Source organism: Rhizobium sp. CB3060, assembly GCF_025200735.1.
Taxonomy (GTDB): Bacteria; Pseudomonadota; Alphaproteobacteria; order Rhizobiales; family Rhizobiaceae; genus Rhizobium.
In genome coordinates, this window is the sequence record NZ_CP104158.1 from 282,862 (window position 1) to 339,538 (window position 56,677).

General features: G+C 60.8%; 55 protein-coding genes and 1 tRNA gene (2 of these 56 running past the window's edge). 40 read left to right on the top strand and 16 right to left on the bottom strand.

What is annotated here, in order from left to right:
• Positions 1-354 carry the start of a glutamine synthetase family protein gene (locus N2601_RS01375; RefSeq protein ID WP_104822043.1) on the bottom strand. Its footprint begins 1,083 nt before the window's first position, so only the first 354 of its 1,437 coding nucleotides appear in the window; it begins with the start codon at positions 352-354; the stop codon falls past the left edge of the window.
• On the opposite strand from N2601_RS01375, the gene N2601_RS01380 reads away from it, so the two are divergent.
• The 4 genes from N2601_RS01380 (at position 320) to N2601_RS01395 (ending at position 4,941) form a co-directional block, all read left to right on the top strand.
• Entirely contained in the window at positions 320-508 is a 189-nt protein-coding gene (locus tag N2601_RS01380; RefSeq protein WP_199773591.1) for a hypothetical protein, read from the top strand. The two genes, N2601_RS01375 and N2601_RS01380, sit on opposite strands and share 35 nt — an antisense overlap.
• A 31-nt stretch (positions 509-539) precedes the next feature.
• A complete protein-coding gene (locus tag N2601_RS01385) occupies positions 540-1,676 on the top strand; it encodes an NAD(P)/FAD-dependent oxidoreductase (RefSeq protein WP_445945011.1) in 1,137 nt (378 codons plus the stop codon).
• A 229-nt stretch (positions 1,677-1,905) separates the two neighbouring features.
• A complete protein-coding gene (locus N2601_RS01390; RefSeq protein WP_199773517.1) occupies positions 1,906-2,049 on the top strand; it encodes a hypothetical protein in 144 nt (47 codons plus the stop codon).
• A 354-nt stretch (positions 2,050-2,403) separates the two neighbouring features.
• Complete coding sequence (locus tag N2601_RS01395) at positions 2,404-4,941, top strand: methyl-accepting chemotaxis protein (protein ID WP_104822045.1); 2,538 nt, start codon at positions 2,404-2,406, stop codon at positions 4,939-4,941.
• Here the strand turns inward: N2601_RS01395 and N2601_RS01400 are convergent.
• Positions 4,917-5,171, bottom strand: coding sequence for a hypothetical protein (locus N2601_RS01400; protein ID WP_104822046.1), 255 nt, complete (start codon positions 5,169-5,171; stop codon positions 4,917-4,919). The genes N2601_RS01395 and N2601_RS01400 overlap by 25 nt on opposite strands.
• 88 nt (positions 5,172-5,259) lie before the next feature.
• Here N2601_RS01400 and N2601_RS01405 point away from each other — a divergent pair, with 88 nt between their 5' ends.
• Positions 5,260-6,132, top strand: coding sequence for a LysR family transcriptional regulator (locus N2601_RS01405; protein WP_104822047.1), 873 nt, complete (start codon positions 5,260-5,262; stop codon positions 6,130-6,132).
• A 39-nt stretch (positions 6,133-6,171) separates the two neighbouring features.
• Here the strand turns inward: N2601_RS01405 and N2601_RS01410 are convergent, their stop codons facing one another.
• Positions 6,172-7,170, bottom strand: coding sequence for an aldo/keto reductase (locus tag N2601_RS01410; RefSeq protein WP_104822048.1), 999 nt, complete (start codon positions 7,168-7,170; stop codon positions 6,172-6,174).
• 337 nt (positions 7,171-7,507) lie between these two features.
• Here N2601_RS01410 and N2601_RS01415 point away from each other — a divergent pair, with 337 nt between their 5' ends.
• The 4 genes from N2601_RS01415 to N2601_RS01430 all read left to right on the top strand — a co-directional run bounded on the left by N2601_RS01415 (position 7,508) and on the right by N2601_RS01430 (position 11,619).
• Positions 7,508-8,593: a polyamine ABC transporter substrate-binding protein gene (locus N2601_RS01415; protein ID WP_445945012.1), complete on the top strand. Its 1,086-nt coding sequence runs from the start codon at positions 7,508-7,510 to the stop codon at positions 8,591-8,593.
• A 150-nt stretch (positions 8,594-8,743) separates the two neighbouring features.
• Positions 8,744-9,886, top strand: coding sequence for an ABC transporter ATP-binding protein (locus N2601_RS01420; RefSeq protein ID WP_104824987.1), 1,143 nt, complete (start codon positions 8,744-8,746; stop codon positions 9,884-9,886).
• A gap of 2 nt (positions 9,887-9,888) precedes the next feature.
• Entirely contained in the window at positions 9,889-10,800 is a 912-nt protein-coding gene (locus N2601_RS01425) for an ABC transporter permease subunit (RefSeq protein WP_104822050.1), read from the top strand.
• 3 nt (positions 10,801-10,803) lie between these two features.
• Positions 10,804-11,619 carry an ABC transporter permease subunit gene (locus N2601_RS01430; protein ID WP_104822051.1) on the top strand — a complete coding sequence of 272 codons (816 nt, stop codon included), beginning with the start codon at positions 10,804-10,806 and terminating at the stop codon, positions 11,617-11,619.
• 27 nt (positions 11,620-11,646) lie between these two features.
• On the opposite strand, the gene N2601_RS01435 is transcribed toward N2601_RS01430, so the two are convergent.
• The gene (locus N2601_RS01435; RefSeq protein WP_104824988.1) at positions 11,647-13,545 is read right to left on the bottom strand and encodes an AsmA family protein; all 1,899 of its coding nucleotides are present in this window, start codon (positions 13,543-13,545) and stop codon (positions 11,647-11,649) included.
• A gap of 164 nt (positions 13,546-13,709) precedes the next feature.
• Here N2601_RS01435 and N2601_RS01440 point away from each other — a divergent pair, with 164 nt between their 5' ends.
• The 3 genes from N2601_RS01440 (at position 13,710) to N2601_RS01450 (ending at position 18,687) form a co-directional block, all read left to right on the top strand.
• Complete coding sequence (locus N2601_RS01440; protein WP_104822052.1) at positions 13,710-15,662, top strand: acetoacetate--CoA ligase; 1,953 nt, start codon at positions 13,710-13,712, stop codon at positions 15,660-15,662.
• Positions 15,663-16,016: 354 nt separating this feature from the next.
• Positions 16,017-17,936 (top strand): DEAD/DEAH box helicase, encoded by a 1,920-nt coding sequence (locus N2601_RS01445; RefSeq protein WP_104822053.1) that lies wholly within the window; start codon positions 16,017-16,019, stop codon positions 17,934-17,936.
• Positions 17,937-18,159: 223 nt separating this feature from the next.
• Positions 18,160-18,687, top strand: coding sequence for a hypothetical protein (locus tag N2601_RS01450; RefSeq protein ID WP_104824989.1), 528 nt, complete (start codon positions 18,160-18,162; stop codon positions 18,685-18,687).
• Between the two features lie 170 nt (positions 18,688-18,857).
• On the opposite strand, the gene N2601_RS01455 is transcribed toward N2601_RS01450, so the two are convergent.
• Positions 18,858-19,880 (bottom strand): SAM-dependent methyltransferase, encoded by a 1,023-nt coding sequence (locus tag N2601_RS01455; RefSeq protein WP_104822054.1) that lies wholly within the window; start codon positions 19,878-19,880, stop codon positions 18,858-18,860.
• Positions 19,881-20,035: 155 nt separating this feature from the next.
• A complete protein-coding gene (locus tag N2601_RS01460) occupies positions 20,036-20,950 on the bottom strand; it encodes a DMT family transporter (RefSeq protein ID WP_104822055.1) in 915 nt (304 codons plus the stop codon).
• 175 nt (positions 20,951-21,125) lie between these two features.
• Between N2601_RS01460 and N2601_RS01465 the strand changes: the two genes are divergently transcribed.
• Together N2601_RS01465 and N2601_RS01470 are read left to right on the top strand one after the other, a co-directional pair.
• Positions 21,126-22,016, top strand: coding sequence for a LysR family transcriptional regulator (locus N2601_RS01465; RefSeq protein ID WP_104822056.1), 891 nt, complete (start codon positions 21,126-21,128; stop codon positions 22,014-22,016).
• 57 nt (positions 22,017-22,073) lie between these two features.
• Entirely contained in the window at positions 22,074-22,475 is a 402-nt protein-coding gene (locus tag N2601_RS01470) for a GFA family protein (protein ID WP_104822057.1), read from the top strand.
• A gap of 12 nt (positions 22,476-22,487) precedes the next feature.
• Here N2601_RS01470 and N2601_RS01475 read toward each other — a convergent pair whose 3' ends face one another.
• Complete coding sequence (locus tag N2601_RS01475; RefSeq protein WP_104822058.1) at positions 22,488-26,186, bottom strand: ATP-binding protein; 3,699 nt, start codon at positions 26,184-26,186, stop codon at positions 22,488-22,490.
• A 223-nt stretch (positions 26,187-26,409) separates the two neighbouring features.
• Here N2601_RS01475 and N2601_RS01480 point away from each other — a divergent pair, with 223 nt between their 5' ends.
• Together N2601_RS01480 and N2601_RS01485 are read left to right on the top strand one after the other, a co-directional pair.
• The gene (locus N2601_RS01480) at positions 26,410-26,859 is read left to right on the top strand and encodes a phasin (RefSeq protein ID WP_104822059.1); all 450 of its coding nucleotides are present in this window, start codon (positions 26,410-26,412) and stop codon (positions 26,857-26,859) included.
• Between the two features lie 213 nt (positions 26,860-27,072).
• A tRNA-His gene (locus N2601_RS01485) sits at positions 27,073-27,149 on the top strand.
• A gap of 49 nt (positions 27,150-27,198) precedes the next feature.
• Here N2601_RS01485 and N2601_RS01490 read toward each other — a convergent pair.
• A complete protein-coding gene (locus N2601_RS01490) occupies positions 27,199-27,345 on the bottom strand; it encodes a hypothetical protein (RefSeq protein ID WP_199773518.1) in 147 nt (48 codons plus the stop codon).
• Positions 27,346-27,420: 75 nt separating this feature from the next.
• On the bottom strand, positions 27,421-28,134 hold the full coding sequence (locus N2601_RS01495) for a hypothetical protein (protein ID WP_104822060.1): 714 nt from the start codon (positions 28,132-28,134) through the stop codon (positions 27,421-27,423).
• A gap of 210 nt (positions 28,135-28,344) precedes the next feature.
• On the opposite strand from N2601_RS01495, the gene N2601_RS01500 reads away from it, so the two are divergent.
• Positions 28,345-28,503 carry a hypothetical protein gene (locus N2601_RS01500; RefSeq protein ID WP_199773519.1) on the top strand — a complete coding sequence of 53 codons (159 nt, stop codon included), beginning with the start codon at positions 28,345-28,347 and terminating at the stop codon, positions 28,501-28,503.
• Positions 28,504-28,617: 114 nt separating this feature from the next.
• Here the strand turns inward: N2601_RS01500 and N2601_RS01505 are convergent, their stop codons facing one another.
• Positions 28,618-29,499 carry a LysR family transcriptional regulator gene (locus tag N2601_RS01505; RefSeq protein ID WP_104822061.1) on the bottom strand — a complete coding sequence of 294 codons (882 nt, stop codon included), beginning with the start codon at positions 29,497-29,499 and terminating at the stop codon, positions 28,618-28,620.
• 112 nt (positions 29,500-29,611) lie between these two features.
• Between N2601_RS01505 and N2601_RS01510 the strand changes: the two genes are divergently transcribed.
• From N2601_RS01510 to N2601_RS01560, 11 genes are all read left to right on the top strand, one after another.
• Positions 29,612-31,108, top strand: a complete 1,497-nt coding sequence (locus N2601_RS01510; RefSeq protein WP_260303356.1) for a CoA-acylating methylmalonate-semialdehyde dehydrogenase — start codon at positions 29,612-29,614, stop codon at positions 31,106-31,108.
• Between the two features lie 157 nt (positions 31,109-31,265).
• Positions 31,266-31,613, top strand: a complete 348-nt coding sequence (locus tag N2601_RS01515; RefSeq protein ID WP_104822063.1) for a VOC family protein — start codon at positions 31,266-31,268, stop codon at positions 31,611-31,613.
• Between the two features lie 194 nt (positions 31,614-31,807).
• A complete protein-coding gene (locus N2601_RS01520; RefSeq protein ID WP_104822064.1) occupies positions 31,808-32,875 on the top strand; it encodes a YjgN family protein in 1,068 nt (355 codons plus the stop codon).
• Positions 32,847-33,959, top strand: coding sequence for a M48 family metallopeptidase (locus tag N2601_RS01525; RefSeq protein ID WP_104822065.1), 1,113 nt, complete (start codon positions 32,847-32,849; stop codon positions 33,957-33,959). The genes N2601_RS01520 and N2601_RS01525 overlap by 29 nt, the downstream gene beginning before the upstream one ends.
• A gap of 132 nt (positions 33,960-34,091) precedes the next feature.
• Positions 34,092-34,580: an iron-responsive transcriptional regulator RirA gene (gene rirA, locus N2601_RS01530; protein ID WP_104822066.1), complete on the top strand. Its 489-nt coding sequence runs from the start codon at positions 34,092-34,094 to the stop codon at positions 34,578-34,580.
• A 336-nt stretch (positions 34,581-34,916) separates the two neighbouring features.
• Positions 34,917-36,512, top strand: coding sequence for an ABC transporter substrate-binding protein (locus N2601_RS01535; RefSeq protein ID WP_104824990.1), 1,596 nt, complete (start codon positions 34,917-34,919; stop codon positions 36,510-36,512).
• A gap of 90 nt (positions 36,513-36,602) precedes the next feature.
• On the top strand, positions 36,603-37,607 hold the full coding sequence (locus tag N2601_RS01540) for an ABC transporter permease subunit (RefSeq protein ID WP_104822067.1): 1,005 nt from the start codon (positions 36,603-36,605) through the stop codon (positions 37,605-37,607).
• 9 nt (positions 37,608-37,616) lie between these two features.
• Positions 37,617-38,510 carry an ABC transporter permease subunit gene (locus N2601_RS01545; RefSeq protein WP_104822068.1) on the top strand — a complete coding sequence of 298 codons (894 nt, stop codon included), beginning with the start codon at positions 37,617-37,619 and terminating at the stop codon, positions 38,508-38,510.
• Entirely contained in the window at positions 38,510-39,523 is a 1,014-nt protein-coding gene (locus N2601_RS01550; protein ID WP_104822069.1) for an ABC transporter ATP-binding protein, read from the top strand. Before N2601_RS01545 ends, N2601_RS01550 begins: the two co-directional genes overlap by 1 nt.
• Positions 39,523-40,476: a peptide ABC transporter ATP-binding protein gene (locus N2601_RS01555; RefSeq protein WP_104822070.1), complete on the top strand. Its 954-nt coding sequence runs from the start codon at positions 39,523-39,525 to the stop codon at positions 40,474-40,476. The genes N2601_RS01550 and N2601_RS01555 overlap by 1 nt, the downstream gene beginning before the upstream one ends.
• A gap of 14 nt (positions 40,477-40,490) precedes the next feature.
• Positions 40,491-41,018, top strand: a complete 528-nt coding sequence (locus N2601_RS01560; RefSeq protein ID WP_104822071.1) for a gluconokinase — start codon at positions 40,491-40,493, stop codon at positions 41,016-41,018.
• Between the two features lie 10 nt (positions 41,019-41,028).
• Here the strand turns inward: N2601_RS01560 and N2601_RS01565 are convergent, their stop codons facing one another.
• From N2601_RS01565 to N2601_RS01575, 3 genes are all read right to left on the bottom strand, one after another.
• A complete protein-coding gene (locus N2601_RS01565; RefSeq protein WP_104822072.1) occupies positions 41,029-42,276 on the bottom strand; it encodes an NAD(P)/FAD-dependent oxidoreductase in 1,248 nt (415 codons plus the stop codon).
• Positions 42,277-42,386: 110 nt separating this feature from the next.
• The gene (locus N2601_RS01570) at positions 42,387-42,884 is read right to left on the bottom strand and encodes an isoprenylcysteine carboxyl methyltransferase family protein (protein ID WP_104822073.1); all 498 of its coding nucleotides are present in this window, start codon (positions 42,882-42,884) and stop codon (positions 42,387-42,389) included.
• Positions 42,884-43,936 carry a type III polyketide synthase gene (locus N2601_RS01575; RefSeq protein ID WP_104822074.1) on the bottom strand — a complete coding sequence of 351 codons (1,053 nt, stop codon included), beginning with the start codon at positions 43,934-43,936 and terminating at the stop codon, positions 42,884-42,886. Before N2601_RS01575 ends, N2601_RS01570 begins: the two co-directional genes overlap by 1 nt.
• Positions 43,937-44,135: 199 nt before the next feature.
• Between N2601_RS01575 and N2601_RS01580 the strand changes: the two genes are divergently transcribed.
• From N2601_RS01580 to N2601_RS01605, 6 genes are all read left to right on the top strand, one after another.
• A complete protein-coding gene (locus tag N2601_RS01580; protein ID WP_104822075.1) occupies positions 44,136-44,678 on the top strand; it encodes a tetratricopeptide repeat protein in 543 nt (180 codons plus the stop codon).
• A 59-nt stretch (positions 44,679-44,737) separates the two neighbouring features.
• The gene (locus N2601_RS01585; RefSeq protein WP_104822076.1) at positions 44,738-45,382 is read left to right on the top strand and encodes an RNA polymerase sigma factor; all 645 of its coding nucleotides are present in this window, start codon (positions 44,738-44,740) and stop codon (positions 45,380-45,382) included.
• 16 nt (positions 45,383-45,398) lie between these two features.
• Positions 45,399-46,178, top strand: a complete 780-nt coding sequence (locus N2601_RS01590; protein ID WP_104824991.1) for an anti-sigma factor family protein — start codon at positions 45,399-45,401, stop codon at positions 46,176-46,178.
• 165 nt (positions 46,179-46,343) lie between these two features.
• Positions 46,344-47,927, top strand: a complete 1,584-nt coding sequence (locus tag N2601_RS01595; protein ID WP_104822077.1) for a Ppx/GppA phosphatase family protein — start codon at positions 46,344-46,346, stop codon at positions 47,925-47,927.
• Complete coding sequence (locus N2601_RS01600; RefSeq protein WP_104822078.1) at positions 47,924-48,643, top strand: RlmE family RNA methyltransferase; 720 nt, start codon at positions 47,924-47,926, stop codon at positions 48,641-48,643. The genes N2601_RS01595 and N2601_RS01600 overlap by 4 nt, the downstream gene beginning before the upstream one ends.
• A 58-nt stretch (positions 48,644-48,701) precedes the next feature.
• Positions 48,702-49,085, top strand: coding sequence for a VOC family protein (locus tag N2601_RS01605; RefSeq protein WP_104822079.1), 384 nt, complete (start codon positions 48,702-48,704; stop codon positions 49,083-49,085).
• A 24-nt stretch (positions 49,086-49,109) separates the two neighbouring features.
• Here the strand turns inward: N2601_RS01605 and N2601_RS01610 are convergent, their stop codons facing one another.
• Positions 49,110-50,549, bottom strand: a complete 1,440-nt coding sequence (locus tag N2601_RS01610; RefSeq protein ID WP_260303359.1) for an MFS transporter — start codon at positions 50,547-50,549, stop codon at positions 49,110-49,112.
• 329 nt (positions 50,550-50,878) lie between these two features.
• Between N2601_RS01610 and N2601_RS01615 the strand changes: the two genes are divergently transcribed.
• Positions 50,879-51,754: an MBL fold metallo-hydrolase gene (locus N2601_RS01615; protein WP_104822081.1), complete on the top strand. Its 876-nt coding sequence runs from the start codon at positions 50,879-50,881 to the stop codon at positions 51,752-51,754.
• A gap of 37 nt (positions 51,755-51,791) precedes the next feature.
• Here the strand turns inward: N2601_RS01615 and N2601_RS01620 are convergent, their stop codons facing one another.
• Complete coding sequence (locus N2601_RS01620) at positions 51,792-52,187, bottom strand: VOC family protein (protein WP_104822082.1); 396 nt, start codon at positions 52,185-52,187, stop codon at positions 51,792-51,794.
• A gap of 66 nt (positions 52,188-52,253) precedes the next feature.
• Complete coding sequence (locus N2601_RS01625; RefSeq protein ID WP_104822083.1) at positions 52,254-52,679, bottom strand: tautomerase family protein; 426 nt, start codon at positions 52,677-52,679, stop codon at positions 52,254-52,256.
• Positions 52,680-52,806: 127 nt separating this feature from the next.
• Between N2601_RS01625 and N2601_RS01630 the strand changes: the two genes are divergently transcribed.
• The 5 genes from N2601_RS01630 to N2601_RS01650 all read left to right on the top strand — a co-directional run.
• Positions 52,807-53,397, top strand: a complete 591-nt coding sequence (locus tag N2601_RS01630) for a TetR/AcrR family transcriptional regulator (protein WP_104822084.1) — start codon at positions 52,807-52,809, stop codon at positions 53,395-53,397.
• A gap of 176 nt (positions 53,398-53,573) precedes the next feature.
• On the top strand, positions 53,574-55,058 hold the full coding sequence (gene guaB / locus N2601_RS01635; RefSeq protein ID WP_104822085.1) for an IMP dehydrogenase: 1,485 nt from the start codon (positions 53,574-53,576) through the stop codon (positions 55,056-55,058).
• 3 nt (positions 55,059-55,061) lie between these two features.
• Positions 55,062-55,652, top strand: a complete 591-nt coding sequence (locus N2601_RS01640) for a hypothetical protein (protein WP_104822086.1) — start codon at positions 55,062-55,064, stop codon at positions 55,650-55,652.
• A 144-nt stretch (positions 55,653-55,796) separates the two neighbouring features.
• Positions 55,797-56,219, top strand: coding sequence for an MAPEG family protein (locus tag N2601_RS01645; RefSeq protein ID WP_104822087.1), 423 nt, complete (start codon positions 55,797-55,799; stop codon positions 56,217-56,219).
• A gap of 155 nt (positions 56,220-56,374) precedes the next feature.
• Positions 56,375-56,677, top strand: partial view of a dienelactone hydrolase family protein gene (locus tag N2601_RS01650; protein WP_104824992.1) — the beginning only. The gene runs 573 nt beyond the window's last position; 303 of the gene's 876 nt are visible here — the first part of the coding sequence; it begins with the start codon at positions 56,375-56,377; the stop codon falls past the right edge of the window.

A 56,677-nucleotide genomic window follows, 5' to 3' on the forward strand; every position in this document is an offset into this window, starting at 1 on the left:
CACGACCGAGAGCGTCGAAAGATCGGGCACCAGCTTCAGGTCACTGTCGCGCGGCTCGTAACGGAAGCTTTCGGTCTCCTCCGGATATTCGCCTGAAATCGTGTGACGATAGATCGCCGAGGGCAGGGCGAGCGAGGTGTTGGAGGTGAATTTCGAGGTGGGCATCATCTTGCCGCGCGGCACACCCGCAAGGTCCGGGGTGATGCATTCTATGTCTTCGATTCCCCGCGCCCGCAGCCACTGAGCCGCTTCCTTCCAATTTGCCACGCCGCGCGCTGATCGTAAGCTTGGGGGAACTGTCGCGATTTTCGAGACCGGCATGGAAGCTTTCAGCGGGGTCTTTTTCGCGGGCATAAAACACCGTATTTGCGTTGATCGAAGATTTCATCATAACGGCAGTTTGCCAATTGGCGAGGGGGAAAACCGTTCGGACTTTCGCCATATGATGGAAAAACGACAGTGCGGCGCAGCAATGGATAAAGGAATGAAACGTGGCCGGCAGATATGATGTGATCGTCCTCGGCGCAGGCGCCGCAGGCATGATGTGCGCTATCCGCGCCGGCCAGCGCGGGCGTTCCGTCGTCGTGCTCGACCACGCCGCAGCGCCGGGGGAGAAGATCCGGATTTCCGGCGGCGGCCGCTGCAATTTCACCAATATTCATGCCGGCCCGAAGAACTTCCTCTCGGCCAATCCGCATTTCGCCAAGTCGGCCTTGGCGCGCTTCACGCCGAGGGATTTCCTCGCCATGGTCGAGAGCCATGGCATCGCCTGGCATGAAAAGACGCTCGGGCAGCTCTTCTGCGACAACAGCGCCAAAGACATCATCCGCATGCTGACCGACGAGATGCGGGCGGCCGGCGTGGAGTTGCGGCTGCGCACCGAAATCGGCGCCATCGAGCCGGTTGCCGGCGGTGGCTACAAGGTCGCCACGTCGGAGGGCACCTTGGAGGCCGCCTCTCTGGTCATCGCCACCGGCGGCAAGTCGATCCCGAAAATGGGAGCCACCGGCTTTGCCTATCGCATCGCCGAGCAGTTCGGCCTGCCGCTCGTCGAGACGCGTCCCGGCCTCGTGCCGCTGACCCTCGATCCCCAGCTTCTCCAGCGCCTGGCGCCGCTTGCCGGCATCGCCGCGCCTGCCGAAATCCGCCACGGCAAGACCGCGTTCCGCGAAGCCCTGCTCTTCACCCATCGCGGCTTGAGCGGCCCGGCGATCCTGCAGATCTCTTCCTACTGGCGGGAAGGCGACGAGATCACGGTGGCGATCGAGCCCGATATCGACATTTTCATCACGCTCAAGACGGCCCGGCAAGCCAATGGCCGGCAATCGGCACAGACGGCTCTGGCGGAGATATTGCCGAAGCGACTGGCGCAGCATTTCGCCGACGGAGAGGGCATAGCGGGCAATATGGCCGATCAGCCCGACAAGCGCCTGCAGCAGCTTGCCGCCGCCGTCCAGGCCTGGCCGGTCAAGCCGTCGGGTTCCGAAGGTTACCGGACGGCGGAAGTCACGCTTGGCGGCGTCGATACCGCCTGCCTCGATTCAAAGACGATGCAGGTGAAAACCATCCCCGGCCTCTTTTTCATCGGCGAATGCGTCGACGTCACCGGCTGGCTCGGCGGCTACAATTTTCAATGGGCCTGGGCCTCGGGCCATGTCGCCGGCGAAGCGGCTTGAAGCACTTATTTCCACATAGCGACCGAGCCCTTGATCGCGCCGCTATGGAAGTGGAACTGCCAGCCGCAAAGTCCTACGCCTTTTGGATAAATATTCGCCGGGTGCGACAATTGTGGCTAGGCTCTGGTGCCGGCGTTTTCCTTTCCTACATCTTTATTGTCCACATTGGCAGTTGCCGGAACGACCTTTTGCCGGTTATCGTGTCAGTGCGAAAATGGGATTTAGGCTCATGAATAGAACACAACATCGCGCTCGCGCCATTGCAATTGCTCAAACCCGTGACAATGCCAAATTGGTGGCCATTCGGCTGCTGATGCTGGCAACCGGCGCCACGGCGGCCTGCATTGCTTACCTTGCGGTGCGCAGCTTCTGATATCATCGGCCTGATCGGCTTCGGCCGCCGTTCGCCGGCGGCCAGCACGTGCGCATACGCCCGGCATCCTCTTGCCCGCGGCCTTACCTCCCTGCATTTTAAGGCTTTTCCCGAGTTATCGATGGCCTTGTAGGTCATTGCCATGGCGCCTTATCCGAAAATTAATTAATCGGACTCACAATCCGCGAAGATTTTCTGGGGCGTGCTTCTACAACGTAGAGCCGAAGCAATGATTGCCTCCCGACATGGTTGGGTCCCCATCTGCGAACATCTCAAGTTTGATGGTTATGCATCCGGTCAGCGCCATCGCGGCGTCGGCAGGGGGAGTACGGTGTATGAGAGGCCAGAGCCACCATGTTCATTGACAAGATCCTGTCTCGTTTCAAGATCAAGACGAAGGTTCTGATCTTCGTGCTGCCTTTCGTCATCAGCATTTCCGCCGTCGGCCTCACCGGGCTCTACGCTTCGGGCCTGCTGCAGGGGCGCATGGAAATTTCCAACAGCGTGCTGCAATCGCTGACGGGCTTCAAGAACCTCTACGCTTCGATGGATGACTTCCTGCGCATCACCAACGAACAGCAGCGCGACAAGCTCTATCAGGACATCAAATCGCAGCAGGGTGTCCTGAACGCGACGCTCGACCAGCTCGGTAAGGATGCGGAGGGCCGCGATAATCTGACGGATGCGACGACCAAGACTGCCGACACGGCAAACCTGGTTGCCAAGCTCTGGACGCTACACGAGCAGGAAGTCGCCTTTCGCAAGGTGATCGAAGACGCGCAAAGAGCGCTGATCAGCGCCCGCTTCAATGTCGATTTCGATGGTCAGCAACTGGAAGACCAGATGCGTAAGGACCAGGCCGACGCGACCGCGACGTTGCGCGCCGCCGACCGCCTACTGAAGGGCGGCGATGCGCTTGTCTCCGTCGCCGAAGATTTCAACAAGGCCGCAACGCCCGCCGATAAGGTCAAGCTGCTCAAGGACCGGTTGCCTGATCTCAACAAGGCGCTACGGGCGATCGATCTCGCCGTGCCGCAGAACCAGAAAAGCGTCGTGCAGTCGCTGGCCGGCACCATCAAGGATCTCGGCGCTTTCACCGAAAGCACTGATGTTCCAACGGACGATACCGTCACCGCCATCGGTCGGCTGCTTTCGCGCTTCCGGCAGATGTCGACCTATACGCAGCTCACGGCAACGCAGATGATGCGCCAGGCGACCACGACCTTCGTTCAACTGGACGCCCGGGTCGTCCAGACCAATTCCGTTCTGCAGGACACCCGCCGTCTCGAAGGTTCGATCTATTCGCTGCAGCTCGTGCTTGCCGACTTCACCGCTAATACCACTAAGGAAAATCTCGTCCGTCTGCGCCAGGAAATCGCCAAACTCGGTGGCGACATGAATACGCTGAACCAGAGTGCCAAGGACATGGATTTCGCCGGCGATATCGACAAGGCCATCCGCCCGGCCATCAAGTCGATGGATGAAGCCGGCGGCAAGCTGGTCGATACCATCACCCAGCGCATCGCCGAATATGCCAGCGCCCGCCAGCAGCTCGATCAGGTCTGGGGTCAGCTCACCGCCTTTGCCGAAACCCAGAAGCAGAGCGCCGGCACGGAGCGTGATCAGGCGAACTACATCTCGATCCTCGCCACCACGCTTGGCATCATCCTCTCGGTCGCCGGCGGCATCGCTCTGGTCCTGACCCTGCAGCGTCCGATCGGTCAGATCACCGCCGCCATGCGCCGTATCGCCGACGGCATGCTGGAAACTGCGATCTCCGGCGAGCAGCGCCACGACGAAATCGGCGACATGGCCCGCGCGCTCGGCATCTTCAAGGAAAACGCGCTTTCGAAGATCCGCATCGAGGAGCAGAGCGACGAGGAGCGCACCGCAGCCGAGCACGAGCGCCAGCGCAACGATGCCGAAAAGCGCGAGCTAGACCGTCAGATCGACTTCGCCGTCAGCGAACTTGCCGCCGGCCTCGAGCGCCTGGCTCAAGGCGATATCTCTGCTAGCATCCAGACGCCTTTCATCGGCCGCCTCGAACAACTCCGCCAGGATTTCAACAGCTCGCTGTCGCGTCTGCAGCAGACGCTCAGCCAGGTGCGCGACAATGTCGAGATGATCCAGAGCAACGGCAGCCAGATGGCAGCTTCCGCCGAGGACTTGTCGAAGCGCACCGAACAGCAGGCGGCCGCGTTGGAAGAAACCGCCGCCGCCGTGGACGAAATCACCGTCACCGTCCGCTCGTCCGCCGAGCGCGCCAAGGAGGCGGATGCGATCGTCCGCGAAGCAAAGCGCAGCGCCGACGACAGCTCCGTCGTCGTCGGTAACGCCATCGATGCGATGGGCCGTATCGAAGATGCCTCACGCCAGATCGAGCAGATCATCGGCGTCATCGACGAGATCGCCTTCCAGACCAACCTTCTGGCGTTGAACGCCGGTATCGAAGCCGCGCGCGCCGGCGAGGCCGGCAAGGGCTTTGCGGTTGTCGCCATGGAGGTGCGCGAACTTGCCCAGCGCTCCGCCGCTGCGGCACAGGAGATCAAGGGGCTGATCAACAAATCGACCCACGAGGTCAATTCCGGCTCGCAGTTCGTGCAGGAGGCCGGCTCCGTGCTCGCCCAGATCAGCGGTCAGATCGTCACCATCAGCCAGCATGTGGAAATGATCGCGCGCGCCAGCCACGATCAGGCAAGCGCGCTGCAGGGTGTCAACTCCTCCGTCAACCAGATGGACCAGATGACACAGAAGAATGCGGCCATGGTCGAAGAAACCACGGCGGCCAGCCGCGAACTGGCCACCGAAGCGGACGCGCTGCTCTATCTCATCCAGCAGTTCAAGATCGAAGGCGGGCAGGGCGCGGGCTATATGCGGGCGCAAGCCGCCTGACCGCTGCAATCGTCGCTATCACAGGCGGATCGGTCCGTATCGGGCCGGTCCGCTTTTTTCGTTTTGAGCCATGCATAGCTAATATCGAGAGCGTTCCCGAGCCAGGTAAACACTGGCCAGGGGTCACGGCCATATTCTTGGTAGAAAGCGTCCTCGTTGCGGCGCCATTGCGCGTGGCGGGCGTCATTCTCCAGTTCGATAATTCTGGCTAAAGCGATGCAGTCGATCATGGGAGGTCTCCATATTGAAAAGCATCCCTTCAATTACGCAAAGAAATCTTCTTTATAAACAGCCGTTTTCGCCCTATGTTTTTCAATCATGAAAAACGCGACCTGGGATTCCTATCAGCTTTTCCTCGACGTCGCCCGCGGCGGCGGGTTGACGGGGGCTGCATCTTCCAGCGGTTTGAGCCCGGCGACGATCGGCCGGCGCATGCTGGAATTGGAAAGCCAGATCGGGCGCACGCTCTTCCAGCGCAGCCAGACGGGATATGCGTTGACGGGCGACGGGCAAGCGCTCTTCGACCAGCTTCTGGAGATGGAGGCCGCCGCCCGCAAGGTGGATAGCTGGCAGCGCGACGCCCAGGGGATGTCCGTCGTTCGCATTGCCGCCGGAACCTGGGTCGGCTGGCTGCTCAGCCAGAACATGCCGACGATCTGTTCGGAGCGGGATGGATTCCGCATCGATCTATATCTCGGCGAGCGCCGCGCCAGCCTTGCCCATCGCCAAAGTGACATCGGCATCCGCGCCTTCGAACCGGAGGAGACCAATCTTGCTGCCATCAAGACCGGCGACGTCGCCTATGCCGCCTATCAGGCGCGCAACATGCGCTTTTCCGGCCAGCAGCGTTGGATCGCGGCGGCGGAGGAGGAGGCGGTATCGGCCTATCTGCGCTGGCCGCATCAGAACAGACGCGAAGAGATCGCCTTCACGGTCAGCCGCCCGCGCTCGCTTCACGATCTCGTGCTCGCGGGAGCAGGTATCGCCGTTCTGCCTTGCTTCGTCGGTGATCAGGAACCGAGGCTGGAACGGGTCGGCGAGGAGATCGTGTCCCTGCGCCATCGGCAGTGGATCGTCATGAACGATGCCGACCGTCATCGGCGGGATATCCGCACCGTGGTCGATCGCATGACCAAGTTGCTGAAAAGCCATGCGGAACTGTTTGCGGGCAAGCGCCCGACCTACGCGTAAAAACCGGCAGCCAAAGCGGCTGCCGGTTGGATCGCTTGTTCAGCGAGCAGCGTCGCCCCAGCGATATTCCACTGTCGCGTCGTCCAGCTTCGCCTTCAGCGCCGGATCGAGCTTGAGATCGATGGCGGCGAGCGTGTCGGTCAGTTGCTCCGGACGGCTGGCGCCGATAATGGCGGAGGTGATCACCGGATTGGCGGCCACCCAGGCGACGGCGAGCTTGGTAAGCGAATGGCCGGCCTCGTCGGCGATACCGCGCAGTTTCTCGATCGTCGCGAATTCGCGTTCATGCCAGTAGCGCTGCAGATAGTTCGTGCCGGCATTGCGCAGTTGCGAGCTGAAGCGGCCTTCGGTCGGCGCGACGTCGTGCCTGTGTTTGCCGGTCAGAAGGCCGCCGGCGATCGGATTGTATGGAATGACGGCGAGGTGCTGTTCTTCCGCAAGCGGCAGTAGTTCGCGCTCGATCTGGCGGAACAGCAGATTGTAGCGCGGCTGCACGGAGACGAAGCGGGCGGTGCGCAGGAAATCGGCGCGGCCGAGCGCCAGAGCCAGCCGGTAAGCGAGGAAATTCGATACGCCGACATAGCGCGCCTTGCCCGAGCGTACGATGACGTCGAGCGCCTCCAGGGTCTCGTCGATCGGTGTGTCGCGGTCGTCGGAATGGAGCTGATAGAGGTCGACATAGTCGGTGCCGAGACGCCGCAAGGATGCATCGATGGCGTCGAGAAGGTGCTTGCGCGACGCGCCCTGATCCCAGGGGGAGGGACCGACTTTGCCGACCGCCTTGGTGGCGACGATGAAGCGATCGCGTCTGCCCTTCAGCCAGCGGCCGACGATTTCCTCGGTGCGGCCGGCAAGCTCTTCGCCGCCGCCGAGTGGATAGACGTCGGCGGTGTCGATGAAGTTGACGCCGGCGTCGGTCGCCTTGTCGAGAATGGCATGCGCAATGTCTTCCTGCTCGATCTGCAGGCCAAAGGTCATGGTGCCGAGGCAGAGGCGCGAGACGCTGAGACCGGTATTGCCGAATTTTTGATACTGCATGGTGGAAACCCTTGGAAAGACGGGTTGCGTTTGCCCTTGACGCAGGGCGGTGAAAAAAGGGCAGGAGTTTATTGGTGGGAATGATACGGTGCGATGTTAGCAAAGCCCATCCGGGCATTCACGCAGGAAGCGGGCCTCACGTTCACAATCGCGTGCGCTCGCCCGTCGGGGTTTCCGCTGCGGGACCTTTCCCTTTTTCAGCAAATCCGTGAAAGCTCATACTGCCTTGCTTTTCCCCCTTGTGGCCTTCGGAATTCCTTTCTAGTCTGACGGGAAAAACAGAGGGTTGGGTATCGCCGCGATGCCCTTGAACAAAACAGGAGAGACCATGAAGTCCATGTTCGCACGGCTTGCAGCAACGGCTTTCGCAGCCGTTTCGCTGGTGACGGCAGCCCAGGCTGCAGACAAGGTCGTCAATATCTACAACTGGTCGGATTATATCGATGATTCGATCCTGGCCGATTTCACCAAGGAAACCGGCATCAAGGTTGTCTACGATACCTTTGATTCCAACGAGACCCTGGAAACCAAGCTCCTTGCGGGCAAGACCGGCTACGACATCGTCGTGCCGACGGCGGACTTCCTGCAACGCCAGATCAAGGCCGGTGTGTTCCAGAAGCTCGACAAGTCGAAGCTGCCGAACATCTCCAACATGTGGGACATGGTGATGCAGCGCATCTCCACTTACGATCCCGGCAACCAATATGCCATCGACTATATGTGGGGCACCAACGGCATCGGCTACAATGTCGACAAGGTGAAGCAGATCCTCGGCACCGACGACAAGCCGACGCTCGATGTGATCTTCGACCCGAAGGTCGCCGCCAAGTTCAAGGATTGCGGCATCTATATGCTCGATGCGCCGAAGGACGTCATCCCGACAGTGCTGGCCTATCTCGGCCTCGATCCGAACTCGACCAAGCAGGAGGATTTCAAGAAGGCTGAGACTCTTCTGGCATCGGTCCGGCCTTTCGTCCGCAAGTTCCATTCGTCCGAATATATCAATGCGCTGGCCAACGGCGATATCTGCATCGCTTTCGGCTATTCCGGCGATGTGCTGCAGGCGCGCAATCGCGCCGAAGAGGCCAAGAACGGCGTGCATGTCGACTATTCGATGCCGAAGCAGGCGCAGATGTGGTTCGACGTCATGGCGATCCCGGCCGATGCGCCGCATGTGGCCGAGGCGCATGAATTCCTGAATTACATCATGAAGCCGGAAGTCATCGCCAAGGCCAGCAACTTCGTCGCCTACGCCAACGGCAACAAGGCTTCGCAGCAGTTCGTGAACAAAGAAGTCCTCGAGGACCCGGCGGTCTATCCGACCGATGAGATCATGAAACACCTGTTCACGGTGACGCCGTGGGATCCGAAGACGCAGCGCCTGGCGACGCGCTTGTGGACCAAGGTTGTTACCGGTCAATAAGTCAGACAAAGGCCCGGACGGAAACGTCCGGGCCTTTCCTTAGACCATGCGTCCAGGTCGCTGAGCGGTCGCGGACGGGGTAATACGAATTCTGAAGCGCTACCGGGTGGGGAAAGCCGGGGTGACACAGAATTATTTCGGGGATAGATGATGAAGTCTCTCGGTAATATCCGGCGTTCCTTTGCTCCTTGGACGGATCCTTCGGCAAAGCCATATATTTCCTTCAAGAACGTCACGAAGAAGTTCGGCGATTTCACCGCCGTCGACAATCTTTCGCTGGATATCTACAACCGCGAATTCTTCGCCTTGCTCGGCGCATCCGGTTGCGGCAAGTCCACGCTGCTGCGCATGCTGGCGGGCTTTGAGCAGCCGACGACGGGCGAGATCGTTCTCGACGGCCAGAATCTTGCCGGCACGCCGCCCTATCGCCGCCCCGTCAACATGATGTTCCAATCCTACGCGCTCTTCCCGCATATGACGGTGGAAAAGAACATCGCCTTCGGGCTGCGCCAGGATGGCATGCCGAAAGCGGAGATCGCCGAGCGCGTTGCGCAGATGCTAAAGCTCGTCAAGCTGGAGCAATTTGCCAACCGCAAGCCGAACCAGCTCTCCGGTGGCCAGCGCCAGCGCGTGGCGCTCGCCCGCTCGCTCGCCAAGCGGCCGAAGGTGCTGCTGCTCGACGAGCCGCTCGGCGCGCTCGACAAGAAGCTGCGCGAGGAGACCCAGTTCGAGCTCATGGACCTGCAGCAGAGCCTTGGCCTCACCTTCGTCGTCGTCACCCACGATCAGGAAGAGGCGATGACCATGGCCGACCGCATTGCCGTGATGAGCCATGGCAGGGTCGTGCAGGTGGCGACGCCGGCGGAGATCTATGAGGCTCCCAATTCCCGCTTCGTCGCAGACTTCATCGGTGACGTGAACATCCTCGACGGCAATGTCACGCGCGCAAATGGCGGCACGGTCGAGATTGCCGTCGATAATGGCTTCACCCTGCGCACGGCAGCTAGCGAAATGCTCACTGAGGGCAGCCGCGCGGGCTTTGCCATCCGGCCGGAAAAGCTACGTGTCACGCCGCGCCCGCCCGCCAACGCCTCGGTCAATGCCGCCGAGGGCGAGATCTGGGATATTGCCTATCTAGGCGACATGACGGTCTTCCACGTCAAGCTGAAGAGCGGACAGGTCGTCAAGGCTTCGTCGCTGAATGCAGTGCGCGCAGTGGAGGAACCTTTCTCCTATGATCAAGGCGTCTGGGTCTCCTTCGATGAAAATGCCGGCGTGCTGCTGAAGGATTGATCATGAGGACGCTCGGCTCTTCCATCTACCAGCGCCTCGTCATCATCGTGCCTTATGCCTGGCTGCTGGTTTTCTTTCTCGCGCCCTTCCTGATCGTCTTCCGCATTTCGCTGTCGACGAAGGCGCTCTCGGTTCCGCCCTATGATCCGGCTTTCAGTTGGTCGGACAGTTTCAGCGATTGGTGGGACAAGCTGCAGAGCATGTCCTTCGACAACTACACCTGGCTGGCCGGCGATCCCCTCTATTTCAACGCCTATCTCCAAAGCCTGAAGATTTCCGGCATATCGACGATCCTGACGCTGATCATCGCCTATCCCATAGCCTATGGCATGGCGCAGGCGCCGCGCAGCATCCGCCCGACGCTGTTGATGCTGGTCATCCTGCCGTTCTGGACGAGTTTCCTGATCCGCGTCTATTCCTGGATGTCGATCTTGAGCACGACGGGCTTGCTCAATCAATTGCTGATGACGCTCGGTATCATCCATGAGCCGCTGGTGATCCTGAACACCAATACCGCCGTCTATATCGGCATGGTCTATTCCTATCTGCCCTTCATGGTGCTGCCGCTCTATTCCTCGCTGGAAAAGATGGACGGCACGCTGATCGAGGCGGCACAGGACCTTGGCTGCACGCCGATCGGCGCCTTCTGGCGCGTGACCTTCCCCTTGTCGATCCCTGGCGTCATCGCCGGCTGCATGCTGGTTTTCATCCCCGCGGTCGGCGAGTTCGTCATCCCAGACCTGCTTGGCGGCTCCGAAACGCTGATGATCGGCAAAGTGTTGTGGAGCGAGTTTTACGGCAATACAGACTGGCCGCTGGCATCGGCGGTGGCGACCATCCTGCTGCTTGTGCTGGTGGTGCCCATCGTCTTCTTCCAGCACATACAGGCAAAAGCCGATGAGAAGGGGAGATAGGTCATGATCCGCTGGTCCCGCTTCAACATCGTCTCCGTCACGCTCGGCCTTGCCTTCCTGTATTTGCCGATCCTGCTGCTGGTCATTTATTCCTTCAACGCTTCGCGGCTGGTCACAGTCTGGGGCGGCTTCTCGACCCAGTGGTACAGCCATCTGCTCAGCAACGACAGCATGCTCAACGCGGCGTGGCTGACCGTACGCATTGCCTTGCTCTCGGCGACGATCGCCACCGTCCTTGGCACGCTGGCGGCACTGACACTGGTGCGCTACACGCGCTTCCGTGGCCGCATCCTGTTTTCCGGCATGATCTATGCGCCGCTGGTCATGCCCGACGTCATCACCGGCCTATCGCTGCTGCTGCTCTTCGTCACCGCCGACCTCGATCGCGGCTTCTGGACCATCGTCATGGCGCATACGACGCTGACCATGTGTTTCGTTGCCGTCGTCGTGCAGTCCAGGCTTCTGAGCTTCGATCGCTCGATCGAGGAGGCGGCGCTCGATCTCGGCGCGCCGCCGGTGCGCACCTTCTTCGAGATCACGCTGCCGATCATCGCGCCGGCCGTGTTCTCCGGCTGGGTGCTGGCGCTGACGCTGTCACTCGACGACTTGGTGATCGCCACTTTTGCTTCGGGGGCTGGCGCAAAGACATTGCCGATGCTGATCTACAGCCAGGTGAAGCTCGGCGTGACGCCTGAGATCAACGCCATCTGCACCATCCTGATCGGCGTCGTCACCATCGGCGTCATCTGCGCCTCCGTCGTCACCAAGCGCCGCGAAGTGCAGCGCCAAAGGGACGAGCAGGCTGCTGCCGCGGCATAGGTCAGAGCCATCCGCAGACGGGACCTGTTATTGCTGCGTCTGCTGATCAGGCTTCTTCAGCAGCGTCGTGACCGGCGAGATCACCGGGTCCGGCCAGGTGCCGCCGATGAAGAAGGGCAGCATCGGCAGCTCCGTCGCATTGGCCGGATTGCTCGCCTGCATCGTGCCCGACAGCGCCAGTGCGTTGCTGCGGAAGGGAACGACGCCGTTCAGCATCACCGTTTCGTTGCGCCCGACGATCTGGGCGCTGTGAACCTCGACCGATCCCTTGGCAACGCTAGCATCGACGTTGAGGCTGTCGAAATCGAAGGCCGTGTCGGCGATATCGCTCATCCGGAAAAAGGCCTTTTCGGACGCAAGCGCACGGAAGGCTGAGATGTTGAATTGCCGGAAGGAGCCGGTGGCCGACGTGAAATGCATCTTGCCGGCGACATCGCTGAGATTGGCAGCCCAGATCGGCTTCGACGTGCTGAGCGAAAGATCCAGAGAACCGGTCGTCAGCGGTAGAGGTCCTGCAAGGTTGAGCCGGGTGAATAGCCCGCCGAAATCGGCATCGTGGATGGATATCTGTAATTTGCCGCCGCCATCGAAGTCGCCTTGCGTGACTTCCAGATGCGAGGTGAGCTCTCCACCCTCGAAGCCGCTGTCGCCGATATCGAATTTTGCCTTGCCGCCCGCAACCAGCAGGCTGGCGCCGATATTATCGAACTGGAAGGGACCGAGCACGGCTTTGTTCGACGAGAGCCGCATATCCAAATCGAGGCGCTGTAGCGGATTGCCGTTGAGCAATGCGTCGATGGCCGTATCCGCGGCCAGCCGCATGGAGAAGGCCACCAGGAACGGATTGAGGTTCATCTGGTCGAAGGCGAGCGTTCCGGAAATCTTCGGCTTGCCGCTTGTCGTATAGCTCAGATCCATGACGCCGGACGCCGCGGATTCGTTGACCTTGAAGTTCAGATTGTTAAAGCGCAGACCATTCGGGATCGCGGCGACGTCGGCATTGAGAGAGACGTTGCGTAGCGTATCGGCGGCCGGCAGATGTTCTCCGCTCCAGGCCAGGAAAGACGGCACATTCGGCACGCTCAGATCCAGATTTCCGGCGAGCGCGGAGAGATTGGAAATGCTGGTGGCGCCTGCATAGGTCCAGTTGATCAGCGGCGAGGAGAAGCTTGTCTTCGCATCGACGCTCTTGCCGGCAAAGAGCAGCAGAGGCTGGGCAGAATTGAAATCGATCTTGACGTCCTGACCGTTGAGCCGCGCCAGAATGACGGCAGTCATCGCCCCGGACAGCCGCGGCCAGGAGATGTCCGCATTTATGCTGCTCATCTTGTAGAGATTGCCGCTGCGATCGTCCGTCATTTCGACGCGACCGTCCTCGATCGTCAGCATGCCGATGACGGCATCCTGGTCCTTGCTGATCGGCATGCCCTGGTTGGAGGACGTCTCCACTCGTTCGATTGCCTTGGACAGCAGCCCTTCATTCGTCCAGTCGATCAGACCGGTCTCGTCACGCCGGATGTAGATCACCGGCCGCAGGAAATGGAATTCATGAAAATGCGCGCGCCCGCGCAGCGCCGCAAACAGCGAGAAGTCCGCCGAAAGGCTGTCGACATGGCCAAGCACCTTGCCGTTTTTCGTCGGTTCGCGGATGGTAACCTGGTTGAGCGTCACGCGCGGCGTCGGCCAGAATTCCAGCGTCGGCGCGCCCTCGATCTGGGCGCGATATCCCGTCCAGTCCGACAGGGCATTCTCGATGCCGGCCCGCACCAGGCCGCTGGAAATCAGGAAGGGAGCAGTTGCCCGGAAAACGGCGAAGACGATGATGATGGTGAGAAGGACGATGCCAGTGGTGCGCGCAACGGCAGGTAGCCAGCGCGAGGCCGATCGCATCGTCAACCACCACTTTTTATTCCTCGACGCTCTCATGATCCAACTCAGACTTTCATACTGATAGCGCTGATATGCCTCCGTTTGCCGGATATAGGAAATGATTGGCGGATGCAAACATTGTACAGCAGGAATGCCGACAACTCAGTGACTTTATAATGCGCTGCAGCATGGTATATAAGCCGAAAACCGGAGGAGATAATATGCGAGATACTCAGCCGCTCTGGACGCCATCGGATGAATTTCGCCGGCAAAGCCCGATGGTTGTCTTCATGGAAGACTGCAACCGACGCTTCGGCCTATCGCTTTCCGATTTCGCCAGCCTGCATGCCTGGTCAATCGCCGACCGGGAAACCTTCTGGACGGCAGTATGGGATTTCTGTGGCATCAAGGGAAAACGTGGCGAAAGGGCGCTGATCAACGGCGACCAGATGCTGGAGGCGCGTTTCTTTCCAGATGCCGAGCTGAATTTCGCCGAGAACCTGCTGTCGAAAAGCGGCGAGGGCGATGCGTTGGTCTTCTGGGGCGAAGACAGGGTGCGCGACCGCTGGTCCTGGGACCGGCTCTCGGCCATGGTGTCGCGCCTGCAACAGGCCTATCGCGCTCTCGGCATCGGCCGGGGTGACCGTGTCGCCGCCATGATGCCGAACATGCCGGAAACCATCGCCTGCATGCTGGCGGCCGCCTCGATCGGTGCCATCTGGTCCTCCTGCTCCCCGGATTTCGGCGAGCAGGGCGTCTTGGATCGCTTCGGCCAGATCGAGCCGAAACTCTTCATCGCCTGCAGCGGCTATTGGTATGGCGGCAAATTGCAGGATGTGACGGCAAAGGTCGGCGCGATCGCGCAGCGCCTCGGCGCGCCTGCCGTCATCGTTCCTTACGCCGGCGATGCCGAGGCGGTCGCGGCGGCAACGCCGGATGCAAGGACTTTGGATGCGTTCATCGCGCCTTTCGAGGCGAAGACGGTAGAATTCGAGCCGCTGCCGTTTTCGCATCCGCTGTTCATCCTGTTTTCCTCGGGCACGACGGGCGTGCCGAAATGCATCGTCCATTCGACCGGCGGCGCATTGCTGCAGCTCGTCAAGGAGCATCGCCTGCATTGCGGCGTGGTCCCCGGCGAAAAGGTCTTCTACTTCACCACCTGCGGCTGGATGATGTGGAACTGGCTGGTGACCGGGCTTGCCGCCGGCGCTACTCTCTGCCTCTACGACGGTTCGCCCTTCGCGCCTGACGGCAATATCCTTTTCGACTATGCGCAGGCGGAGAAATTCGCTCTGTTCGGCACCTCGGCCAAATATATCGATGCCGTGCGCAAGAGCGGCCTGACGCCGAAAACCTCGCATGATCTCTCCAGCCTGCGGCTGATGACTTCCACCGGTTCGCCGCTGTCGCCGGAAGGCTTTTCCTTCGTCTATGAGGGCATCAAGGACGACATCCAGCTCGCTTCCATCTCGGGAGGCACCGATATCGTCTCCTGCTTCGTGCTCGGCAATCCCTTGCAGCCGGTTTGGCGCGGCGAAATCCAGGGACCCGGGCTCGGCCTTGCCGTCGATGTCTGGAACGAGGAGGGTAAGCCCGTGCACGGCGAAAAGGGCGAGCTTGTTTGTGCCAAAGCCTTTCCCTCGATGCCGGTGATGTTCTGGAACGACCCCGACCGGGTCAAATATCACGCCGCTTATTTCGAGCGTTTCGACAATGTCTGGTGCCATGGTGATTTTGCCGAGTGGACGGAGCATGGTGGCCTGATCATCCATGGCCGTTCGGACGCGACGCTCAATCCCGGCGGCGTGCGCATCGGCACGGCGGAGATCTACAATCAGGTCGAGCAGATGCCCGAAGTTCTCGAAGCGCTCTGCATCGGCCAGGATTGGGATGATGATGTGCGCGTCGTGCTTTTCGTTCGCCTCGCGGCCGGCGCGGCACTGACGGAGGATCTGGTGAAAGCGATGAAAACCCGCATTCGCACCGGCGCCTCGCCCCGCCATGTGCCGGCCAAGATCATCGCCGTCCGCGATATTCCGCGCACCAAGTCCGGCAAAATCGTCGAGCTCGCCGTTCGCGACGTCGTGCATGGCCGGCCGGTGAAGAACAAGGAAGCGCTTGCCAATCCCGAAGCGCTGGCCCTCTTTGCCGGGCTGGAGGAGCTCAAGAACTGATGCCCTCTTAAAACTGAGGGGCAAAGGCTGGCCTATCGGCGGTAACTTGGCGTTAAGAGAGATTGGTCAAAGGTAAAATCCAACTTGGGGCCGTTCGTTTGAACTTTGGGCGGCTTGGAGCCGAAAGGTTCCCGAAACATGAAGTTGACCGACTCGAGCTTCGTTAGGCAGCATGAACTTCCAAGGCAGCGCTATTCGCTGCCTTTTTTTCGTTGTGCGTCGCACAAATACGCGCCCGCTCTGTACAATGGCCTGCCGACCAAGTATGTGCACGCCTGAAGAAGAGGCCTGCGACGTGCGGGCCACGATGATCCGCGCCGGCTGGCGCGCGAAGAATTCCGAAAGACACGGATAATGACTGAATTCGAAGGCATCGTTCCTGCGATCGCCCAGGCTTTGGCAAAGCGCGGTTACGAAGCGCTGACGCCAGTACAGAAGGCCATGCTCGATCCCGGCCTGGCCGGCAAGGACGCACTGGTTTCGGCCCAGACGGGCTCCGGCAAGACGGTTGCCTTTGGCCTGGCCCTGGCGCCGAGCCTGCTGGAGGGTGCCGAGCGCTTCGGCCCCGCCGGCACGCCGCTGGCATTGGCGATCGCGCCGACCCGCGAACTGGCGCTGCAAGTGCAGCGCGAGCTGGAATGGCTGTATGAACTGACCGGCGCGACCATTGCCTCCTGCGTCGGCGGCATGGATATGCGCACCGAGAAGCGGGCGCTGGAACGCGGCGCGCACATCGTCGTCGGCACTCCGGGCCGTCTTTGCGACCATATCCGCCGTAATTCGCTTGATATCTCCGAGCTCAAGGCCGTGGTGCTGGACGAGGCCGACGAGATGCTCGATCTCGGCTTTCGTGAAGACCTCGAATTCATCCTGGAAACGGCGCCGGCCGAGCGGCGGACATTGATGTTTTCGGCAACCGTGCCGCGCTCGATCGCAAAGCTCGCCGAAAACTACCAGCGCGACGCCGTGCGCATCGCCACCGCCTCGGAAGCCAAGCAGCATGTCGATATCGACTATCGCGCCCTGACGGTCGTTCCGAGCGACAGGGAAAATGCGATCATCAACGTTCTGCGCTATTACGAAGCGCAGAACGCCATCGTCTTCTGTTCGACGCGTGCTGCGGTCAACCATCTGACGGCGCGCTTTAACAACAGAGGCTTCTCCGTCGTTGCCCTGTCGGGTGAGCTCAGCCAGAGCGAACGGACGCATGCGCTGCAGGCCATGCGCGACGGCCGCGCCCGTGTCTGCATCGCAACGGACGTCGCCGCCCGTGGCATCGATCTGCCGGGCCTGGAGCTGGTGGTTCATGCCGACCTGCCGACCAACCCGGAAACGCTGCTGCACCGCAGCGGTCGCACCGGCCGCGCCGGCCGCAAGGGCGTCAGCGCCCTCATCGTGCCGCTGAGCGCCCGCCGTCGCACCGAACGCCTGCTGGAAGCCGCCCGCATCCGCGCCACCTGGGCAAAGCCGCCGTCGGCTGACGAAGTGAGCCAGCGTGACGATGAACGTCTTCTCGCCGATCCGGTATTCACGGCCCCGCTTGCCGAAGACGAGCAGTCCATCGTGCGGCAGTTGCTGGAGCGCCATGGCGCCGAGCAGGTCGCCGCTGCATTCCTGCGGCAATATCGAACCGGCCACTCCGCGCCTGAGGAGTTGCAGGACGTGCCTGCCGAAGGCGAGCGCAGAAAGCCACGCCACGACGATTTCCCCGTTACTCACCACGACGGGCCGTCTGCGGGACGCAACGACTTCACCGACGGCGTCTGGGTGTCGCTTTCGGTCGGCCGCAAGCAAAATGCCGAGCCGCGCTGGCTGATCCCGATGCTCTGCCGCAACGGCGGCCTCACCAAGCGCGACATCGGCGCGATCAAGATGATGCCGGAAGAAACCTTCGTCGAGTTTTCGCAAGAAGGCGCCGAACGCTTCCTGTCGACCATCGGCCCGGACAAGACCCTGGAGCGCGGCATCCGCGTCAAGCCGCTGGCCGGTGTACCGGATTTTTCGCAGGCCAAGCGGGAAGGAACCTACGGCAAGAAGAAGCCCTTCTCGGATAAGGGTGTCCGCCCGAACGACGCCGCCAAGCCAAAATGGAAGTCCGACCGCAAGCCGGAACGGGCGCAGGCCGGCGAGGGCAGCGTTTCCGAACGTCCGGACAAGAAGCCCTGGGCAAAGAAGCCTGGCAAGCCGAATTTCGCCAAGAAAGACGCCGGCCCGGCAGCAGGCAAGCCCAATTCGAGGGCCAAGCGCAAGGCTGCGAAGGCGCGCGGGGAGTAATCCCGCCGCCGCGCTCCATAGGGGCGCGGCGCACTCTATGACATAGTCATTCGATTTGTATGCACGTTGGCACAAGCTTGACGCGCTATCGCAGTGCCGCCGGCAAAGCGCATGCCCCGGTTCGGCCCAATAGTTGTGCCGACTTTGGGAGACTCATTCGACGACGGAGAGCAACGAGATGGATGCGTCAGGTCGGCCCAAAGACATTTGGAATACTCGGCGAATGGCCATCGCCGGTTTGCTGGGCGCTGCCTGTGGTGTCTGCATTCGCGCCTTTGATTTTTGGTCACTTGGTTGGGCCGATGCGCTACGAGGACTCCTCGACCTGTTCGGAGTTCCACTGCTGTTTCTGGCGGCGGTGGTAACACTGTTCGTTTGGTCAATCAGCGCACTTATTGCACTATGTCATCGTCGTTTCCGTGGAATGGCCAGCAGCGTTATTGCCGTTGTCATTGTTCCAGTTAGCGTTGTGACGATCGGCGGCGCGCCTTTGTTCGATCCTTGGCTATGGTATGTCATCTTCAACAAATCGAGTTTAGAACCGGCCGCTGCCGCAAACGGCAATCCACAGAACAGCCCAAAGTTTACTATTGTCGAGGAGCGCGACGTCTCGACGGGGATCGCTGGCGTGACTTCTAATCATTTCATCACTCTCATTTATAGCGAAAGCGATCCCGGCAGTTGGGCACCACCTGATGCGGATGTGAGGCACATCTACGGCAATTTTTACAGGCGAGATGAATTCGAGTGAGATGCATGTGGGCGAGGGTAGTGTTTCCGGGTGCGCAGACAAGAAGTTTTGGCGAAGAAGCCTGGCAAGTCGAAATCAAGGGCCAAGCGCAAGGTTGCCCGGGCTCGGGTGAATAGTTTTTCGGGAGCTTAAGGGGGCATCAGCCCCTTGTCGCTATCTCCAGAGTGCCGTTACTCGAAAAAGACCAAGCTCGCCGGTGATGGCGGCAGTGGTTTGACCCTGGCGTTTTGAAAACCGGCGCGTCTGGCCATTTCGGCTAGATCCTTCTGCGTGTAGGCCTCGCCCTTTGGCGTGCTGGCGAGCATTTCCCATGAGAAAGCGGCTGGGAAGGGAGGCGAGACAAGATCGTCGTTGGGCACGAATTCCACCCCGACCACCTTGCCGTCGCGACTCAGGCTGGCCCGGACCTTTCTGAGCAATTCGGCGCAGGTTTCTATGTCGAAGTGATGAAGGAAGTTCGGAAGCAGGATCAGATCGTAGTCCGTGCCCCAATCGACCTCGAATGCGCTGCCGGGAACGACCTTGTAGCGCTCTGCGACACCAAATTGTCGCGCATTATATTTAGCCAATTCCAGAACTGAACTCCAATCCACCGCGACAATCTGGGCTGAAGGAAAAGTCTTCGCCATCTCGATCCCGAAACGCCCATGTCCTGCGGCGATGTCCAGAATCTTCTTCGGCGATATCCGTAGGTTGGCCATTTCCGCTGCGAGGCTGACTGCGCTGCTGCCGGTGAATGAACCCATGCCGCGGGCAAACTTCACCCACACGGGATTGTCCGGCGACATATTTGCCAATCCAACGGACCCGCCGTTGCGGACATAGGAGGTCGGGTCGTCCAGCACCTGCTTGAGGATTTCCGGCGCGGCGATGAACTCGATGGCTGAGCCCATATAGGCCGGCGAATGCCGGTCGAGGAATACGCGGCTGGATGGCGTGAGAACATATTGATCGCCTTTCTTAGTCAGAAAGCCGTTTACAACGAGATAGTCGCACAGAATGCGCACACCGCGTTCGGCCGCATTCGTCGCGGCTGCCAACGACGCAGCGTTGCGGCCGTCACCGATCAAGGTAAAAAGATCGAGTTCTATGGCGGCCTTGATCGCGGCCGTTTTTCGGCACGCAAACATCGCGTCAACTATCAGATTGGGTGAAATCTCGCCTGTGCCTGCTTCTGCTGCCGTCGATGACATTGGAGCCCCCTCATGCGCCAACGACCGACCAGGATAGCCGGTCTCCACGGAGGAACTATCCCACGAAAGGCAACCAAAAGTAAGTTTGCTACCGCTAAAGTATAGTGGCGCGTGGAGCAGAGGCAGAGAATGTCTGCCTCTGGCAATATGATAGGTCAGACCTTTTCCGCTAAGGGACTGCGCGACGTCATCCAGACTCCCACCAGCGTCACCGCCAACCCTACGAACATCGCCGTCGTCAGCGGTTCGGAGAACAGGGCCCAGGCCCAGAACATGGTAACGGGCGGGCTGAGATAGATGGCTGCGCTGACCTGCGCGACCGGGAAGAGGCGCAGGCTGGTGTAATAGACCGAATAGGCGGCAAAGGTTGCGATCAGCACCAGCCATATCATGCCGATAGCGAAACCGCGCGTCAGCGGCGGCGCAAGATCGCCTTGCATCATGGCGCAGATGCCGAAGAGCACCGAGGCCGTAAGGGTATGAATGCAAAGGCCTTGATGAACGGGCATATGCTTGGTCCGCCGCCGCTTGTGCAGAACCGATGCGAAGGCAAAGACCAGCATCGAGCCGACGGTCAATCCATAGGCCCAGATTGGAGCCGCGCCGAAGCTGAGGCTGTCTATCGAGACGATCAATACGCCCGCCACCGCAATCGCCGTTCCCAGCCATTGGCGCGCGCTCAGCCGCTCGCCCAAAACAGGCTGCGACAGGGCGGCAATCGCCAGCGGCAAGAGGTCGGAGATCAGCGCCACCAGCCCCGTCGGCACCCGCTGTTCGATCGCCAGTGCAAAGCCGCCCAGATAAAGGAAGACCGACATCACGCCGAACAGCATCTGTTCCGCTATCGCACGCAGCCGCATGCGCGGCCCGATCGCCAAGGCAAAGGGTAGCAGGACCAGTCCCGACAGAAGCGTGCGCCAGAACAGGACCAACATGACGCTGGCTTCCTGGCTGGCATAGCGGATACCGACGAAGCCGGAACTCCAGCTAAAGATCAGCAGCGTAGCCATCAGGGGCCAAAGGAAGCGGCTGTTGTTCAGTAGGGGCCGGGACAGGGATTGGTCGGTCATTGGGCTCTCGGTTGGATGTCACCTATCCCTCAGCCATAGGTCAGGACCCATCCGATTACACATGACAAATATCGATCATGGCATGACATCTCAATCTTAAAACTAATGAATATTTGCCAAATACCGCCGGAATATGCATTCTCTCTGCAAGATCATCATATAAGCCGAGTTTGCCATGACCGAGTTCACCAGCCGGCGTTTGGAAATCGATGCGCTGCGCGCATTGTGGGCGATCCGCCATCACGGGGGCATCACCCGTGCGGCCGAGGCCCTGAGCCTCTCGCAATCCGCCGTCAGCCATAAGATCAAGCGGCTCGAGACGAGCCTCGATTGCGATCTGCTGAGCCGCAAGCCCGGAGCGTCGATGTTCACCGCCGCCGGGGAGGATCTGCTGGACTATGCGGGACGCATCCTCGGCCTGCACGACGAGGCGCTCTTGAGCCTCTCGAAGACGTCGCTCGCCGGCCGCGTCGCCCTCGGCTTGACCGAGGATACCACCTGCACCGATCTCGCGCGCATATTGGGGCGATTTCGCCGCCTGCATCCGAACGTCTCTGTTCGCACCAAGGTCCGCATGAGCTTGGTCCTGCGGGGAATGCTGGAGCGGGGAGAGCTTGATGCCGCCATCGTGCAGGTTTTCGCGCATGAAGTCCGCCCGACCGATATCGTTCTGTTTCGGGAACAGCTTCATTGGGTCAAGCATCCTGATCTATCGCTGCCGCAAGACGGGCCGGTTCCTTTTCTGTCCTTCGACGATGAGTGCTTCTATCGCCGCTGGGCGCTCGACATCGGACAGGATGGCGGCGTGGTTCTCGAAACTGTGTTCGAATGTGCGAGCGCGGCTGGGATTATTGCGGCCGTTACCTCGGGCTTGGGCGTGGCGCTTCTGAACGGCCGCCATCTGCAGCCCGACATGGAGATCGTCACCAACGGCCTGCCGGCGCCCCCTGCCTTGGCCTATGTGGTGCGCCGCGGACGCAAGGTGAGAAATCCCGCGCTCGATACCCTTGTGGCAGAGATCGAAAGCGAAATCAGTCGTTACGGAGGGCTGGCTCTGGCGAGTTGAGCTGATTGGAGGCAGAATGCCGTCCTCGAACAGGCACCGGAATGGAGCGGCGTACACATGCTGATCGGCTCATGTCACTGTGGCGAGGCGGGCTGGACGCTCAAGGGCGATCCAGGCTCGATCACGGCCTGCAATTGCACGCTCTGTCGGCGCTATGGTGCGCTATGGGCCTATGACTATGAATGGGAGCGGATTTCCGTCACCGGACGGACTTCGTCTTACACGCGCGCCGGCAGGGACAATCCCTCTCTCGAAATATTGTTCTGCCCGTCCTGCGCCTGCGTATTGAGCTGGCGTGGCCTACGGCTGCAAAAGGATGGCCGCCGACGTATCGCCGTGAACCTGCGGCTTGCGCCGCCGGACCTCGTCGCTGACCTGCCGATCGATCATTTCGATGGACTCGATACGTTTGAAGACCTTCCTTCCAAAGGGGGCTGCGTGCGCGATCTCTGGTTTTGAGGGCGATCTCTCTCAGTTCGCCAGCACCCTCGGCGATGGGAAGGTGATCTCGACCAGCGTGCCCTCATTCGGCGCCGAGTTGATCGAGAAGGTTGCCCTGTTGGCATCGACCATGGCCTTGGTTAGCGGCAGGCCAAGGCCGGTGCCGTCGCCACGTTTGCGGGCGTTGGTCGAAACCTGGCGGAAAGGTTTCATCGCCTGTTCCAACTCGCTGCGGGTCATGCCGACGCCGGTATCGCGGATGCGCATGACGACACTGCCGTTCCCCTCGTAAGACGTTGAGACGACGATCTGGCCGCCCGACGGCGTGAAGCGGATGGCATTCGACAGGATGTTCAGCGCGATCTGCTTGATCGAACGCAGGTCGGCGACGACGTTCGGTACGGACTGCGACAGCGCCGTGCGGATGATGACGCGCTGGCTGTTGGCCTGCGGCTGCACCAGCGACACGGCTTCGGCGATCGCTTCGTTGAGGCCGACCGAGGAAAATTCCAGGTCCATCTCACCGGCTTCGATCTTGGAAATGTCCAGGAGATCGTTGACGATGTCGAGCACATGCCGACCCGAGCGGCCGATATCGGTGGCATATTCGATATAGCGGGAATGACCGATTGGCCCGAAGCGTTCGCCGGCCATCATGTCGGAGAAGCCGATGATGGCGTTGAGCGGCGTGCGGATTTCATGGCTGACGCGGGCGAGGAAATCGGTCTTGTGGGCATTTGCAGTCTCTGCCGCGCGCTTGGCGTTGCGCAACTCTTCCTCGGTGCGCTTCCATTGCGTGATGTCGCGGATGACGGCGCAATAGCCGTTCGAGGAATTCAACCGCCCCATGGTCATGAACAGGGGTACGAAGCCGCCGGACGCCTCGCGGCCGATGACCTCGCGGCCGTCGTTCAGCACGCTTGCCACGCCATGGCCGGAGAGGCCGCCAAGATAGTCCAGCACCGCCTTCTGGCTTTCATGCGCAAAGAGCATGACGAATGGTTTGCCGCGGGTTTCCTGGTCGTCGTAGTTAAAGAGCGCGCTGGCCGAGCGGTTCATCGAGCGAATCTCGCCCTCCTGCCCGATGATGACGACCCCATCCGTTGCCGTTTCCAGCGTCGAACGCAGCTCTTCGATTTCGACCTGCAGCTTTGCGAGTTTTTCGACCATGCGTTCCGGTCGCGCTTCTTCCGGCACGGGCTCGGGCGCGGGGGCTTCGCTCTTTTCGAGCGGCATCAGCGCCAGCATCAAAGCGGTGCCGTCTTCCCAACGGACTGACTGCAGCCGCGCGGTAACGGGCACGAGCGTGTCGTCGGCGCGCACTACCATCATCGTCCCCGGCCGTTCGGCCTTGCCTTCGAGGTCATGGCGCTGCAGCAGCGCATCCAGCCCGCCGACATGCTCCAGGTCCGTGAGGCTTTCATAGCCGGTCAGCCGCAGGAATTCCGGAGTGCCGTGGATCAGCCGGTCGCCGGCATGGATGAGAATGGCGAGGGGCAGTTGATCGACGATCTCGGCCGACAGCCCATCGCGCATTTTTACGCGGGGTGGAATGGCGGTGTTCAAGACTTCCAGCGGATCGCGGTCCCGTTCCGGCTCGCCGGCAGCCTTTGATTCCCGCAAGTCGGAACCGGCAACCTCTTCCGTCTCGGCCGTAGCCGCCGGCATATTCGCTTCGGATTGTGCGGTTTCACTGCTTTCCGGCTGATCTTCGGCATGCGGCCGCTTTTCGGCTGCATGGTCGTCGGCCGGCGCTTCGACGGCATCGGACAAAACCTCATCCGCCGCATTCGGCTGCGGAGAGATGTCCACCACTTCTTCGGACTGTTCCATGCTTTCGGGCTGACCGCCCGATGTCTCCGCACGTTTGCCGAAGGGGTCGAGCTGACGGGCGATTTCGCGGAAGGCCGCCTGTTCGCTCAGCGACAAGCTGCCTGGCGTCTGTGCGCGGCGCTCGTGCAATCGGATGATCTTGTCGGATTCCCGGCGGTTCGGCGTCTCGGCGATCGTCAGGGCCGGCGGCTCCTCATCCCGGGGAGAGAACTCCTCCGTTGCCCCGGATCCTGCTTCGCGAGCAGTCTCCTCGTCTGCGGCAACATTTTCCTCCATCGCGTCCTGCAGCGCTTCCTCGGCAATCGCCGGAGCAGCCGTCTCCACTGCTGGCTCTTCAGCCAAGCCCGGCGTCGGCGCTGCCTGCTCTTCGTCGCCGTCCAGCGTCAGGCCGAGCTTCATCGGATCTTCGATGGCATCGGAGAGGCGCACGACGCCGAAGCCTCGGAAGCCGTCGAATTCGCGGCTGCGCGTATAGGTCGGCAATGCGGCCAGATCGACCGGCACCACTAGGCTGGTATTTTCCACCGGCCAGTAGATCGTCCGGCCCGACCACGTATCGCGCCGCGCCAGAAGCTCGGCGATCTTGCCGTCCGGATCGAGATTGAAATGCCTGGCGATGTCAGCGAAGGCAACGCCGGTGACTTTCGTCGCATGCGGCCCTACGGCTTCAGCGAACTCGCGCGAGACTTCGCTGAAGCGGCCTTCGGCGTCGATCCGCCAGACGAAACGCGTAGCACGGCCGCTGCGCTTGAAGGTGAACTCTTCCGACTGGTCGATTTCCGGAGCGCCAGCCTCGGCTGCGACCGGCTCAGTGCCTGCCACCGCGTCCTCCGCTTGGCTTTCTCCGGCGCTGCGCAGCAGATCATCATCGGCCTCCGGGACAAGCTCGTCGGCATGCGCAGCCGCCTCGATCTGTTCGGGCGTCGCGCCGTCCATCGTCACCAACGCGTCGATGTCCTGACCGAGGGCATCGGGGTGCGCATGCACCACTTCATGGTCGGCGCCAGACATTTCCGGCGTGTGCTCGACTTCCTCGATATCCGCCACCGCATCGATGACATCGGGGGAGGGCACATGCTCGGCAGGCGCAGCCTCGGTAATAGGTGTTTCGTCAGCCGCGGCTGTCTCGAGTTCCTTCCGCGCCTCTTCCGCTTCCGGCTCGATCGCGCCGCCTGAGGCTGAGGCGGCAGATGCGTCAGCCACGAGGCTTGCCGTTGGATCGAGATTGTCGGCTGCGGTCTCGACGACGAAAAGCAGATGCAGGGCAGGGATTTCCGACAGCTTGCCGACGGCGGCGGGTAGATAGCCGTGGCCGGTCGGGATCGGCCGCTTGATCAGCCGTTCCGCCTGGGCGCCCGCCATGGTCGTCAGCATCCTTGCGGTCTGCGGCGTCACGCCCAACGCATCGAAGCGAGCGGAAGCGGCGATAATTTCCCCGTCGCGGCCGATCACGGCCATATGCGTATCGGGGTCGTCGAAGCCGTCGATCATCCGCTTCGCACTTTCCGCCGCGGCCAGCGGCTTGGAGGAAACCGGCGAGGAAAACAGGATCGCCTCTTCGCCCGCCTGAACCTGGATGATTTCGACTGCGGCGTTAACGACCGCGCGCTGGAAGCCGGAGGCCATGCGGATCAGGAAGGTGCGCTGGTCGCCGACCGCGCCAAGTCCGCGCGCCGTCGCCTCGATCTGGCGGAAGGAGACGTCGCCGGCCTTCGGTCCCTGGTCGAGGAAATCATAGATGATATCGTAGCCGAAAAGATTAGCGCCAGCGCCGTTGGCCCAGAGCACGCGATCCATGCCGGTCGAAAACAGCACCATGGCTTCGCCGCGCGCAAAACGCTCCCGAACGCGGGGGTGCACGGCAATGTCAATGAATGGGTACTGAATTGCGGGCATGTTCCGACCTGTTTTGCGGGCGTGATCGCCTCTCTTACTTTAACGCTTTATTAATAACGGCGCCCCGGTTTCAGGTCCAGCGAAGGCCCAGGTTTTTGACTGGAAGGGTTAACGTGTTGTGCATCGCAAAAAATATGTTGCACTGCACAATAGTTTATATTATATAGGGCTCAATCAATTCACCAAGGGCGCCTCTGAGGAGGGCCCATATAGGAGCGCTATCATGGCTACTGTAAAGAAAGACGACGTTTTTTCAACGGCTACATTCGACCCTTCCAAGCTCTCTGAATCCTTCCGCGACTTCGCGGAAAAAGGCGCTGCCCAGTCCAAGGAAGCCTTCGCCAAGATGAAGACGGCTGCCGAAGACGCTGGTAAGACCCTCGAAGCCACTGTGCAGACCGCCCAGGCCGGCTCCGTGGAAATCGGCCTCAAGACGATCGACGTCCTGCGCACCAATGCCGAAAGCTCGCTGGCGCACATGGAAGCTCTGCTTCGCGTCAAGTCCGTCGCCGAACTCTTCGAACTGCAGACCTCCTTCATCCGCAAGCAGGCTGAAGTAACCGTCGAGCAGGCCAAGTCCATTCAGGAAACCACCAAGAAGGTCGCCGAAAAGCTGGCAAAGCCGGCCAAGGACGCCGCTGAAAAGGCCATGTCCTCCTTCAAGGTCGCTTAATCTTTCCAAGCCTCCCAAGACCAGAACGTCTCGCTTTCGGTAAAACACTGAAAGCGGGACGTTTTAATTTCAGGGTCATGGTGCATTCGTCCGAATGTGATGTGATCTTTGGAAACACGTCATACCCAGCTTTTTCATATTGCGGGGAGATAGGACTTGAAATAATTTCAAAGTCCTCGTATGTCACCCCCGTTCGCGGCGACGCGAGCATGTGCGGTTGTAGCTCAGTTGGTTAGAGCGCAGGTTTGTGGCACCTGAGGTCGGAGGTTCGAGACCCCCCAACCGTACCATTTCTCCCCATTGATTGGACGAAAGCAGGAAGCCGGCATTAGTCGCAGGCTATTTCTTGTCCTGAGGCTTCTTTGCGACATGTCCCGGTGAGATCGGATCGCTCGCCGGAAAAGTCTCCTCAAGCGCCTCCTCAAGATAATCGTCCTGCTCCTTGCGTTCCTTCTCGGTCAGATTCGGCTTCTTCTTCTCGCTCATGACCTGTGCTCCCTTCATCCTTATTAGGATACTAGGCCAAGGTTGGGCCTTGTCCAGCGCGGCCTCACCCCGTTCCTAGAACGTGATCCGGGACACGATCGTGGCGCGGCCGCGGGGTGGTATTGCGGGAGTCTCGGGGGAAACCCTGAATGTCCTTCTGGCGGCGGGTCGGGCCGCGCCGGGGATGGCTTTTTCGACTGCCGCGACATCCTCGGCGCTGACCTTGGAGGCGGCGCAGGCCTCCTTTTTGTTCCAGAGGTTCTCGGCAATGCTGCTGCCGACCGCCGCGGTGATGGCCGTGCCGGCCACATCGTTGCGCTGAACCTTGTTCGCTTTCACCATCCCTTGGATGGCTTCGCCGAGGATCTCCGCGGAATCCTTGAACGACACGTTGCGCACTTGGTCGAACCGTTTGTCGTTCTCGCCATCGACGATGCAATGGTGCGCCGTGAACATCCAGTCGTGGATCATGTAGGCCGGGGCATATCCCCATGGCGACAAGCCCTTGAAGACCTGGGCGATCTTCGGGATGGAGCCGCCGTCCGTATACATCAGGCCGGGCTGGATCTCGGCGCCCGGCAGGGAGCTGTCGGCTCGGCGAAAGGTGAGGGGATCGGCGGGATCCGGCACGAAAACGAACTTGCCGTCGCCGCTGGAATTTCCCTCTCCGACCCACATCACGAACAGGCTGCCGGTCAGCGTTGCCGGAGCGAGCTTAGAAAAATCGATGGTCGTGCATGCGCTGAGACCGATGGCAAGCGCCGCGAAGAATACTCCGGCTTTCAACATCAAGCGCCCCCTCGGACTCTGCCTGGATGAAAACGAAAGTCTGCTGTTCTACTTATGCACGAACCGGCGCCATGCGCAAATGAAGCGGCAATCAGGCCGAGCCGGAGAGACCGGTCGCGTCCTTCCCGGGAAGTCGCAGGATTTCCTTTGGAACCGTGCCAGCTCGCCGCCGTTCTGTTCATATCAACAACAAGACCGAAGGAACTGGCCATGTCCGTGCCACGCGAGCCGATTCCCGACAAGCCGCCGATGCCGGGTCCCGGCTGGACACCGGAGCCGCCGATAGAGGAGCCGGATCCCGATAGGCTGCCGGATGAATTTCCCGTTCCCAATCCCGATGAGAACGAAGAGCCGCCGAAGCATGCCTAATGCATGTCGCGCAAAAGTGTGCGGCGGTTTTGCGAACGACATGCAAAAACAAGGAGCTAAAGCGTGGGAGCGAATCTGAAAGATCGCGACGAGCTTTAGAGGCCCGACGCGGCTTCAGAAAAACATACGCCTTTCCTCGCTCACCAGCTCCTGCAGAAAGTCCGCGACGGTGCGTACCCGCACCAGATCGCGGGCGCTTTCGTGATAGGTCGTCCAATAGGCGCGTTTGATGGAGACATCGGGAAGGATGCGGGTCAGCTCCGGATGTTGCTTTGCGATATAGTCGTGCAGGATGCCGATGCCGGCGCCGGAACGTACCGCCTCCGTCTGGCCGATGGAGGTGGAGATTTCGAATGACGCATCCCAGCTCCGCATGATCTCGCCAGAAAAATTCAGCGAGGCAGTAAAGATCAGGTCTTCGACATAGCCGATTCGGGGGTGCAATTTCAGCGCCTCGACACTGTCGGGCAGGCCCGCCCGGTCGAGATAGGCCTTCGAGGCGTAAAGGCCGAGCGTATAGTCCGTCAGCTTGGACGAGATCAGGCGACCTTGTTCCGGACGCTCAAGCGTGATGGCGATATCCGCCTCGCGCTGCGACAGCGAAAAGGAGCGGGGCACCGGCACCAATTGGATGCGCAGTTCCGGATAGCGCGCAATCAGCCGTCCCAGACGGGGTGCGAGGAAGGAGACGCCGAAACCGTCGGGCGCGCCGATGCGCACCGTGCCGGTGATGGCGCTGTCGAGATGGCCGACGCTTGCCTGGGCGCGCAGCATCTCGGTTTCCATGCGCTCGGCCGCGTGCAGAAAAATTTCGCCCTCGGAGGTCAGGTCGCACCCATTGGTGCGGCGCACCAGCAGCCGCGTCTTCAGCCGTTCCTCCAGCGTCGTCACCCGCCGCGACAGCGTCGCGTGGTTAACCCCAAGCCTTTTCGAGGCCGCAAGGATTTGTCCCGTGCGAGCAACCGCGAGGAACATGCGGACATCATCCCAATCCATATGCACATCCAGGACTTCAATTTCTGCACAACGGTTGCTTATAACAGCTCATTGATTTGTGCAAATTGAAGTGCGATCCTGTCATCATTCCAGAAAACGAGGAGGCACATCCATGCAAGAGATCGGTCATTTCATCGGCGGCAAGCACGTCGCCGGCACCAGCGGCCGCACGAGCAATGTCTACAATCCGGCAACCGGCGAAGTTCAGGCGACGGTCGCGCTCGCCAGCGTCGAGGAAATGCGCGCTGCCGTCGAAAACGCCAAGGCCGCACAGCCGAAATGGGCCGCCACCAATCCGCAGCGCCGCGCCCGCGTTTTCTTCAAGTTCGTCGAACTTTTGAACCAGCATATGGACGAGCTGGCGACCTTGCTCTCCAAGGAGCACGGCAAGACCGTTGAGGACTCCAAGGGCGATGTTCTCCGCGGCCTGGAAGTTTGCGAATTCGTCTGCGGTATTCCGCATCTGCAGAAGAGTGAGTTCACCGAAGGCGCCGGCCCGGCGATCGACATGTATTCCATTCGCCAGCCGGTCGGCGTCGGCGCCGGCATCACGCCGTTCAATTTCCCGGCGATGATCCCGATGTGGATGTTTGCACCAGCGATCGCCTGCGGCAACGCCTTCATCCTGAAGCCGTCTGAGCGCGATCCGTCCGTGCCGCTTCGCCTCGCCGAACTGATGATCGAAGCAGGCCTGCCGGCCGGCATCCTCAACGTCGTCAATGGCGACAAGGGTGCGGTCGACGCTATCCTGACCGATCCGGATATTGCTGCCGTTTCCTTCGTCGGCTCCACGCCGATCGCCCGCTACGTCTACGGCACGGCGGCGATGAACGGCAAGCGCGCGCAATGCTTCGGCGGCGCCAAGAACCATATGATCATCATGCCCGATGCCGACATGGATCAGGCCGTCAACGCCCTGATGGGCGCTGGTTACGGTTCGGCCGGCGAGCGCTGCATGGCGATCTCCGTTGCCGTTCCGGTGGGCGAGGAGACCGCCAACCGCCTGGTCGAAAAGCTGGTGCCGAAGATCGAGTCGCTGCGCATCGGGCCTTACACCGATGACAAGGCCGATATGGGCCCGCTCGTTACTAAGGATGCGTATAACCGCGTCAACGGCCTCATCGACCGCGGTGTCGAAGAAGGCGCCAAGCTCGTCGTCGATGGCCGCGGCTTCAAGCTGCAGGGCTATGAAGATGGTTATTTCGTTGGCGGTACGCTGTTCGACCACGTCAAGCCTGAGATGGATATCTACAAGACCGAAATCTTCGGGCCTGTCCTCTCCGTTGTCCGCGCCAAGAACTATGAAGAAGCGCTCGATCTGCCGATGAAGCACGAATATGGCAATGGTGTCGCGATCTACACCCGCGACGGTGATGCCGCCCGCGATTTCGCCTCGCGCATCAACATCGGCATGATCGGCATCAACGTGCCGATCCCGGTTCCGCTCGCCTATCACTCCTTCGGCGGCTGGAAGGCTTCCAGCTTCGGCGACCTCAACCAGCACGGCACGGATTCGATCAAGTTCTGGACCCGCACTAAGACGATCACAGCCCGCTGGCCGTCCGGCATCAAGGGTGGCGCTGAATTCGTCATGCCGACGATGAAGTAAGCTTCTCCGGTCTCGCCTGATACGAACCGCCGCTCAATTGCCGATTTGAGGCAGATTTGGGCGGCGGTTTTTTGTTGCGGTTATTTTCTGCTGAGTCATCTTGCTGGATGGTGCGTTTTGTTTTAGAACAAAACAAGAACAACCGGAGGACGGAGCGATGTCCGTGACCTATCAGATCGACTATCTCGAATTTCCATCGACCGACGGGCTGAAGACCCGGCGCTTTTTCGAGGAAGCTTTCGAATGGAGCTTCGTCAGCTATGGTCCGACCTATCACGCCATCGAAGCGGCCGGCATTGACGCCGGCATTCAGGGCAACGCGGCAGAGGCCACCGACGCGCCGCTCCCTGTCGTTCGCACGACGGATTTGGAAGCGGCACAGCGCGCCGTCGAACTCGCCGGCGGCGTCGTCACCCGGCCCGCCTTCGACTTCCCCGGCGGCCGGCGCTTTCACTTCCGCGAGCCTGGCGGCTGCGAGATGGCGGTCTGGGTTTCGGTGAGCTGAAGGCGGGCCGTTGGGTGTGGCATTGAAGTCGCAGTTCTGGCCCTAGTTGCGGCGAGCCGGCGCTGTCCGTTCTGATCGTCTATTTTCTCATTGCCTACCGCTGATTTTCCTGCTCTCAAATGCAGCTATGAGGCGAATTTTTTGCCTCGTGATGCAGCCGACGATACTGCAATAATGGGCAGGGAGATTTCAGCATGGCAGTTGTTGAAAAGAGCTATCCGATCGGGGAGAGCCGGGTTTTCCAGCGTGCATCGTTCACCGGCCGTGCCGCTGAGTATTTCGGTATTTGGATCGTCAATGTTTTGCTGACGATCATTACCTTGGGCATCTATTCGGCCTGGGCGAAAGTCCGGCGAAACCGTTATTTCTATGGCAACACCGCGCTGCTCGGGCACACATTCGAATATCACGCCAAGGGCAAGCAGATCTTTATCGGCCGCCTGATCGTCTTCGGCCTTCTCGTCGCATTAAATATCCTTTCGCATGTAGCACCGCTGGCGGTCCTGGCGATTTGGCCGGTGATGCTGGTGGTATTCCCATGGTTTCTCATGCGCGGCCTGAAGTTCAATGCGCGTGTGACGAGCTATCGCAACGTGCGCTTCGATTTCGTCGGGACCTATGGCGGCGCATTGAAGGCGATCTTTTTAGGTGCTCTGGTAACGATAATCTCGCTTGGGTTGCTGTCTCCGGTAGCAAGCCGGTGGTTCTACAAATATATCTTCGACAATCTGCGCTATGGCGATCGACAGTTCTCCACCGAGCCGCGATTGGGCGCGCTCTACGAGGCGTTCGTCACCGTAGTCGCGATTGTGATCGCGGGCATCGTAATCTTGGGGCTTTTTAGTGCTGTCGCGTCCGGTTTCGGCGGCAACTCGATGGGTCGGGGAATGGGTAGCATCAGCCTGTGGCATTGGATGATTGTGCTTATTATCCCGATTTACATAATCGCCGGCCTCTACTATCGCGCGGCGGTGCGCAACATCATCTGGTCGGCCGCAATGGTCGATCATCGCCATCAACTCAAAAGCGATCTCGGTCGTCGACGCTATGCGTGGATTGCGATCTCCAATGTGATCGTCACATTTGCAACCCTCGGCCTGATGCGTCCCTGGGCGGCGGTGCGCCTGCAACGCTATCTGGCCGAGCACACCGCCATTCATGTCGACGGCGATATCGGCGTCGTCTTCGACCAGATCCGCTCGACCGGCGGCGTCATCAGCGCGGAATATCTCGATGTCGACGGTTTCGACTTTGGTTTCTGATCCGGCATCAATTGCCACGGGCACCTGGCATCCGCCCCATTCCAGCCGGGCGGTTGCCGCCCGGCTGGTTGATATCGGCGGTTCGCTCACCGTGCTCTCGGACGAGGACGACGAGAAGGACAAGCGCCTCGCCTGGGGCATCCGTTCCGATATTGAAATCAGCCCGCGTGTCGGCTCCATTCCGCGACGCATCGTTTTCGGCAACGAGTCGGTGTTCGAAACGCGCGATAACGATGCCGTCGACGCCTATCTCCAAAGCCGCGGCGAAGGGCGCAGCGGTTTCGTGCATCGGCTGGAGATCGTTCGCCCGCGTATGATTGCTTTCGCCGTTGCGACGGTCGTGCTGGCATCGACCATCTACCACTACGCCTTGCCGGCGCTGGTGGAGGTCGCCGTGCTGGTGACGCCGCCCGTTGTGCCGGAGATGATGTCTGCGGGCACGTTGAAGACGCTGGATCAGGTAACGCTCAGCGCGAGCAGGCTGCCGGAAGCCAAGCGTAAGGAAATCACCGATCAATTCGAAAAGATCGCCACCCATGCGGAAGGCGGCGTCGGGCGATACAAGCTGAATTTTCGCGACGGCGGTGTCATCGGTCCGAATGCCTTTGCGTTGCCGGACGGCAATCTGATCCTGACGGACGAATTGGTGAACCTTGCCGACGGGGATACGGAAATGATCACCGCCGTTCTCGGCCACGAGATCGGCCACGTCGAATACAAGCACAGCCTCCGCCAGCTTTACCGCGCCGCTGGCGTCGCCGGTCTGGTCTTACTGATTGCCGGCGATGTCGGTTCCGGCGTGCAGGATGTTTTGACCCAAGGCGGTGGCCTATTGGCGCTTTCCTATTCCCGCTCGGCCGAAGCCCAGTCGGATCGCCGTTCGGTCGAGCTGATGCAGGAAGCGGGCATGGACCCGACAGCGTTGTCGCGCTTCTTCGACATTCTGGAAACCAAACTCGACGATCATTCCAGCACCAGCATGCTGTCGACCCATCCCGGCACGCCGGAACGCAAGCAGGCTATCCTCGATTACGCCAGGGAGCTGCGGGCGGGGCAGGGAGCGACGGATACGCATTTGCCGTAAGACGACTGGCGACGAATATCCCCATCAGAATAACGTGAATGTGATTTTCATATTTTGGAATTGTTCAAAACTACGAAAGGCACTATATACCAGTCGAACCGTCCCATACGGCCTTGATTCCAGGAGATCGGCATGCGCTTGACCAAGCAGACCAACTACGCAGTGCGCATGCTCATGTATTGCGCCGCCAATGAAGGCAACTTGAGCCGTATCCCGGAAATCGCAAAGGCCTATGGTGTTTCCGAGCTGTTTTTGTTCAAGATTTTGCAGCCGCTCACCAAGGCTGGTCTGGTCGAAACGGTGCGTGGCCGCAATGGCGGCGTGCGTCTCGGCAAGCCGGCGGCCAACATCAGCCTGTTCGACGTTGTCAAGGTGACCGAAGATAGTTTCGCGATGGCGGAATGCTTTGAGGAAGGTGTCGTGGAGTGCCCGCTGGTCGATAGCTGCGGCCTGAATTCGGCGCTGCGCAAGGCACTCAATGCCTTCTTCGACGTGCTGACGGAATATTCCATCGACGATCTCGTCAAGGCCCGTCCGCAGATCAATTTCCTGCTCGGTCTGACCGAGAACGATCACAGGGCGATCGCCAAGAAGCCGGCGATCGCGGCGCCGGCCGCCTGACGCCTGAATTTGCGCAATTCTTCAATCCGCGGTCGCCTTGAGGTGTCCGCGGATTTTTCGTTTGTAGGGTCGGGGAATTCGCTGCCAATCTTAATATTTTTCGAAGAGGCAAGCGCAAAATTATCCAGATTGCGTCAAAAAGGGGCGCGATTTCGTCAGATTATTACCAATCCCAGACCATTTTTAGCTTAAAATTTCCAAACTCCAAAATTTGGAAAAATTTTAGGCGGAGCGTGTTGCTTTCATACATTAAATAGCGTTCCATCGGCGCGATCCGGATAGGAACCTATGGGGATCCACGGCTTCAAAAGAATAACAAACCTGGGAAACGATATCATGAAAAAGATCTCTGTCCTGCTGGCAGTGACAGCCCTGACTTCGGTTATGGCGACGTCCGCCTGGTCCAAAACGCTTGTCTATTGCTCGGAAGGGTCGCCGGAAGGTTTCGATCCGGGGATTTATACCGCCGGCACCACCTTCGATGCCTCTTCGCGTACGGTCTACAGCCGCCTCGTCGAGTTCAAGCACGGCAGCACCGAGGTTGAGCCGGGCCTCGCCGAAAGCTGGACTGTTTCCCCTGACGGTAAGGAATACACCTTCAAGCTCCGCAAGGGCGTGAAGTTCCAGACCACTGATTTCTTCACCCCGACGCGCGATCTCAATGCCGACGACGTCGTCTTCTCGTTCGAGCGTCAGCTCAAGGAAGACAGCCCGTGGGCCAAGTACGTCGCCGGCGGTTCCTATGAATACGCTGCGGGCATGGGCTTCCCGAAGCTCATCAAGTCGATCGAGAAGGTTGATGACCTCACGGTCAAGTTCGTCCTGAACCGTCCGGAAGCGCCGTTCATCGCCGACCTCGCCATGGACTTCGCATCGGTCCTGTCGAAGGAATACGGCGACAAGCTGCAGGCCGACAAGAAGATGGAACAGATGAACCAGCAGCCGCTCGGCACTGGTCCGTTCACCTTCGTCGCCTATCAGCCTGATGCCGTCATCCGCTACAAGGCGAATGAAACCTACTTCAAGGGCAAGGAAAAGATCGACGATCTCGTCTTTGCGATCACGCCGGACGCATCGGTTCGCGCGCAGAAGCTGAAGTCCGGCGAATGCCAGATCATGCCTTATCCGAACGCCGCCGACATCAAGGATCTCCAGACAGACAAGAGCCTGAAGGTTCTCGAACAGCCGGGCCTGAACGTCTCCTATCTCGCCTACAACACGCTGGTCGCTCCCTTCGATAAGGCCGAAGTGCGCAAGGCGCTGAACATGGCCGTCGACAAGCGGGCGATCGTCGACGCCGTCTTCCAGGGTTCCGGCTCGGTCGCCACCAACCCGATCCCGCCGACCATGTGGTCCTACAACAAGGACATCAAGGACGATCCGTACAACCCCGAAGAAGCCAAGAAGATGCTCGAAAAGGCTGGGGTCAAGAACCTCAGCATGAAAATCTGGGCGATGCCGGTTTCGCGTCCTTACATGCTGAATGCTCGCCGCGCTGCCGAGCTGATGCAGGCTGACCTCGGCAAGATCGGCGTCAAGGTCGAGATCGTCACCTATGACTGGGCTCAGTACCTGAAGCTCTCCTCCGCCAAGGACCGCGATGGCGCGGCCATCCTCGGCTGGACCGGCGACAACGGCGATCCGGACAACTTCCTGGACACGCTGCTCGGCTGCGATGCAGTCGGCGGTAACAACCGTGCCCAGTGGTGCAACAAGGAATTCGACGATCTCGTGAAGAAGGCCAAGCAGACTGCCGACGTCAAGGAGCGCACCAAGCTCTACGAACAGGCGCAGGTCGTCTTCAAGCGCGAAGCTCCGTGGATGACCATCGACCATTCCGAAGAGTTCATTCCGATGAGCTCCAAGGTTTCAGGCTACGTGCAGGATCCGGTCGGCGTTCACCGCTTCGATGGCGTTGATATCGCCGAATAACGGACACGCTCTGAAATACCCGGTCGAAAGCCGGGTGAAACCGGCGGTCAGGCAACATGCTTGACCGCCGGAAAACTTTGGACATCTGCCATGTTGCGATTTCTTTTCAGCCGCCTTGCAGTGCTGATCCCGACATTCCTCGGCGTATCGATCGTCGCCTTTTCTTTCATCCGCCTGCTTCCCGGCGATCCCGTCATGCTGTTGTCAGGCGAGCGCGTCATGTCGCCGGAGCGTCACGCCCAGATCTCCCATGATCTCGGCTATGACCAGCCGCTGGTCATGCAATACGGCCATTATATCTGGAGTGCCTTGCACGGTGATCTCGGCACTTCGATCACCACCAAGCGCGATGTGCTGACCGACTTCCTGACCTTCTTCCCGGCAACGCTGGAACTGTCGATCTGCGCCATGATCCTTGCGATCTGTCTTGGCATTCCGGCCGGCGTCTTCGCCGCCGTCAAGCGCGGCACGTGGTTCGATCAGAGCGTGATGGGCGTCGCCCTTGTCGGCTATTCCATGCCGATCTTCTGGTGGGGCCTGCTGCTGATCATCGTCTTCAACGGCTATCTGCATTGGACGCCGGTTTCGGGCCGCATTGGGCTCATCTATTTCTTCAAGCCGATCACCGGCTTCATGCTGATCGACAGCCTCCTGTCCGGTCAAAAGGGCGCCTTCTGGTCTGCTCTGAATTCGCTGATCCTGCCGACCATCGTGCTCGGCACCATTCCGCTCGCCGTCATCGCGCGGCAAACGCGCTCGGCCATGCTCGAAGTTCTGGGCGAGGATTATGTTCGCACCGCGCGCTCCAAGGGCCTCGCGCCGCTGCGCGTCGTCTCCGTGCATGCCCTGCGCAACGCCATGATCCCGGTCGTCACTACCATCGGCCTGCAGGTCGGCGTGCTGCTCGGCGGTGCCATCCTGACGGAAAGCATCTTTTCCTGGCCGGGCATCGGCAAGTGGATGATCGACGCCGTCTTCAAGCGCGATTATCCTGTGGTGCAGGGCGGTCTGCTGCTGATCGCGGGCATTGTTATGCTCGTCAATCTCGCCGTCGACCTGCTCTACGGCTTCATCAATCCACGCATTCGTCACTAGGAGCGGCCCATGAGCACGGTAAGTCTCAAATCCGACCGCCCCTCCGCTCTTGCGGAGTTCTGGTACTATTTCTCGCGCAACAAGGGCGCCGTCATCGGGCTGGCGATCTTCGTCTTCGTCCTGTTCCTGGCGATCTTCGCCGGCGTCGTCGCCCCGCATAATCCGGATGCCGCCTATGGCAGCGCCATGCAGCGCCTGCCGCCCGCCTGGGCCGAAGGCGGCAATGGCAGCTTTCTCCTCGGCACGGATGCCAATGGTCGCGACCTTCTCTCGCGCCTGATCTACGGCACGCGGTTTTCGCTGTTCATCGGTCTGGTGGTTGCCTCGCTTTCGGCGCTCGCCGGCATCCTGATCGGCCTCGTTGCCGGCTATGTTCGTGGCCGCACCGATACGATCATCATGCGCATCATGGATATCATCCTTGCCATTCCCTCGCTGCTGCTCGCCTTGGTACTGGTGGCGATCCTGGGGCCTGGCCTGACCAACGCCATGATCGCGATCTCCATCGTCAACCAGCCGCATTTCGTCCGCCTGACACGTGCCTCGGTGCTTGCCGAGCGTGACAAGGAATATGTCATCGCCTCGCGCGTCTCCGGCGCCGGCCCGCTTCGCCTGATGTTCAAGACCATCCTGCCGAACTGTCTGGGGCCGCTCATCGTGCAGGCGACGCTCGCCTTTTCGGCCGCAATTCTCGATGCCGCCGCCCTCGGCTTTCTCGGCCAGGGCGCGCAGCCGCCGACACCAGAATGGGGCACGATGCTCGCGGATTCGCGTGAATTCTTCCAGAGCAACCCATGGCTCGTCACTTTTCCCGGTCTGTGCATCCTGATCACGGTTCTCGCCATCAATCTGATGGGTGACGGCCTGCGCGATGCCTTCGACCCGAAGCTGAAGAGGTCGTGATGCCGCTTCTCGATATTGAAAATCTCACCGTTGAATTTCAGACCGCGTCGGGCCTGTTCCGGGCAGTGGACGGCGTATCGCTCACCTGCGACAAGGGTGAAATCCTCTCGATTGTCGGCGAATCCGGCTCCGGCAAGTCGGTGTCCATGCTCGCCATGATGGGGCTTCTGCCTTGGACGGCGAAGATTACCGCCGATCGCATGACATTCGACGGCAAAGACCTGCGCGGCATCTCGTCCCGCCAGCGCCGGAAGATCATCGGCAAGGACATGGCGATGATCTTCCAGGAGCCGATGTCGAGCCTCAATCCGTGCTTCACGGTCGGCTTCCAGCTCGGCGAGACCCTGCGCATCCACATGGGTCTCGACCGCAAGGCGCGTCGTGAGCGCTCGATCGAGCTCTTGAATCTGGTCGGTATCCCGGCGCCCGCGGACCGCTTGTCGAACTACCCGCACCAGATGTCCGGTGGTATGAGCCAGCGCGTCATGATCGCCATGGCGCTCGCCTGCAATCCGAAGCTTCTGATTGCCGACGAGCCGACCACCGCGCTCGACGTGACCATCCAGGCACAGATCCTCGATCTTCTCGCGCGCCTGCAGAAAGAACAGGGCATGGCGCTAGTGCTGATCACCCACGATATGGGCGTGGTGGCCGAAACTGCCGAGCGCGTGCAGGTGCAATATGCCGGCCAGAAGGTCGAGGAGCAGCCGGTCAAGGCATTGTTCCGCGATCCGCATCATCCCTATACGGCCGCACTTCTCTCGGCTCTGCCGGAGCGTGCCGTGGTCGGCGAGCGCCTGCCGTCGATTGCCGGCGTCGTGCCCGGCCAGCATGACCGCCCCACCGGCTGTCTTTTCGCGCCACGCTGCTCGTTTGCAACGCCGGCCTGCGACCGCGGCGTAAAGCGGCAGGGCGCGGAGCTCGGCGTGGCACTCTGCAACTATCCATTGGAACACGGCAAGCCGCTAGGCCATCCCGGCGTTGCCGCCACGCAAGCAGCAGGAGGCCGTTGATGACGGGTGCTGTTCTCGAAGGGCGTGATCTCGCCCGTTTTTACACCGTCAGGCGCGGCGCCTTCAAACCGGAGGCGACCGTCAAGGCGTTGAACGGCGTCAGCTTCAGCCTGCAGTCCGGCCGCACGCTCGCCGTCGTCGGTGAATCCGGTTGCGGCAAGTCGACGCTCGCCCGCCTGGTGACGATGATCGAAGACCCGACGGCGGGCGAATTGCTGATCGATGGTAAGCCGGCTAAGCTTGGCGACAGCAGCCTGCGCAGCGCCGTGCAGATCGTCTTCCAGAATCCTTACGGCTCGCTCAATCCGCGCCAGAAGGTTGGCTCCATCCTCGAGGAGCCGCTGAAGATCAACACCGATGATGATGCCGCCACGCGCCGCCGCAAGGCCGAGGAGATGATGGCGCGCGTCGGTCTGCGCCCGGAACATTACGACCGCTATCCGCACATGTTCTCCGGCGGCCAGCGCCAGCGCATCGCCATCGCCCGCGCATTGATGCTGCGGCCGAAGGTGCTGGTGCTGGACGAGCCTGTCTCCGCGCTCGACCTGTCGATCCAGGCCCAGGTGCTGAACCTTTTGATGGACCTGCAGAAGGAGATGGGTCTCGCCTATCTCTTCATCTCCCACGGTCTTTCGGTCGTTCGCCATATCGCCGACGATGTGATGGTGATGTATCTCGGCCGCCCGGTCGAGACCGGCACGGCGGAGGAAGTCTTTACCCGTCCGCGCCATCCCTATACCGCCGCGCTGCTGTCGGCGACGCCGATCGCCGATCCCGAGCGCGAGAAGAACCGCATCCGCCTGCAGGGCGAATTGCCGTCTCCCCTCAATCCACCAACCGGATGTCACTTCAATCCGCGTTGCTGGCGTGCGCAGGACAAGTGCCGGCAGGTGACGCCGGAATTGCTCGGCGACGGCACGCATAAATTCGCCTGTTTCTTTCCGCTGGATTGATGGCTGGAAGCACTATGAGCGACGTACCGAAATCCCCCCTTGCCGTCATTATCATGGGCGTCAGCGGCAGCGGCAAATCCTCGATCGGCGAGGGTGTCGCGGCCAAGCTCGGCATCCGTTTCATCGAAGGCGACGCGCTGCATCCTGCCGCCAATGTCGAGAAGATGAGCAAGGGCATTCCCCTGACGGATGAGGATCGTTGGCCCTGGCTGGAAAGGATCGGTCAGGAAATTGCGGCGAGCCTTGCGAAAGGCGAGGGGGTCGCCGTTACCTGCTCGGCGCTAAAGCGTATTTATCGCGAGCGTCTGCGCGCCGCCGCTGGCGGGCACCTCTATCTCGTCTATCTCGACGGCTCGAAGGAGCTGCTAACCAAGCGCATGGGCGAGCGCAAGGGCCATTTCATGCCCGCGTCGCTGCTGGAAAGCCAGCTACAAACGCTGGAAGTGCCGACGGGGGAACCCGGCGTCGTTACCGTCGGCATCGACGACACGATCGACGGCATCGTCGAAGCTGCACTCAAGGGTCTCGACGCGATCCGCTAAATCCAGGATATCAGGGCGCGAACCGGTCTGGTGCATAAGCCGAGATGTCGATGAACGGTTTTTCTCCGGTAATCAGCTCGGCAAGCACGCGCCCGGTGACGGGTCCCAGCGTCAGTCCATGATGGGCGTGGCCGAAGGCGAACCATAGGCCGTTGTGGCGCGGCGCCTTGCCGATGATCGGCATCATATCCGGCGTGCAAGGGCGGGCGCCCATCCAGGGCTCCGGGTCGAGTCGCTCGCCGAGCGGGAAGACGGTGCGGGCGACGGCTTCGGCACGGTCGAGCTGGATCGGTGTTTTCGGCGCATCGCGCAGCGCAAATTCCGCCCCGGTCGTCAGCCTGATGCCGCGGCTCATCGGCGCCAGAAAATAGCCGCGCTCGGCATCCAGCGTCCAGTTGTTGAGGATGGCGTCACCCTCGGCGGCGTAGTGCATGTGATAGCCGCGCTTGACGCCCAAAGGAAAAGCATAGCCGAGACGCTTCGTCACGAGATCGGCCCAGGGGCCGAGGGCGACGACGGCATCCTCGGCCTCGATCGAGCCTTCCGACGTCACCATCTTCCAGTGGGCGCCGGACCGGCCGAGCGAGAGGGCGTCGCCGGTCGCGAAACGCCCGCCAATGCTTTCGAAGTAGTTGCGGTAGGCAGCGATCAGACCATGCGGATCGAGCACGGACCAGGGATCGCGCCAGCGCAGGCCGCCGGAGAAGCTGCCTCTGATATGCGGCTCCAATGTTGCGATATCGGCGCCGGTCAGTGCATCGTAAGCGACGCCGAATTCGCGGTTGAGACGTTCGGCCTCGGCGAATTCCGCATCGCGTTTCTCGTTCGTGCGGAAAATCTCCATCCAGCCGTTCTTGCGGATCAATTCCTCTGCATGCGATGCTTCTATCAGGTCGTTGTGCTCGCTGATCGAATGCTCGATCAGCGGCGCATAGGCGCGTGAGATCATCTCATGCCGCTTGGTGTTGGAATTCCACCAATAGCGAGCAAGAAAGGCAATCTGGCCTGGCAGGGCGCGCAGATGGTAATGCGCGTCGATGCGGTTGTTGAAGGCATAGCGCAGTAGCAGGCCGAACTGCTGCGGAAAGCCGTAGGGTACGACGCCTTCGCGCTGGATCAGCCCGGCATTGCCGAAAGAGGTCTCTTTACCGGGAGCTTTGCGGTCGACGAGGATGACCTGCCGCCCGCGCCGCTGAAGGTGGATGGCCGTCGATATGCCGACGATGCCCGCGCCGAGCACGATTGCGTCTTTTGTCATGTTCCCTGCTATCCGCATTCTTCTTTTAGTTGCGCACGATCCCGTCCGGAAACCATGCTCAAGCATCGAAAATGCCTGCCAAAATGCTGCGGCGCAAATGAAAAATGCAATCAAGCCACGGCCTGTCTCAAAGCCGTATTTTCGGCGCGAATGCGTATGGTGAGAATGGCGGCATTGAGCAGCGAAAAGACCAAGGCGTAGAGCGGCAGGCCGAAGGCGAGCGGCAGCACGGCGATCTCGCCGATGACCACCGCATAGTTCGGATGGCTGAGGAAGCGATAGGGTCCGCTTGCCACCAAGGCTGCACCCGGCAGCACGATGATCCGCGTTGTCCAGCGTCCTTTCAGCGTCGCCAGCACCCAGACGCGCAAGCCCTGCAGCACCATGAAGATGGCGAGCCAGAGAAGATTGACCGGCCGGCCGGCGGCGAGAAGCCACAGACCGGCGAGCCAGGCCGCGTGCATCGCGACCATATAGGGATAGTGTTCCGGCGCAATCTCGCGGGCACCACGCGCAAGGAGCGCGGCGGTGTTGCGCCGGGCGTGCAGCAGTTCGGCCAGCCGCTGCAGGGTGACGAAGGTCAGAAGTGCGATCGATGGCCAGAGCATCAGGCGGCCCTCTTCAGCGTGACGCAACTTGCCGCGAAGCCGGGGCCCATGGCGATGAGAGCCGAACGCCGCGGCAGGCCGGCATTGATCGCTCGCTCCAGTACGAAGAGCACGGTCGGCGACGACATATTGCCATAATCGCCGATCACCTCGCGTTCGATATCGAGCGAGCCGGGTTCGAGACCGAAGGCAGTCTCCAGTGCCACCAGTACCTTGGTGCCGCCGGGATGGCAGATGAAGCGGTCGACATCGGATATGGCCAGGCCGGCGCGTTCGAGAATGCCGGCGACGGCGGGCTTGATATTCGCTTCGGCAAAGGGTGGCAGCGATTGCTCCAGGATGATGCCGAAGCCGGTATCGTCGATCTTCCAGCCCATGATTCCAAGCGTATCGGGAAAGAGGTGCTCGCCCGTCGATTCGATTTCCGCGAGACCATCCTTGCCGGCGCGCAGGATACAGGCGGCGGCGCCATCGCCGAACAGCGCTGTCGCGATGATGTTCGGTCGCGTCAGCTCGTCCAGCCGGAAGGCCAGCGAGCAGAGTTCGACGGAAACGAAGAGCACGACAGCCCCTGGGCGGGCTTTCGCCATGCGCGCGGCGATGCCAAGGCCGGAAACACCGGCCGCGCAACCAAGACCGAAGACAGGCACGCGCTCAATATCGGAGCGGAAGCCCATCTCAGCCGCAAGTCTCGCCTCCAGGCTTGGCGTCGTAATGCCCGTCGACGACACCGTAACGATGCAATCAACATCTTCTGCCTTCAAACCGGCGCGTTCCAGCGCATCGGTAGCAGTCTTCCTGAAGAGCTGGCTTGCGACCTCGGCATAGGCGTCCATGCGGTCCTGCCAGCCATGCGATTGTTCGAACCACGAGAGCGGACGCGCGGCATAGCGTTTGCGGATGCCGGCGCTATCGAACACGCGGGCGAGATGTTTGAAATCGCGGAAGCGATCGGAAAACAGGCGGCCGGCGGTCTCGGCAGCCTCGGATTGATAGATGATGTTGTCGGGCGTGGCGACGGCCAGACTGACAAGCTTGACGGTATCGGACACTTGTTTCTCCTTGTAACCCTCGGCGGGTACGCAGGTAGAAACACGCCAGCATCAGGAATTATTCGGCAGGACGCCGGTCACGAAAGAGTGACGGCCGGTCGTAGGGCAAAGCGCCAGAAAATATCTCTCGCTCGCGAATAAAATGAACGGATGGCGTGTTCTCCCGTCGCAACGTTCATTTTTGCCAAGGAGCAATCCCATGACGACTACCGCTTTCCGCCTGGCCTCCGTCGCGCTCGGCGCCTGCCTCACCCTCGGCGCCTTTACCGTTCCGGTTTTCGCGATGGGCGACGACAGCAGCTCGACGCCGACCTGCAAGAAGGGCGAAATCTACGACAAGAAGACGAAGAAGTGCGTAAAGCAGCAGGGCGCCAATATCACCGATGAAAATCGCGCCGATTATGCTTATTCGCTCGCCAAGAAGGACCACCGCTATGAAGAAGCGCTGGAAGTTCTCGACACCATGCAGAATCCGAACACGGCGGAGGCATTGAATTATCGCGGTTACGCCACCCGCAAGCTCGGCCGCACGGATGAGGGCATTTCCTATTACCTGAAGTCGGTCGCAATGGACCCGAAATACGCGTTGGTTCGCGAATATCTCGGCGAAGCCTATGTCATCAAGGGTCAGATCGACCTCGCCAAGGACCAGTTGAGCACGATCAAAACGCTCTGCGGCAACACGTCCTGCGAGGAATATCAGGACCTGAACGACGCCATCAAGAATCCGTCGAGCCTCTGATTTCGGCGTCGGACCTAAGATGGCCGGCATAAGCAGTCAGCATTTAAAGGGATATTCGAGTGTCAGTCGCTCATTCCACAATTTCTGCTTATAGTCGGGTAAGATCGGAACCGCCGGTACGACCGGCGATTCCCAAAAACGCGAACCTCGCGGAGGGTGCCATAGCCAGCGAAGACGATATCAGGGCGGGTCTGTCACAGCATCTGACGCGGCTCTGGCGCTATGCAGTGGTGCTGTCGCACCAACGCGATGTTGCGGATGACCTGGTGCAGGCGACCTGCGTGAGAGCGTTGGAGCGGGCGGGTCAGTTCGCAGCCGGTACGCGGCTCGATCGGTGGTTGTTTTCGATCTTGCATTCGATCTGGCTGAACGAGATCCGATCGCGCCGGGTGCGCATGGGCCAGGGTTTTGTCGATGCCGACGAGACGTTGGTCTTTGATGGTGCGCGCGAGACGGAGACGCATATTCTCGCTGGTCAGGTGCTGAAACAGGTGCAGGCGCTGCCGGAAGCGCAACGCACCGCCGTGTTCCTCGCCTATGTCGAAGGACTTTCCTATCGCGAGGTGGCGGAGGTTTTGGATGTGCCGATCGGAACGGTGATGAGCCGGCTGGCGGCAGCGCGTGCGAAGCTTGCCGATGGTGCCGGGTCGGCGGATGGCGCGCGGCTTTCCGGGGGTGGGCGACTGGGGAACGGGAATGAGTGAATTGGACAACAAAAAAATGCCCTCGGACGAGCTGCTTACCGCCTTCATCGACGGCGAGCTAGGCGCGGCCGAGCGCGACAGGATAGAAGAACTGATCGCAAGCGACGCCCAGGTGGCGGAACGCTTCGATTTCCTGTCGCGCAGCGATCTGCCCTTCCGTGAGGCATTCGAGCCCGTGCTTGCCGCCGCCCCAAGCGCCAGGCTGAACGCCATGCTCGCCGCTATCCCCTCCACAAGCGAGCAGAAGAAGGCTGCTTCCGGCGTCAGCCGCCGTGGCTTCCTGTCGGCGATCGCCGCCTGCCTTATCGCGGGCGTTGCCATCGACCGCGCCGCGATCGGCATCAGCCATCGCCTCACCAAGCCCGAAGAGGGCAGCGACTGGCGCGCCGTCGTCGCCGAATATCTGTCGCTCTATACGCCGGACACGCTGAGCGCACCGGCTGGCGATCGGGCGGAACAGGCCGCGCAATTGAGCGAGGTCGGCGCCAAGCTCGGGCTCACGCTGACGCCCGAAACCATTGCCTTGCCGGGTGTCGATTTCAAGCGCGCCCAAGTCTTGAATTATGACAGCAAGCCTTTGGCGCAGATCGCCTATCTCGATCCCGAAAGCGGTCCGATGGCCCTCTGCATCATCCCCTCGAGCAAGGGCGCTTCCGCACCGGATATGGAAAACCGCCGCGGCATGAATGTCGTGTACTGGTCGAACGCCACCCACGCCTTCATGCTGATCGGCCATTCGCCGATCGACCGGATGAAGGCGCTGGCGGATGGTGTTCGGCAAAGCTTGGCGGCTTGAGATCGAGGCTTTCTCCAACGAGCAGGAAGGGTTAGCCCTCGCAAATAACGCGATTCAAAAAGAATTTGGCGAAAACTCTTCCTGCTGATATTCTCCGCCCAACGAAAATCGAATGAGCGCCTGCAGCATGCCCTGGGGCCTTGCGCGGCGCGGTGGAAAAGATACGTGAGTGACCCCGACAGCGGCAGAGCGCCGCAGGCAAACGGGGCGTCGGTAGCAGAGCGCAGGAAGGGTAAATCCTCCCGGCGTGGTAAGCGTAAGCGTGGCGGTCCCGCCCGTCCGAACGCTTATTCTGCGGAGGCCAACCAGACCGGCTCGTCCAGTCCGGTGGCGACACGCCCAATAGACAACGACGCCGGCTCTCCGGCCAAAAAGCGCAAGCGCCGTCGCCGTGCCCGTGGCGGAGCGCATGATGGTGCGCAGCACACTTCCCCGACACAGCAACAGGCTTCCGGCGCGCAGGAACGCCGCGCTGCGGCCGAACACGGCCATGCGTCGTCGCACAAGAGCGGCAAGAACAGGCGCAAGCACCGCAGCAAGCGCGGTTTGCAGGGCCGCCCGCTGGTGCACGAAAAGACGGCGCAGATCGTCGCCCCCGCCGCTCCCGTCACCGCTGAACACGCGCCTGCCCGCAATGATCATCACGACCGGAATGCGTCGCCGCAGCGCCGTGACGGCCATGCGTCGCATCATCATGCCGATGGCGATTACCGTCCTGTCGATCTCTACGCGGCGCTCGATCTTGGCACCAATAATTGCCGTCTGCTGATCGCCCAGCCGACGAGGCCTGGCCAGTTCCGCGTCGTCGACGCCTTTTCCCGCATCGTTCGTCTCGGCGAAGGGCTTGGCGCCAGCGGCCGGCTGTCGAGCGATGCCATGGACCGGGCCGTCGAGGCTTTGCGCATCTGCGCGGGCAAGCTGAAGACGCGCGATATCCGCCGCATGCGGCTGATCGCCACCGAGGCCTGCCGCGCGGCGGAGAACGGCGAAGCTTTCCTCGCCCGCGTTACCGAAGAAACCGGCCTGCGGCTCGAAATCATCGACCGCGAGACCGAGGCGCGGCTTGCCGTCTCCGGCTGCTCGTCGCTCGTCGGCCCCGAGGCGCGCTCGGTCGTGTTGTTCGATATTGGGGGTGGCTCCTCGGAAATCGCCGTCATCCGCATTGGCGAAAACCGCTCTAGCCGGCTTGCCAATCACATCACCCACTGGACCTCGCTGCCGGTTGGCGTCGTGACGCTCTCCGAACGCCATGGCGGCCGCGACGTCACGCCGGAACTGTTCGAGACCATGGTGCGCGAGGTCGAGGGCATGCTCGAACGTTTCGACTGCCCGCCGGTCCAGGGCGCTGCCCGCGACAGCGGCGATTTTCATCTGATCGGCACGTCCGGAACGGTGACGACGCTTGCCGGCGTCCATCTCGATCTGCCGCGTTACGACCGGCGCCGGGTCGATGGTGTCTGGCTGTCCGACGATGAGGTGACGGCCATGCAATCGAAGCTGCTTTCCTGGGATTTCGCCGGCCGCGCCGCCAATCCCTGCATCGGGCCGGACCGTGCCGATCTCGTTTTGGCGGGCTGCGCCATTCTCGAAGCGATCCGCCGCCGCTGGCCGAGCCCGCGCATGCGCGTCGCCGATCGCGGTCTGCGCGAAGGACTGCTGACCGATATGATGGCGGATGACGGCGTATGGCGGCGGGGCCGCTCGCGCCGCGGCCATCGACCCAAGGATATGAAGGGGCCGCAGGCATGACCAAGCCAACGATCGCTGGCAACCGCACCGGGCGCAAGCTCGGCCAGCGCGTCAAGAAAAAGAAGCTGAAGGCCTCCTCGCGGCAATGGCTGGAACGGCACATCAACGATCCCTATGTGCAGCGCGCCCAGCTTGAGGGCTATCGCGCCCGCGCCGCCTTCAAGCTGCTGGAGATCGACGAGAAGCATCATATCCTCAAGGGCGCACGCCGCATCATCGATCTCGGCGCCGCGCCGGGAAGCTGGTCGCAGATCGCCGCCAAGGTGACGGGATCGACGGAGGAGGATATCCGCGTTGCGGCCATCGACTTCCTGGAAATGGCGCCGTTGCCGGGCGTCACCATCCTGCAGCTCGACTTCCTCGATCCGGACGCACCGCAGCGGCTGATCGATGCCGTCGGCGGCACGCCGGATCTGGTGATTTCGGACATGGCCGCGCCGACGACCGGCCATCAGCGCACCGATCATCTGCGAACCATGCATCTCTGCGAGGTTGCCGCGCATTTTGCCGTCGAGGTCCTGGGTGAAGGCGGGCATTTCCTCGCCAAGACCTTCCAGGGCGGCACGGAGCGCGACCTGCTGACGCTGCTGAAGCAGAATTTTCGCCAGGTCATTCATGTAAAGCCGGGCGCATCCAGGGCCGAATCCGTGGAGATGTTTCTGCTGGCCAAGGGCTTCAAGGGACGCAAGACGGACGACGAAGCAACGAGCGCTTGATTTAGCTGTCGCTTTTGTCCGATGATACGGTTCCATCGGCATTGCAGGCAGCGCATTCATGCTTCTTTACGTCACTCTCGGCTCCAACGATATTCCGCGTGCACGCAGCTTCTATGATGCGGTTCTGCCGGTCCTCGGCTATCGGCTTCAACGCGAATCGGATGAGGAAATCGGCTATGCCGCCGATGGCGACACGCGCTGCCGTTTCTGGGTGGTGGTTCCCTATAATCATCGCAAGGCGACGATCGGCAATGGCTCCATGGTGGCTCTGCACGCTGAAAGCCGCGCCGATGTCGACGCCTTTCATGCGGCAGCCCTTGCCCATGGCGGCACGGATGAGGGCAAGCCCGGCCTGCGCTCTTTCCATGCCAATTTCTATGCGGCCTACGTGCGCGATCCCGACGGCAACAAACTCAGCGCCGTCTGCGAGCGGCCGGAATAAACCTTCCGGCGTTTCCCGAACGACCTACTTCACCATCGGCTGCCGATGCTGGGGTACCTGCGGCTGCATCGCGGCCACGCGCTTCAGGCCGGCCTTATGGCCGGAAACCATGGCGCCGGCGCTGCGGTCCATGCGGATGAAGGGAATGGTGGCGACCACGGTCAGGATCGAGATGCAGAAGAAGGCGATATGGAAATCGCGAACCTGCAGCTCCGTACCGCTGAAGTAGGTCGAGGTTTCCAGGATCATTGCGGCGACGGCAACGCCAAGCGCGAGGCTGATCTGCTGCATGACCGAACTCATCGACGTGGCCTGGCTCGCCTGCTTGTCGCTGATATCGGCATAGGCGAGCGCGTTGATGCCGGTGAAGAAGAACGAGCGTGAGAAACCGCCGATCAGGAGCACGCCGACGATGATGAGATGCGACGTCCAGGGCTGAAAGAGGCCGGTGCAGATCGTCGTTATCGTCGTGACCCCTGCCGCCGACAGCAGTGCCGTCTTGAAGCCGATGGCGGTGAAGACGCGGCGGGCGATGAACTTGGTGGTAATGGCGCCGATGGCGCCGGCAAAGGTGATCAGGCCCGATTGGAACGGATTGAGGCCGAAGCCGAGCTGCAGCATCAGCGGCGTCAGGAAGGGCATGGCGCCGATGCAGATGCGAAACAGCGTGCCGCCGGTGACGGAAGCGCGAAAGGTAATATTCTTCAGCAGCGACAGATCGAGAATGGGCGCCGGGTGGCGGCGGGCATGGCCGACATAAAGGAAGCCGCAGATGAAGCCGATGACGATGGCTGAGATGCCGATGAACGGCGGCAGGGCCGGCAGGCTGATGACCGACATACCGAAGACGACGCCAGCCGCCGCGACGGACGTCAGCACGAAGCCGATGAAATCAAGCTTCGGCGGCTTGGTTGCTTCGACCGCCGGCAGAAAGATCGTCGACAGGATGACGCCGAGAACGCTTACGGGCACGTTGATCAGGAAGATCCAGTGCCAGGAGGCGTAAGTGGTGATGAAGCCGCCGAGCGGCGGTCCGGCAAGCGGGCCGACGAGGGCCGGAATGGTAAGCAGCGCCATGGCCGAGACCAAATCGCTTTTCTGCGTCGTGCGCACCAGCACAAGGCGGCCGACGGGCGTCATCATCGAGCCGCCGAGACCTTGCAGGAAACGGGCAATGACGAATTCCCAGAGGCCGCCCGAGGCGGCGCACATGATCGAGCCGATGACGAAGACGCAGATGGCAAGCCGGAAGATGTTCTTCGCCCCGAAGCGATCCGCCATCCAGCCGCTGATCGGAATGAACACCGCAAGCGATACCATGTAGGACGTCAGCGCCAGTTTCAGGGTGATCGGACCAACATGGAGATCCGCCGCGATGGCCGGCAGCGCGGTCGCAATCACGGTGGAGTCCATCTGTTCCATGAAGAGAGCAACGGCAAGAATCAGGGGAACGATGCGGTTCATAGGCATATGCCTTAGTGGGTCGTGTCTTCGGGGAAGGGGGTCCGCCTGAGACGGGCACCAGCTCTGTAGTCCTGTGCGCAACCTCTGCCAATCCCCGAATCCGCCCCTTGGCTTCGCGAGGATCACGTCTTCGTGATGCCGCTTGCTGCCCAGTATAGGATACCAAGTTTGACATGTGCTAAACGCATGGAAATGCTAAACGCATAAAATGTCGCTCGGTGTATTAGCGGAATTGGACGGATATGTCATGGCGAAATTATCGATCATGAAAGGTCATATCCGCTGTGTCGCTGCCGAGGGCGATAACACCCATTGGAGAAAATGATATTATGACCGTCGCAGTTCTGCCGCCCGAGACCCATCGGTTCAAGCTGGGGTCCTGCACTGTCACCGTCGTCAAGGATGGCGCAAGCATTCTGGACAATCCCTGGGAAACCTTCGGATCGAACCAGTCGCCGGAAACGGTGCGGAAGCTTTTGGCGCAGAACTTCCTGCCGACGGAGAAGCTCCTCAACAGCTATACGCCAGCTATCATCGACACAGGAGCCGACGTGATCGTCGTCGACACCGGCTTCGGCGCCGCCGGCCGCGCCCGCGGCTTGGGCCGTTTTCGCGACGGTCTGATGGCTGTCGGCTATGCGCCGGAGCAGGTGACCGTCGTCGCTCTGACGCATCTGCACGGCGACCACATCAATGGGTTGATGGAGGACGGCGCTCCGGCCTTTCCGAACGCCCGCTATGTCACGGGCGAAATCGAATATGAATTCTGGACCGACACGTCACGCGAAGGGACGCCGGCCGAAGGCGGTCACAAGGCTGTGCTCGCCAATGTCGCGCCTTTTGCCGAGAAAATGACCTTCCTCAAGGACGGAGATCAGATCGTCAGCGGCATGACCGCCATGATCGCGCCCGGCCACACGCCCGGTCATCTCGTCTTCCATCTCGAATCGGATGGCAAGCAACTGGTCCTGACCGGCGATACGGCCAATCACTATCTCCTCTCTCTCGGGCGCCCGGATTGGGAGGTGCGCTTTGACGCCGATAAGGCGCAGGCCGCCAAGACCCGCCGCCGTGTCTTCGACATGATCGCCACCGACCGCATCCCTTTCCTCGGCTTCCACATGCCGTTCCCCGCCGTTGGCTTTGTCGAAAAGCAGCCCGAGGGGTTCCGCTATGTGCCGAAAACCTATCAGTTCGATTTGTAAGGCAGAGGCTCGATCAATTTAGTGAAACGAAATCGACTCAGATAACGCAATTAAGCATCCACTGTACGCCGAACTGATCGGTGAGCTTCCCGTAGAGATTGCTCCAAGGCTGTTTGCCGAGCGGTGTCGTAATCGTGCCGCCTTTTGCCAAGCGGGCGAATAACTCTTTCGTCCGCTCCGTATCTTCGAACTCAAGCAGATGTGCTGATCCGCGCATCGGCTCGGCATCGTCATTGTCCGAAGCGTAGAAAAGTACGCCGGGACCTTGGAACTTCGCGTGCATGATCTGGCCCTGGACAAATCCGGGCGGCGTCGGGATTCCATTCACGCCGTAGCGCGTGATTTCGACGATTTTTCCAAGGCCGCAGGTCTCGTAAAAATTAAGCGCCTGCTCGCAGCGCGTCGTGAAAAATAGATAATTGGAAAGTCGCATAGCGAGACTCGCTCTGGTCACGGGCTACGAGTGGGTGGGAACTGACCGTATCGCTTGGCAAGCGTTTTACAGCGCGGCCGCTCGTTGGATCGCACTGACAAGCTGGGTATTGTCGTAGACTTGGCCGCCGATACCCCAGGAGCCTTCCGCGGCATAAACGATGTTGGTCCAGATATGTTCGCGGGATATCCGACCATTCGAAGCGCGTTCGACTATGGTTGTGGCCGCCTCGATAAAAGCCTGTTTGGCCTCGTCCGTCGCGAGCGCGATCTCTGGCAGTTTCAGCTCTATGAAGGCGGCCGCGGCCGCCTTTCCGCCTGAGAACACGCGTCCCTGCGGCAGAACATTGATGGTGCCGACAACGTTCGGGGTCATGAACGCGTTGCCCGAGAGTTGCGAAACCTTCAAGAGAACATCGGTCAATTCGGCGAAGGTTTGGGCCTCGGCTTCGCTCGACAGCAAACCTTCGGGTATAGTGAGTGTGATAGGCATAACGGGAAATCCTCTCGTTTGAAAACTTGGTTGGCGATACTACATAAATACTGATTGCTCTCTATTGATACACACCGATCGCTCTCTATGCAAACATAAAGAGTGATCGCTCTTAAAGAAAGTTGATATGCGCTACAGTACTGAACACAAGCTCGAAACTCGCACGCGCGTTCTCTACGCGGCGGGCGAACTTTTCCGTCAGGAAGGCTATGGCGGTTCCGGCATCGATGCTTTGACCAAGGCGGCGGGCGTCACGAACGGCGCCTTCTACGGGCATTTCAAATCGAAAAGCGAAGCTTTCAGGGCAGCGGTTCAGTCGGGACTGGATGAACTGCGGCTGGGCATATCGACTTTGAAAGCTCAAAAGGGCAAGGGTTGGCTACCGGCCTTCGTAAGCTACTATCTCGGGCCGAAGCGCACCTGCGCGCTCGGCCAGAGCTGCGCCCTGCCAAGTCTGTCCCCCGACGTCATGCGTGCCGACGCCGATACGAAGGTTGCCTACGAAGTCGAATTGCGCCGGGTCATAGAGGAAGCGGCTTCTGGTTTGACTGGTAACTCGGCCGAGGAACGCGAAGAAAATGCAATCGCGCTCCTGGCGCTTCTGTCCGGTGGCGTAACCATGGCGCGCGCTGTTTCCGACCCCGCCCTATCGGCGCGCATCGTAGAGGCGCTCGAGCGAAAGGTCGGGTCCATTGCCTCCTCTACGGAAGAGCGCTGAGGTTAGTCGGGTATCCGGCTTAGTGACGGGAAGCTTATGTCGGCGTTTTCCCTATTCCCTTCCTGTCATAGACGTGTTACCAGCCCTCGCCAACTTCCAAGCAACACTTGCAAGATCGCCCGGCGGACGATTCGTTCCGGAGCCATCCTGCTTTTCACAGACGAAGGAAATTGGCCATGGCACGCATCATTGAAACGTCAACCGGGTTGGATGCTCTGACATTCGACGACGTGCTCCTGCAGCCGGGGCACTCCGAGGTCATGCCGGGCCAGACGAATATCGCCACCCGCATCGCCCAGGATATTGAACTCAACCTGCCGATCCTCTCCGCCGCCATGGACACGGTGACGGAAAGCCGTCTCGCCATCGCCATGGCTCAGGCTGGCGGCATGGGCGTTATCCACCGCAATCTGACGCCGGTGCAGCAGGCCGAGGAAGTCCGCCAGGTCAAGAAGTTCGAAAGCGGCATGGTGGTCAATCCGGTCACGATCGGCCCCGACGCAACGCTCGCCGAAGCACTCAACCTCATGAAGGCGCACGGCATTTCCGGCATTCCGGTCGTTGAAAAGTCGCACCGCCTCGTCGGCATTCTCACCAACCGCGACGTACGCTTCGCTTCCGATCCCTCGCAGAAGATCTACGAGCTGATGACCCGCGAAAATCTCGTGACGGTCACGGAAAGCGTTCAGCAGCAGGAAGCCAAGCGTCTGCTCCATAAGCACCGCATCGAAAAGCTCCTGGTGGTCGATGGCGATAGCCGCCTCGTCGGCCTGATCACCGTCAAGGACATCGAGAAGTCGCAGCTCAATCCGAACGCTTCCAAGGATGCGCAGGGCCGCCTGCGTGCCGCAGCCGCCATCAGTGTCGGTGACGATGGCTACGAGCGTGCCGAGCGCCTGATCGATGCAGGCGTCGATCTTTTGGTCGTCGATACCGCCCATGGTCATTCGCAGCGCGTTCTCGATGCCGTCAGCCGGGTCAAGAAGCTCTCCAATTCGGTCCGCATCATGGCCGGCAATGTCGCCACCTATGACGGCACGCGGGCGCTGATCGACGCCGGTGCGGATGCCGTGAAGGTTGGTATCGGCCCCGGTTCCATCTGCACGACCCGTATCGTCGCCGGTGTCGGCGTGCCGCAGCTTGCTGCCATCATGTCGGCGGTGCAGGCCGCGCAGGACCAGAACATCCCTGTTATCGCCGATGGCGGCATCAAGTTCTCCGGCGATCTCGCCAAGGCGATCGCCGCCGGCGCATCCGCTGCCATGATCGGTTCGCTGCTGGCGGGCACGGATGAAAGCCCGGGCGAGGTCTATCTCTACCAGGGTCGTTCGTTCAAGGCGTATCGCGGCATGGGCTCCGTCGGCGCCATGGCGCGCGGCTCCGCCGATCGCTACTTCCAGGCGGAAGTACGCGACACGCTGAAGCTCGTGCCGGAAGGCATTGAAGGCCAGGTGCCCTACAAGGGTTCGGTCTCGGGCGTGCTGCACCAGCTCGCCGGCGGCCTTAAGGCGGCCATGGGCTATGTCGGCGGCGCCGACCTCAAGGAGTTCCAGGAGCGCGCCACCTTCGTACGCATCTCCGGCGCCGGCCTGCGCGAAAGCCATGCCCATGACGTCACGATCACCCGCGAAAGCCCGAACTATCCCGGTGCAGGCGGCTGATCGATGGCAGATCGCGTTCAGGGCAACGTCAGGTCCTTGCAGGGCCTGACGGCGATCCTGGCAGCCTTGTCCCTGGCACTTTTTGCCTGGATCTATGCCGGCTTCGTCAGAGCATTCAGCGATGCCGCAGCCGGCGAGAAAATGCTGGACGTCCGCATCGGCGGCTATGAGCGCGACGACGTCATAGCCATGCTGCGCTACCTCAAGGATCATCCCGATCCGGCGGCGATCCTGCATTCCATGTATCTCGGGCCGGAGCTCATCTTTCCGCTGGTGCTGGGCGGTCTGCTCTTCTGCCTGCTGCGGCTGGTTCGGCCGAGCGGCATCTTCTTCGGGCGGCCGATCCCGCCTGGTGCGGTCAGCCTGATTTTTTCTCTACCGGTCTTCTATGGCGTGATGGACTATGCCGAAAATATCGCCGGCCTGTTGCTCTATCCGCCGGCCACGCCGTCGGACGGGACCGTGACGCTGCTCTCGGGTCTGCTGCCGATTGTCGTGCGGCTAAAATTCCTCTCATTGGTCGTCACGATCATTCTACTGGCCCGTTTCGCAATTCTTCGCTACCTGTCTGCGGACGGTTCCAAGCCGTCCTGAGCGGTGGTTCTGCCGCTCAGCAATCCTTAGAGCGGTTTCAGCGTTTCATGGAATCGCTTTCCCGCTCTATCCCTTTGTTTTAAGCAATTCCGGACGGAAAACCGCTTCGCACTTTTCCTGGAATTGCTCTAAGGAGTTGGCGGCGTGACCGGCTATGAAATGTTCTGGCCCATGGTGGCCCATGCGGTGCTTGTCTATATTCTCTACGCGCTTTTAGGCTTGCGCCGCCAAAGTGCGGTGAAGGCGGGCAAGATCAAACGATCGCAGTTTCGCGAGAACCTTGCTGCCGATGAGCCGGCGGAAAGCCTGGTTGTGCGCAACAGCCTCGCCAATCAGTTCGAACTTCCCATTCTCTTTTATGCTTGCTCCATTGCGCTGTTCGTCGCCCAGGCAGACAATCTGGCCGCGGTCATTCTGGCGTGGATCTTTGTCGCCTCGCGCTATGCTCACGCTTACGTACACGTCACCAGCAACGACCTGCGCTACCGCAGCCCGCTTTTCGCGCTCGGCTATGTGGCCCTTGCCGGGATGTGGGTCTGGCTTGCCATCTGGATGACGTTCTCCTAACGGGACTTGCATTTTCGCGGAAAGCAACCTGCGATAACGTATTTGTGTTCCTGACTGACGGTCCCACAGTGCTCGCCTGACCTATCTTGTTCTCGGGCGGCCCTGTCTTGGGATGCTGGCCGCCGGGGAAAGACAAGGAGGAACACATTATGAGCATGGACAAGCCCGTCGTGACGCAGGCGATGATCAATGCCTATGACGAATACACGCATCTGACGCTCGATCGCCGCGGTTTCATGGAAAAGCTGACGAAGCTCGCAGGCTCGGCCGGGGCTGCCGCCATGATCGTGCCCTTGCTTGCCGCCAACAAGGCGAGCGCCGAGATCATTGCGGCCGATGACAGCCGTCTCGACACGAAGGACGTCACCTATCCCGGCAGCGGCGGTGACATGAAAGCCTATCTCGCCCGACCCAAGGGCGAGGGCGAGAAGCTCGGTGGCGTGATCGTCATTCATGAA

Bases quoted from the DNA above. Each gene is read 5' to 3' on its own strand.
- N2601_RS01380 (WP_199773591.1), top strand. From the start codon at position 320: ATGGAAGCTTTCAGCGGGGTCTTTTTCGCGGGCATAAAACACCGTATT.
- N2601_RS01385 (WP_445945011.1), top strand. From the start codon at position 540: ATGATGTGCGCTATCCGCGCCGGCCAGCGCGGGCGTTCCGTCGTCGTG.
- N2601_RS01390 (WP_199773517.1), top strand. From the start codon at position 1,906: ATGAATAGAACACAACATCGCGCTCGCGCCATTGCAATTGCTCAAACC.
- N2601_RS01395 (WP_104822045.1), top strand. From the start codon at position 2,404: ATGTTCATTGACAAGATCCTGTCTCGTTTCAAGATCAAGACGAAGGTT.
- N2601_RS01400 (WP_104822046.1), bottom strand. From the start codon at position 5,171: ATGATCGACTGCATCGCTTTAGCCAGAATTATCGAACTGGAGAATGAC.
- N2601_RS01405 (WP_104822047.1), top strand. From the start codon at position 5,260: ATGAAAAACGCGACCTGGGATTCCTATCAGCTTTTCCTCGACGTCGCC.
- N2601_RS01410 (WP_104822048.1), bottom strand. From the start codon at position 7,170: ATGCAGTATCAAAAATTCGGCAATACCGGTCTCAGCGTCTCGCGCCTC.
- N2601_RS01415 (WP_445945012.1), top strand. From the start codon at position 7,508: ATGTTCGCACGGCTTGCAGCAACGGCTTTCGCAGCCGTTTCGCTGGTG.
- N2601_RS01420 (WP_104824987.1), top strand. From the start codon at position 8,744: ATGAAGTCTCTCGGTAATATCCGGCGTTCCTTTGCTCCTTGGACGGAT.
- N2601_RS01425 (WP_104822050.1), top strand. From the start codon at position 9,889: ATGAGGACGCTCGGCTCTTCCATCTACCAGCGCCTCGTCATCATCGTG.
- N2601_RS01430 (WP_104822051.1), top strand. From the start codon at position 10,804: ATGATCCGCTGGTCCCGCTTCAACATCGTCTCCGTCACGCTCGGCCTT.
- N2601_RS01435 (WP_104824988.1), bottom strand. From the start codon at position 13,545: ATGAGAGCGTCGAGGAATAAAAAGTGGTGGTTGACGATGCGATCGGCC.
- N2601_RS01440 (WP_104822052.1), top strand. From the start codon at position 13,710: ATGCGAGATACTCAGCCGCTCTGGACGCCATCGGATGAATTTCGCCGG.
- N2601_RS01445 (WP_104822053.1), top strand. From the start codon at position 16,017: ATGACTGAATTCGAAGGCATCGTTCCTGCGATCGCCCAGGCTTTGGCA.
- N2601_RS01450 (WP_104824989.1), top strand. From the start codon at position 18,160: ATGGCCATCGCCGGTTTGCTGGGCGCTGCCTGTGGTGTCTGCATTCGC.
- N2601_RS01455 (WP_104822054.1), bottom strand. From the start codon at position 19,880: ATGTCATCGACGGCAGCAGAAGCAGGCACAGGCGAGATTTCACCCAAT.
- N2601_RS01460 (WP_104822055.1), bottom strand. From the start codon at position 20,950: ATGACCGACCAATCCCTGTCCCGGCCCCTACTGAACAACAGCCGCTTC.
- N2601_RS01465 (WP_104822056.1), top strand. From the start codon at position 21,126: ATGACCGAGTTCACCAGCCGGCGTTTGGAAATCGATGCGCTGCGCGCA.
- N2601_RS01470 (WP_104822057.1), top strand. From the start codon at position 22,074: ATGCTGATCGGCTCATGTCACTGTGGCGAGGCGGGCTGGACGCTCAAG.
- N2601_RS01475 (WP_104822058.1), bottom strand. From the start codon at position 26,186: ATGCCCGCAATTCAGTACCCATTCATTGACATTGCCGTGCACCCCCGC.
- N2601_RS01480 (WP_104822059.1), top strand. From the start codon at position 26,410: ATGGCTACTGTAAAGAAAGACGACGTTTTTTCAACGGCTACATTCGAC.
- N2601_RS01490 (WP_199773518.1), bottom strand. From the start codon at position 27,345: ATGAGCGAGAAGAAGAAGCCGAATCTGACCGAGAAGGAACGCAAGGAG.
- N2601_RS01495 (WP_104822060.1), bottom strand. From the start codon at position 28,134: ATGTTGAAAGCCGGAGTATTCTTCGCGGCGCTTGCCATCGGTCTCAGC.
- N2601_RS01500 (WP_199773519.1), top strand. From the start codon at position 28,345: ATGTCCGTGCCACGCGAGCCGATTCCCGACAAGCCGCCGATGCCGGGT.
- N2601_RS01505 (WP_104822061.1), bottom strand. From the start codon at position 29,499: ATGGATTGGGATGATGTCCGCATGTTCCTCGCGGTTGCTCGCACGGGA.
- N2601_RS01510 (WP_260303356.1), top strand. From the start codon at position 29,612: ATGCAAGAGATCGGTCATTTCATCGGCGGCAAGCACGTCGCCGGCACC.
- N2601_RS01515 (WP_104822063.1), top strand. From the start codon at position 31,266: ATGTCCGTGACCTATCAGATCGACTATCTCGAATTTCCATCGACCGAC.
- N2601_RS01520 (WP_104822064.1), top strand. From the start codon at position 31,808: ATGGCAGTTGTTGAAAAGAGCTATCCGATCGGGGAGAGCCGGGTTTTC.
- N2601_RS01525 (WP_104822065.1), top strand. From the start codon at position 32,847: ATGTCGACGGTTTCGACTTTGGTTTCTGATCCGGCATCAATTGCCACG.
- rirA (WP_104822066.1), top strand. From the start codon at position 34,092: ATGCGCTTGACCAAGCAGACCAACTACGCAGTGCGCATGCTCATGTAT.
- N2601_RS01535 (WP_104824990.1), top strand. From the start codon at position 34,917: ATGAAAAAGATCTCTGTCCTGCTGGCAGTGACAGCCCTGACTTCGGTT.
- N2601_RS01540 (WP_104822067.1), top strand. From the start codon at position 36,603: ATGTTGCGATTTCTTTTCAGCCGCCTTGCAGTGCTGATCCCGACATTC.
- N2601_RS01545 (WP_104822068.1), top strand. From the start codon at position 37,617: ATGAGCACGGTAAGTCTCAAATCCGACCGCCCCTCCGCTCTTGCGGAG.
- N2601_RS01550 (WP_104822069.1), top strand. From the start codon at position 38,510: ATGCCGCTTCTCGATATTGAAAATCTCACCGTTGAATTTCAGACCGCG.
- N2601_RS01555 (WP_104822070.1), top strand. From the start codon at position 39,523: ATGACGGGTGCTGTTCTCGAAGGGCGTGATCTCGCCCGTTTTTACACC.
- N2601_RS01560 (WP_104822071.1), top strand. From the start codon at position 40,491: ATGAGCGACGTACCGAAATCCCCCCTTGCCGTCATTATCATGGGCGTC.
- N2601_RS01565 (WP_104822072.1), bottom strand. From the start codon at position 42,276: ATGACAAAAGACGCAATCGTGCTCGGCGCGGGCATCGTCGGCATATCG.
- N2601_RS01570 (WP_104822073.1), bottom strand. From the start codon at position 42,884: ATGCTCTGGCCATCGATCGCACTTCTGACCTTCGTCACCCTGCAGCGG.
- N2601_RS01580 (WP_104822075.1), top strand. From the start codon at position 44,136: ATGACGACTACCGCTTTCCGCCTGGCCTCCGTCGCGCTCGGCGCCTGC.
- N2601_RS01590 (WP_104824991.1), top strand. From the start codon at position 45,399: ATGCCCTCGGACGAGCTGCTTACCGCCTTCATCGACGGCGAGCTAGGC.
- N2601_RS01600 (WP_104822078.1), top strand. From the start codon at position 47,924: ATGACCAAGCCAACGATCGCTGGCAACCGCACCGGGCGCAAGCTCGGC.
- N2601_RS01605 (WP_104822079.1), top strand. From the start codon at position 48,702: ATGCTTCTTTACGTCACTCTCGGCTCCAACGATATTCCGCGTGCACGC.
- N2601_RS01610 (WP_260303359.1), bottom strand. From the start codon at position 50,549: ATGAACCGCATCGTTCCCCTGATTCTTGCCGTTGCTCTCTTCATGGAA.
- N2601_RS01615 (WP_104822081.1), top strand. From the start codon at position 50,879: ATGACCGTCGCAGTTCTGCCGCCCGAGACCCATCGGTTCAAGCTGGGG.
- N2601_RS01620 (WP_104822082.1), bottom strand. From the start codon at position 52,187: ATGCGACTTTCCAATTATCTATTTTTCACGACGCGCTGCGAGCAGGCG.
- N2601_RS01625 (WP_104822083.1), bottom strand. From the start codon at position 52,679: ATGCCTATCACACTCACTATACCCGAAGGTTTGCTGTCGAGCGAAGCC.
- N2601_RS01630 (WP_104822084.1), top strand. From the start codon at position 52,807: ATGCGCTACAGTACTGAACACAAGCTCGAAACTCGCACGCGCGTTCTC.
- guaB (WP_104822085.1), top strand. From the start codon at position 53,574: ATGGCACGCATCATTGAAACGTCAACCGGGTTGGATGCTCTGACATTC.
- N2601_RS01640 (WP_104822086.1), top strand. From the start codon at position 55,062: ATGGCAGATCGCGTTCAGGGCAACGTCAGGTCCTTGCAGGGCCTGACG.